The sequence below is a fragment of the Mesorhizobium sp. M1163 genome (assembly GCF_040318415.1).
Lineage (GTDB): Bacteria > Pseudomonadota > Alphaproteobacteria > Rhizobiales > Rhizobiaceae > Mesorhizobium.
This window is the reverse complement of sequence record NZ_JAMYMF010000019.1, coordinates 1-56,230: the sequence shown is the minus strand read 5'-3', so window position 1 is coordinate 56,230 and position 56,230 is coordinate 1. Positions and strand designations below refer to the sequence as shown.

Annotated in this window: 54 protein-coding genes, 2 pseudogenes and 1 riboswitch (1 of these 57 cut by a window edge); of the genes and pseudogenes, 38 read left to right on the top strand and 18 right to left on the bottom strand. The window is 62.6% G+C overall.

The annotated features are described in order from the left end of the window. Positions 1-476: the 3' portion of an SDR family NAD(P)-dependent oxidoreductase gene (locus NKH43_RS18850; protein ID WP_352859392.1), read on the top strand. It extends 280 nt beyond the left edge of the window; 476 of the gene's 756 nt are visible here — the last part of the coding sequence; its start codon lies off the left edge, out of view; its stop codon occupies positions 474-476. 19 nt (positions 477-495) lie between these two features. Here the strand turns inward: NKH43_RS18850 and NKH43_RS18845 are convergent, their stop codons facing one another. After that, the gene (locus tag NKH43_RS18845; protein ID WP_352481751.1) at positions 496-1,347 is read right to left on the bottom strand and encodes a LysR family transcriptional regulator; all 852 of its coding nucleotides are present in this window, start codon (positions 1,345-1,347) and stop codon (positions 496-498) included. A gap of 97 nt (positions 1,348-1,444) precedes the next feature. Here NKH43_RS18845 and NKH43_RS18840 point away from each other — a divergent pair, with 97 nt between their 5' ends. The 7 genes from NKH43_RS18840 to NKH43_RS18810 all read left to right on the top strand — a co-directional run bounded on the left by NKH43_RS18840 (position 1,445) and on the right by NKH43_RS18810 (position 4,981). Then, on the top strand, positions 1,445-1,906 hold the full coding sequence (locus tag NKH43_RS18840) for a RidA family protein (RefSeq protein WP_031195259.1): 462 nt from the start codon (positions 1,445-1,447) through the stop codon (positions 1,904-1,906). A 181-nt stretch (positions 1,907-2,087) separates the two neighbouring features. Beyond that, on the top strand, positions 2,088-2,741 hold the full coding sequence (locus NKH43_RS18835) for an SDR family oxidoreductase (RefSeq protein ID WP_352859391.1): 654 nt from the start codon (positions 2,088-2,090) through the stop codon (positions 2,739-2,741). Between the two features lie 429 nt (positions 2,742-3,170). After that, positions 3,171-3,380: a cold-shock protein gene (locus NKH43_RS18830; RefSeq protein ID WP_010915421.1), complete on the top strand. Its 210-nt coding sequence runs from the start codon at positions 3,171-3,173 to the stop codon at positions 3,378-3,380. 414 nt (positions 3,381-3,794) lie between these two features. Then, the gene (locus NKH43_RS18825) at positions 3,795-4,019 is read left to right on the top strand and encodes a hypothetical protein (protein WP_352859390.1); all 225 of its coding nucleotides are present in this window, start codon (positions 3,795-3,797) and stop codon (positions 4,017-4,019) included. Then, entirely contained in the window at positions 4,019-4,426 is a 408-nt protein-coding gene (locus NKH43_RS18820; RefSeq protein ID WP_352859389.1) for a hypothetical protein, read from the top strand. Before NKH43_RS18825 ends, NKH43_RS18820 begins: the two co-directional genes overlap by 1 nt. Before the next feature lies 1 nt (position 4,427). After that, a complete protein-coding gene (locus NKH43_RS18815) occupies positions 4,428-4,592 on the top strand; it encodes a hypothetical protein (RefSeq protein WP_023722752.1) in 165 nt (54 codons plus the stop codon). A gap of 71 nt (positions 4,593-4,663) precedes the next feature. Then, positions 4,664-4,981, top strand: coding sequence for a YkgJ family cysteine cluster protein (locus NKH43_RS18810; RefSeq protein WP_502906494.1), 318 nt, complete (start codon positions 4,664-4,666; stop codon positions 4,979-4,981). A gap of 29 nt (positions 4,982-5,010) precedes the next feature. On the opposite strand, the gene NKH43_RS18805 is transcribed toward NKH43_RS18810, so the two are convergent. Next, positions 5,011-5,931: an AraC family transcriptional regulator gene (locus NKH43_RS18805; RefSeq protein WP_352481745.1), complete on the bottom strand. Its 921-nt coding sequence runs from the start codon at positions 5,929-5,931 to the stop codon at positions 5,011-5,013. 170 nt (positions 5,932-6,101) lie between these two features. Between NKH43_RS18805 and NKH43_RS18800 the strand changes: the two genes are divergently transcribed. Continuing rightward, a complete protein-coding gene (locus NKH43_RS18800; protein WP_352859387.1) occupies positions 6,102-6,521 on the top strand; it encodes a nuclear transport factor 2 family protein in 420 nt (139 codons plus the stop codon). Between the two features lie 86 nt (positions 6,522-6,607). After that, entirely contained in the window at positions 6,608-7,219 is a 612-nt protein-coding gene (locus NKH43_RS18795) for a LysE family translocator (protein WP_352859385.1), read from the top strand. A gap of 27 nt (positions 7,220-7,246) precedes the next feature. On the opposite strand, the pseudogene NKH43_RS18790 reads toward NKH43_RS18795, so the two are convergent. From NKH43_RS18790 to NKH43_RS18780, 3 genes and pseudogenes are all read right to left on the bottom strand, one after another. Next, a pseudogene (locus NKH43_RS18790) lies at positions 7,247-7,632 on the bottom strand (nuclear transport factor 2 family protein). Between the two features lie 16 nt (positions 7,633-7,648). Then, positions 7,649-8,095, bottom strand: coding sequence for an OsmC family protein (locus NKH43_RS18785; RefSeq protein WP_352859383.1), 447 nt, complete (start codon positions 8,093-8,095; stop codon positions 7,649-7,651). Positions 8,096-8,147: 52 nt separating this feature from the next. Next, positions 8,148-9,128, bottom strand: coding sequence for a zinc-dependent alcohol dehydrogenase family protein (locus tag NKH43_RS18780; RefSeq protein WP_352859381.1), 981 nt, complete (start codon positions 9,126-9,128; stop codon positions 8,148-8,150). Positions 9,129-9,256: 128 nt separating this feature from the next. Between NKH43_RS18780 and NKH43_RS18775 the strand changes: the two genes are divergently transcribed. After that, entirely contained in the window at positions 9,257-9,856 is a 600-nt protein-coding gene (locus NKH43_RS18775; RefSeq protein ID WP_352481740.1) for a TetR/AcrR family transcriptional regulator, read from the top strand. A gap of 217 nt (positions 9,857-10,073) precedes the next feature. On the opposite strand, the gene groL is transcribed toward NKH43_RS18775, so the two are convergent. Further along, positions 10,074-11,729, bottom strand: a complete 1,656-nt coding sequence (gene groL / locus NKH43_RS18770; protein ID WP_352481739.1) for a chaperonin GroEL — start codon at positions 11,727-11,729, stop codon at positions 10,074-10,076. Positions 11,730-11,791: 62 nt separating this feature from the next. Continuing rightward, complete coding sequence (groES, locus tag NKH43_RS18765; RefSeq protein ID WP_006333965.1) at positions 11,792-12,088, bottom strand: co-chaperone GroES; 297 nt, start codon at positions 12,086-12,088, stop codon at positions 11,792-11,794. 228 nt (positions 12,089-12,316) lie between these two features. Here groES and NKH43_RS18760 point away from each other — a divergent pair, with 228 nt between their 5' ends. Continuing rightward, positions 12,317-13,252: a bifunctional helix-turn-helix transcriptional regulator/GNAT family N-acetyltransferase gene (locus NKH43_RS18760; protein ID WP_352859378.1), complete on the top strand. Its 936-nt coding sequence runs from the start codon at positions 12,317-12,319 to the stop codon at positions 13,250-13,252. Positions 13,253-13,289: 37 nt separating this feature from the next. Here NKH43_RS18760 and NKH43_RS18755 read toward each other — a convergent pair whose 3' ends face one another. Further along, positions 13,290-14,123 (bottom strand): GyrI-like domain-containing protein, encoded by an 834-nt coding sequence (locus NKH43_RS18755; RefSeq protein ID WP_352859377.1) that lies wholly within the window; start codon positions 14,121-14,123, stop codon positions 13,290-13,292. 295 nt (positions 14,124-14,418) lie between these two features. Beyond that, positions 14,419-14,622, top strand: a riboswitch (cobalamin riboswitch). A gap of 92 nt (positions 14,623-14,714) precedes the next feature. Between NKH43_RS18755 and NKH43_RS18750 the strand changes: the two genes are divergently transcribed. The 7 genes from NKH43_RS18750 to NKH43_RS18720 all read left to right on the top strand — a co-directional run bounded on the left by NKH43_RS18750 (position 14,715) and on the right by NKH43_RS18720 (position 23,953). After that, positions 14,715-15,509 carry an ABC transporter ATP-binding protein gene (locus tag NKH43_RS18750; RefSeq protein WP_352859376.1) on the top strand — a complete coding sequence of 265 codons (795 nt, stop codon included), beginning with the start codon at positions 14,715-14,717 and terminating at the stop codon, positions 15,507-15,509. A 36-nt stretch (positions 15,510-15,545) separates the two neighbouring features. Beyond that, positions 15,546-16,493, top strand: a complete 948-nt coding sequence (locus tag NKH43_RS18745) for an ABC transporter substrate-binding protein (protein ID WP_352859375.1) — start codon at positions 15,546-15,548, stop codon at positions 16,491-16,493. A gap of 29 nt (positions 16,494-16,522) precedes the next feature. After that, the gene (locus NKH43_RS18740; RefSeq protein WP_352859374.1) at positions 16,523-17,509 is read left to right on the top strand and encodes a FecCD family ABC transporter permease; all 987 of its coding nucleotides are present in this window, start codon (positions 16,523-16,525) and stop codon (positions 17,507-17,509) included. Between the two features lie 82 nt (positions 17,510-17,591). Beyond that, positions 17,592-18,071, top strand: coding sequence for a MarR family winged helix-turn-helix transcriptional regulator (locus NKH43_RS18735; RefSeq protein ID WP_023717107.1), 480 nt, complete (start codon positions 17,592-17,594; stop codon positions 18,069-18,071). Continuing rightward, positions 18,068-19,246 carry an HlyD family secretion protein gene (locus tag NKH43_RS18730; protein WP_023717108.1) on the top strand — a complete coding sequence of 393 codons (1,179 nt, stop codon included), beginning with the start codon at positions 18,068-18,070 and terminating at the stop codon, positions 19,244-19,246. The genes NKH43_RS18735 and NKH43_RS18730 overlap by 4 nt, the downstream gene beginning before the upstream one ends. A gap of 313 nt (positions 19,247-19,559) precedes the next feature. Beyond that, positions 19,560-21,095 carry a DHA2 family efflux MFS transporter permease subunit gene (locus tag NKH43_RS18725; protein WP_023717109.1) on the top strand — a complete coding sequence of 512 codons (1,536 nt, stop codon included), beginning with the start codon at positions 19,560-19,562 and terminating at the stop codon, positions 21,093-21,095. 173 nt (positions 21,096-21,268) lie between these two features. After that, positions 21,269-23,953: an EAL domain-containing protein gene (locus NKH43_RS18720; RefSeq protein ID WP_352859372.1), complete on the top strand. Its 2,685-nt coding sequence runs from the start codon at positions 21,269-21,271 to the stop codon at positions 23,951-23,953. 48 nt (positions 23,954-24,001) lie between these two features. Here the strand turns inward: NKH43_RS18720 and NKH43_RS18715 are convergent, their stop codons facing one another. After that, complete coding sequence (locus tag NKH43_RS18715; RefSeq protein WP_352859371.1) at positions 24,002-24,520, bottom strand: CAP domain-containing protein; 519 nt, start codon at positions 24,518-24,520, stop codon at positions 24,002-24,004. Positions 24,521-24,733: 213 nt separating this feature from the next. Here NKH43_RS18715 and NKH43_RS18710 point away from each other — a divergent pair, with 213 nt between their 5' ends. The 5 genes from NKH43_RS18710 to NKH43_RS18690 all read left to right on the top strand — a co-directional run bounded on the left by NKH43_RS18710 (position 24,734) and on the right by NKH43_RS18690 (position 31,054). Next, positions 24,734-25,495 carry a Tll0287-like domain-containing protein gene (locus NKH43_RS18710; RefSeq protein ID WP_352859369.1) on the top strand — a complete coding sequence of 254 codons (762 nt, stop codon included), beginning with the start codon at positions 24,734-24,736 and terminating at the stop codon, positions 25,493-25,495. Then, positions 25,492-28,278 carry an ATP-binding response regulator gene (locus NKH43_RS18705; RefSeq protein ID WP_352859367.1) on the top strand — a complete coding sequence of 929 codons (2,787 nt, stop codon included), beginning with the start codon at positions 25,492-25,494 and terminating at the stop codon, positions 28,276-28,278. The genes NKH43_RS18710 and NKH43_RS18705 overlap by 4 nt, the downstream gene beginning before the upstream one ends. A gap of 2 nt (positions 28,279-28,280) precedes the next feature. After that, positions 28,281-28,652: a response regulator gene (locus NKH43_RS18700; RefSeq protein WP_023717114.1), complete on the top strand. Its 372-nt coding sequence runs from the start codon at positions 28,281-28,283 to the stop codon at positions 28,650-28,652. Between the two features lie 24 nt (positions 28,653-28,676). Continuing rightward, a complete protein-coding gene (locus NKH43_RS18695; RefSeq protein ID WP_352481731.1) occupies positions 28,677-30,242 on the top strand; it encodes an adenylate/guanylate cyclase domain-containing protein in 1,566 nt (521 codons plus the stop codon). Between the two features lie 113 nt (positions 30,243-30,355). After that, entirely contained in the window at positions 30,356-31,054 is a 699-nt protein-coding gene (locus NKH43_RS18690) for a superoxide dismutase (RefSeq protein WP_084642425.1), read from the top strand. A gap of 483 nt (positions 31,055-31,537) precedes the next feature. Here NKH43_RS18690 and NKH43_RS18685 read toward each other — a convergent pair whose 3' ends face one another. Continuing rightward, positions 31,538-31,903 carry a winged helix-turn-helix transcriptional regulator gene (locus NKH43_RS18685; RefSeq protein WP_352859366.1) on the bottom strand — a complete coding sequence of 122 codons (366 nt, stop codon included), beginning with the start codon at positions 31,901-31,903 and terminating at the stop codon, positions 31,538-31,540. A gap of 107 nt (positions 31,904-32,010) precedes the next feature. Here NKH43_RS18685 and NKH43_RS18680 point away from each other — a divergent pair, with 107 nt between their 5' ends. Beyond that, on the top strand, positions 32,011-32,715 hold the full coding sequence (locus tag NKH43_RS18680; RefSeq protein ID WP_352859364.1) for a glutathione S-transferase family protein: 705 nt from the start codon (positions 32,011-32,013) through the stop codon (positions 32,713-32,715). 143 nt (positions 32,716-32,858) lie between these two features. Beyond that, the gene (locus tag NKH43_RS18675; protein ID WP_352859363.1) at positions 32,859-33,683 is read left to right on the top strand and encodes a DUF2189 domain-containing protein; all 825 of its coding nucleotides are present in this window, start codon (positions 32,859-32,861) and stop codon (positions 33,681-33,683) included. Positions 33,684-33,689: 6 nt separating this feature from the next. Here the strand turns inward: NKH43_RS18675 and NKH43_RS18670 are convergent. Continuing rightward, positions 33,690-34,321 (bottom strand): annotated as a pseudogene (locus tag NKH43_RS18670) (LysE family translocator). Between the two features lie 122 nt (positions 34,322-34,443). Further along, complete coding sequence (locus NKH43_RS18665; protein WP_352859361.1) at positions 34,444-36,411, bottom strand: pilus assembly protein TadG-related protein; 1,968 nt, start codon at positions 36,409-36,411, stop codon at positions 34,444-34,446. 337 nt (positions 36,412-36,748) lie between these two features. On the opposite strand from NKH43_RS18665, the gene NKH43_RS18660 reads away from it, so the two are divergent. Further along, positions 36,749-37,609 (top strand): TIGR01459 family HAD-type hydrolase, encoded by an 861-nt coding sequence (locus tag NKH43_RS18660; RefSeq protein WP_352859359.1) that lies wholly within the window; start codon positions 36,749-36,751, stop codon positions 37,607-37,609. A gap of 31 nt (positions 37,610-37,640) precedes the next feature. After that, the gene (locus NKH43_RS18655; protein WP_352859358.1) at positions 37,641-38,624 is read left to right on the top strand and encodes a bifunctional riboflavin kinase/FAD synthetase; all 984 of its coding nucleotides are present in this window, start codon (positions 37,641-37,643) and stop codon (positions 38,622-38,624) included. A gap of 2 nt (positions 38,625-38,626) precedes the next feature. On the opposite strand, the gene NKH43_RS18650 is transcribed toward NKH43_RS18655, so the two are convergent. Continuing rightward, positions 38,627-39,181 (bottom strand): HdeD family acid-resistance protein, encoded by a 555-nt coding sequence (locus NKH43_RS18650; RefSeq protein WP_023717123.1) that lies wholly within the window; start codon positions 39,179-39,181, stop codon positions 38,627-38,629. 333 nt (positions 39,182-39,514) lie between these two features. Here NKH43_RS18650 and NKH43_RS18645 point away from each other — a divergent pair, with 333 nt between their 5' ends. After that, positions 39,515-40,420: an alpha/beta hydrolase gene (locus NKH43_RS18645; RefSeq protein ID WP_352481725.1), complete on the top strand. Its 906-nt coding sequence runs from the start codon at positions 39,515-39,517 to the stop codon at positions 40,418-40,420. A 199-nt stretch (positions 40,421-40,619) separates the two neighbouring features. After that, positions 40,620-41,432 carry a MipA/OmpV family protein gene (locus NKH43_RS18640; RefSeq protein ID WP_352859356.1) on the top strand — a complete coding sequence of 271 codons (813 nt, stop codon included), beginning with the start codon at positions 40,620-40,622 and terminating at the stop codon, positions 41,430-41,432. Positions 41,433-41,467: 35 nt separating this feature from the next. Here NKH43_RS18640 and NKH43_RS18635 read toward each other — a convergent pair whose 3' ends face one another. Next, positions 41,468-41,680, bottom strand: coding sequence for an antitoxin Xre/MbcA/ParS toxin-binding domain-containing protein (locus NKH43_RS18635; RefSeq protein WP_352859355.1), 213 nt, complete (start codon positions 41,678-41,680; stop codon positions 41,468-41,470). A 112-nt stretch (positions 41,681-41,792) separates the two neighbouring features. Further along, complete coding sequence (locus NKH43_RS18630) at positions 41,793-41,978, bottom strand: hypothetical protein (RefSeq protein WP_023717127.1); 186 nt, start codon at positions 41,976-41,978, stop codon at positions 41,793-41,795. A 43-nt stretch (positions 41,979-42,021) separates the two neighbouring features. On the opposite strand from NKH43_RS18630, the gene ileS reads away from it, so the two are divergent. Continuing rightward, on the top strand, positions 42,022-45,012 hold the full coding sequence (gene ileS, locus NKH43_RS18625; protein ID WP_352859353.1) for an isoleucine--tRNA ligase: 2,991 nt from the start codon (positions 42,022-42,024) through the stop codon (positions 45,010-45,012). Positions 45,013-45,206: 194 nt separating this feature from the next. Continuing rightward, positions 45,207-45,887, top strand: coding sequence for a hypothetical protein (locus NKH43_RS18620; protein WP_023717129.1), 681 nt, complete (start codon positions 45,207-45,209; stop codon positions 45,885-45,887). A gap of 86 nt (positions 45,888-45,973) precedes the next feature. On the opposite strand, the gene NKH43_RS18615 is transcribed toward NKH43_RS18620, so the two are convergent. Further along, the gene (locus NKH43_RS18615; protein ID WP_352859351.1) at positions 45,974-46,426 is read right to left on the bottom strand and encodes a nucleoside deaminase; all 453 of its coding nucleotides are present in this window, start codon (positions 46,424-46,426) and stop codon (positions 45,974-45,976) included. Positions 46,427-46,502: 76 nt separating this feature from the next. Between NKH43_RS18615 and NKH43_RS18610 the strand changes: the two genes are divergently transcribed. The 5 genes from NKH43_RS18610 (at position 46,503) to NKH43_RS18590 (ending at position 53,262) form a co-directional block, all read left to right on the top strand. Beyond that, the gene (locus NKH43_RS18610) at positions 46,503-48,554 is read left to right on the top strand and encodes a pseudouridine synthase (protein ID WP_352495534.1); all 2,052 of its coding nucleotides are present in this window, start codon (positions 46,503-46,505) and stop codon (positions 48,552-48,554) included. Continuing rightward, entirely contained in the window at positions 48,535-49,089 is a 555-nt protein-coding gene (gene rsmD, locus NKH43_RS18605; protein WP_352859349.1) for a 16S rRNA (guanine(966)-N(2))-methyltransferase RsmD, read from the top strand. Before NKH43_RS18610 ends, rsmD begins: the two co-directional genes overlap by 20 nt. A gap of 104 nt (positions 49,090-49,193) precedes the next feature. Beyond that, positions 49,194-50,558, top strand: coding sequence for a M16 family metallopeptidase (locus NKH43_RS18600; RefSeq protein WP_352859347.1), 1,365 nt, complete (start codon positions 49,194-49,196; stop codon positions 50,556-50,558). A gap of 286 nt (positions 50,559-50,844) precedes the next feature. Beyond that, the gene (locus tag NKH43_RS18595; protein WP_036244232.1) at positions 50,845-52,089 is read left to right on the top strand and encodes a M16 family metallopeptidase; all 1,245 of its coding nucleotides are present in this window, start codon (positions 50,845-50,847) and stop codon (positions 52,087-52,089) included. A gap of 279 nt (positions 52,090-52,368) precedes the next feature. Next, complete coding sequence (locus tag NKH43_RS18590; protein ID WP_023717135.1) at positions 52,369-53,262, top strand: patatin-like phospholipase family protein; 894 nt, start codon at positions 52,369-52,371, stop codon at positions 53,260-53,262. 89 nt (positions 53,263-53,351) lie between these two features. Here NKH43_RS18590 and NKH43_RS18585 read toward each other — a convergent pair whose 3' ends face one another. Further along, on the bottom strand, positions 53,352-54,248 hold the full coding sequence (locus tag NKH43_RS18585) for an MBL fold metallo-hydrolase (protein WP_031193462.1): 897 nt from the start codon (positions 54,246-54,248) through the stop codon (positions 53,352-53,354). Between the two features lie 139 nt (positions 54,249-54,387). Here NKH43_RS18585 and NKH43_RS18580 point away from each other — a divergent pair, with 139 nt between their 5' ends. Then, a complete protein-coding gene (locus NKH43_RS18580; RefSeq protein WP_352859345.1) occupies positions 54,388-55,293 on the top strand; it encodes a LysR family transcriptional regulator in 906 nt (301 codons plus the stop codon). A 295-nt stretch (positions 55,294-55,588) separates the two neighbouring features. Here NKH43_RS18580 and NKH43_RS18575 read toward each other — a convergent pair. Then, on the bottom strand, positions 55,589-56,230 hold a 642-nt coding region (locus NKH43_RS18575; protein ID WP_352859344.1), incomplete at its 5' end, for an ISAs1 family transposase.

Genomic DNA, 56,230 nt, shown 5'->3' with positions numbered 1-56,230 from the left:
ATGCCGGGGTGATGCTTCTGTCGCCGGCCGCCGAGGCGGTGCTCGATGACTGGCGCCGCATGGTCGAGCTCAACCTGCTGGCGCTGATGGGTGTCACCAAAGCGGCGCTGCCGCATCTCAGGGCCGCCAAGGGTCACATCGTCAATGTCTCGTCGGTCGCCGGCCGCGTCGCCAATCCCGGCGCCAGCGGCTATGCCGCAACCAAGTTCGGCGTCGTCGGCTTTTCCGAATCGCTGCGCCGCGAAGTCTATTCCGACAAGGTTCGCGTCACCGTCATCGAACCCGGCCTGGTGCGCACCGAGCTCGGCGCCCATATCACCAATCCGGCGGCGAAGACTGGGCTCGACCAGCGGCTCGCCGCCATGGAGGCGCTGGCCGCTGAGGACATCGCCGCGGCCATTCTCTACGCCGTGAGCCAGCCGGCGCACGTCAACGTCAACGAGATCGTCATCCGCCCGACCGACCAGGAACGGTGAATGACGTCGGATCGTTTCGTTAGACTTCGAATCCCGCCCGCAGGAAATCGCCACACTCCTCGACCAGCCGGGACGGGTCCCTCGCAAGATAGACGCCGAAATCCGCCATCGGCGCCGGCGGCAGGTTGAAGCGTCCGTTGAGGCTTTGGCAGTCGGGCGGCAGTCCTTCCTGCAGCAGAAGGCCGATGCCAAGCCCGGCCCTCAGCGCCGAGATCAGCGTCGCGAAAGTCGACACGCGGCAGCCGATCTTCCAGCCGAGCCCGGCCTCGGCGAGCGAGGCCAGCATTCTGTCCTGCCAGGAGCAGGCGCCTTCGAAGATGACCAGCGGAAGCTCGACCTCGTCATCGATCTCGATCATGCGGCTTGCCGCCCAGACCAGCTGTCGTGACAGATGACCTCGCGGCGCCTTTGTGAAGCGCGCCGGATCGGCCATGACGATGTCGCATTTTCCTTCGCCCAGCGACTTGCTGAGATCGGCGCTGCTGGCCGATGTCAGCTCGATCTCCACGGAAGGATGCCGGCGGCGGAAGTCGGCAATGATCAGCGGCAGCCGTGTCACCGCCAAATCCTCGATGATGCCCAGCCGGACACGGCCGACCAGCCTGCGGCCTTCTATCTCGCGCCTGGCATCGTCGCCGATCGCGATGGCCTTGCGGGCGAAGGCGAGCAGGATCTCGCCGGCCTCGGTCAGCGTCACGCCGCGCGGCGAACGGCGCAGCAGCTCGGCGCCGACTTCACCCTCGAGGCGCTGAAGCTGCATGCTCACCGCCGCCTGGGTGCGGGCAAGTCGATCGGCCGCCCGGCTCACCGTTCCCGTATCGGCCACGGTGACGAAGGCGCGCAGCAGCCTGACGTCGATATCTCCGGTCATAAGAATTCCTGATAGCTGTGTCAGCACTATCAGGCTATCCGAAAGCCCGATCTGAATTCAAGGTCCACTCGCACCAACGGAAACAGGAGCAGCCACCTTGTCCTACAGAAGAAGATTTGAGGAGTTCGGTGTCGCCTGGCCGTCGCTCGAGCGGCCTGCTTTGCCGTTCTCGCCGACGGTTCGGGTCGCCGACATCGTCTATGTCTCCGGTCAGATTCCCGAGATCGCGCAGGAGATCGCCGCGATCGGCCAGGTCGGCAGAGAGATCGATCTGGCTGCTGCGCAGAACGCCGCCCGGCTCTGCGCGGCCAACATCGTCTATTGGCTGGACAAGGAACTGGACGGCAATCTCGACCGTGTCGTGAAATTCGCCAAGCTGACCGTCTATGTGAATGCGACGGCCGGCTTTTCGGCCTATTCGGAGGTCGGCAACGGAGCATCCGAATTTCTGCTCCATGTTTTCGGCGAGCGTGGCGAGCACGCCCGCTGCTCGCTCGGCATGGCCGGCTTGCCGGCCAATGTTCCGGTCGAAGCCGACGCTATCGTGCATGTCCGCTAGGGAAGTCGCTCGAAATAGCCAGTGAAACCAGCAGGAGGCTTGGCTTGATGGATGCAAATCTTGAGGGGCGGAGGGCGCTTGTTCTCGGCGGAGGCAAGGGCCTCGGTTTCGGCGTTGCCGAAGCGCTCGCGGCGAAAGGCGCCGAGATCACCTGGTCGGACGAGGGGAGGCGAACCTGGATGTGGCGCGGCGCGCGATCGAGGCCGCCGGCCACATCTGCTCGACCTTCAGCGCCGACCTCTCCGACCACGACAGCGTCTCCCGGCTGATCCATGCCGTCGAGGACGAGCATCAGCGGATCGACATCGTCCTGCTCAATGGCGGCGGCCCGCCGCCCTTCGCGGCTAGCGTCTTCGATGCGAGCGTCTGGGAGAAGCAGTTCACCAGCATGGTGCTGAGCCAGATGCGCGTTGCCATTTCTTTCCTGCCAGGCATGCGGGCGCGGCGCTGGGGACGCATCATCGCCGTTTCCTCGACTTCCATCCGTGAGCCGATCCCGGGCCTTACCGCTTCGAATGCGCTGCGTGCGTCGCTCGCCGGGTGGGCCAAGACGCTGGCCGGCGAAGTGGCGGCGGACGGCGTTACCGTCAACCTGTTGCTGCCTGGCCGTTTTGCGACGGACCGGACCAAACAGTTCGACGCCATGGACGCCGCCGACAGGGGTGTCGACGCTGCCGTGATCGCCGCCGAGAGTCAGGCCGATATCCCGGCAAAGCGCTACGGCACTCCCGCCGAATTCGGTGCGGTTGCAGCATTCCTGGCCAGCGACGCCGCCGCCTATATTACCGGCGTGGCTTTGCCGGTGGATGGCGGGCTCAGTCGCGGCATGGTGTGAGGAGCAGGGGGCGGCGGCGCGAATGGTCGCATCACACAGGAACGCCCCTCGTGCCTTTTATCTGCGCGGGGGGCGTCCTGGTGGTCGTCCGCCTTTTCTCAAGATCGCTCTTTCGAGAACGGCGTTCGACACCGAAAAAATGCTCCGGCGCCAAAATGGTTCCCGGCTAAGTGGTTTTTTCGGCGGGCAATAGCCCGGTTTTCGCTGTCGTATTTGCCGCCGCCGCGCATCTCCACGAGTGTTGCAAATCAAAAAATTGACACAGCGCGCAAAGAAGTCTACAAGAATTTTGTCGATGTTTGTTTGACCGACTTTTGTTATCCGCGTGCCGAGGCGCGCCTTTGACGAACTTCCCCATCAAAATCGAGACAAACGTTGTTGTGCATCCGCATGACGGCGAACGAATATTTGCCATGGAAAGGGTTCGTTATGAGCACAGGCACAGTTAAATGGTTCAACGCCACCAAGGGTTTTGGTTTTATTCAGCCTGACGACGGTTCTGCCGACGTTTTTGTCCACATCTCAGCCGTCGAGCGCGCCGGAATGCGCGACATCGTCGAGGGCCAGAAGCTTGGCTACGAGATGGTCCGCGACAACAAGTCGGGCAAGATGTCCGCCGACCAGTTGAAGGCGGCCTAAAACGGAATTCAGCCTCACCGGTGACCACGGATGTACTGGCACCGGTGAATGGCAATTCCAGCGCATGGTCGCGGGGAGGTTAAGCCCCCGCTCATGCGCATGAGAAGAACGTTTCTTTGCGCGTCTCTCGGGATGCGCGGGCGCTCTCATGGAAGGTCAGGCGGTGCCTGGCCTTTTTCATTTTTGCGCTTCGACCGCCGAAAGAGCGCTGCTCGACGGCCCGGACGTGCTAAGAGGCTGTTTCGAAATTCGCTCTGACGGCCATCAGACGGCCGTCAGAGTAGAATTTCCAAACGGTCTCTGAGGACGTTCCAGCAATTTGAAACCGGCTGCCGTATTGCTTTGTGCGGGATCCTGGCCGAAAGACCAATCTCGCCACTTTTCGGCGGCGCGCTCCGAACCGGGAGAAAGACCTTGACCGCAACTTCAAAAAGACCCCGCGACCAGGCCGAATCCATTTTTAGCAAGACGCGGACCCAGTCGATGTCGCTCGACCGCATCAATTCCGAACGGGATGCCGTCAGCCAGGCGCGCGAAGCCAAGACCGCGCGGCTGCGCGAACTGCGCCTGGAAAAGGAAGCCGATGACATGGCAGCGGTTGCGCTCGCGGCCTCGCCGAAACGCGCGGGCAAACGCTGATGGCCACCAAACGCGTGCCTCAAAAGGCGATCACCGCCGATTCGACCATCGCCGATGTCGTGGGTGAACTCGACAAGCCGGTCGAATATGTCCGGCGCGTGCTCGAAAAGCTCGAGCGCTGCCGGCGTGTCCACGGCGATGCCCAGGTGCGGCTCGGCGTGCGCGGCCGTGCCGAATGCCCCAATTATCTGATCGAATACGTCCGGGAAAACGCCAAGACGCACGAGCGCGTGACCTATCCGGACGCCGCCTACAGCGGCAGCACGCATCGCGAGCTGGCGCCCCGGCACATCGAGGAAGCCAGGAACTGGTCGCCCGAAGAAATGAACATCACGGCCGTTTCGGCGCTCATCGGCCGCCTTCGCAATCCGAATGCGCCATCATCGCGTTTCTCTGACGAGGATTGATATGGCAATCAAGTTTTCCGCCAAGGGCCAGCCGGCCGCGCCTGCTGCCGCCGTGAAGCCGGCCAAGCCGGCCGCCGCACCAAAAACCGGTGAAGCCGCCGAAGCGGGTACCGATCTGTTCAGGTCGCCGGCCGAAGCACCGCCGCGCAAGCCGAAGAAGAAATAGCACCCTTGCAGCAAAATGCCGGCCGGAAATCTGCGCCAAGGCTGCTTGCCCTGGCGGTCGCAGAGGATTTTTTGTCGCCACAAGAGGGCGCCGATCCGGTTGCCTTCGATTGCCAGACCTGTGGCGCCTGCTGCGCCTACTCGTCAAGATGGCCGCGCTTTTCAACCGAGGATGACGCGCAGCTCGACCTTGTCCCGCAAAAATACGTGGCTGCCGATGAAGCCGGCATGCGCTGCGACGGCGCGCGCTGTTCGGCACTGTGCGGCGAGGTCGGCAAGTCGACCGCCTGCGGCATCTACGAGATCCGTCCCGACGTCTGCCGCGCCTGCATGCCGGGCGATGACGACTGCCTGATGGCGCGCCTGGCTCACGGACTGCCGGTGGTGTAGTGACGGCCCTCGGGCAGTTTTGAAATTCTTCAGTCAGATGAGCGAAAGTCGCTGCGGTAGAGGCCGGGCGATCGTCCGGTCAACCGTTTGAATGCCTGTGAGAACGACGGCACCGATTCATATCCGACGGCGCGCCCGATCTCGCCAATGTTCTGGTTCGTTTCCCGCAGAGCCTTGGCGGCAAGGTTCATCCGCCATCGAGTCACATAGGACAGCGGCGGCTGTCCCACGAGTTGAGCGAAGCGACGCGCGAAGGTGGCCCGGGACTGTGCCGCGCCGCTGGCAAGGGAAGCGATAGTCCAGGGACCATCCGGCCGCTCGTGGATCAGGCGCAAAGCCTGCGCAATGCCTTTATCGCGTAAGGCGCCAAACCATCCGCCTGTTCCGAGAGGCTGATGTTCTATCCAGGCACGCAATAAGAAGATCAACGTGCTGTCGAGAAGACGTGGGGCGACAATGTCGTGACCGCCGAGATTGCTTTTTGCTTCGACCTGCAGAAGTTCCAGGGCAAGCCGCAGCGGCTCGCTGGTGTCGATCTGATTTCGGGTCAAATGGATCAGCGGTGGAAGCAGCGAAACCATCGGATATGGTCCGACGCCGTCGAGTGAATATCTCGCACAAAGAAGAGTTGTCGCGCCGCTCTCGCTTTTCGGTTCCAGTCCGCTCCGATTTGCGGAAAGGACGGCGGATATCGATGCCGTCGGTGCATCCGCCGGATTGCAAAGGGCATGCCCGATACCGCTCGCGACAAGGATGACGTCTCCCTCGCCTAAGCGGATCGGCTCCTTTTCACCGGCTAGCCGCAGCCAGCATTCGCCGTTCTGTATGACGTGGATGGCGGCATTCCTTATCGGATCGACCGAAATACCCCATGGCCGATGCAGGGTCGCGCTGCCGATCATGGCGCTGCCAAATCTCAGCGAAGCAAGAACTTCGGACAAGGCATCCATGAGAACCATCCTCCGATGATGAATCGGACAACGATATTAGACGATTGGATAAGAATCTAGCGGAATGGCATATCGACCATCTCACAAGCGTGGCTGATTATGTTGGCAATGTCGGCGTGCGGACGCTCCTGTTCACACCAGGCAGAAGCAGGCACCTCACGGAGCAAAACATGCGTGACGAACCATCAAATCCAGTTACAGCCAAGAGTTATAATTCGCTCGAGACCAACAAGACGATCGTCCTGGACTTCATCGACAAAGCAGTAAACCAGGGCAACATCGAAGCTGCTTCGATGCATTTTGGCGAACGCTACATCCAACATAATCCGAACATTGCGGATGGTGCGGACGGCTTCAAAGCCTATCTGCAGCAGCTCAAACAGTCATTTCCCCTCGTGAGGGGAGAGGTGAAGCGGATTTTTGCCGAAGGGGATTTCGTCATCGTGCACATGCACGCAAAACGCGAACCCGAAGAGGAGGGCTTGGCCATCGTCGACATTTTCAGGCTGAACGAGAGTAAGCTAGTCGAACACTGGGAAGTTCGGCAGCCCATCGCGGATAGCAAGCTGCACGCCAATAGCATGATCTGAATGCGGATAGGCTCTCAGGCTGGCTTGTGCCCGCACGTTTCGCTGATTACGCTGCCGGCGGCAGGGCCAGCACCGGGAGACCATCTGTGAGCATCGAATTCCTGTTGACGTCGCTGATTGTCGTGGCTTCGCCCGGCACTGGCGTTCTCTATACGCTGAGCGCCGGGCTTTCGCGTGGTGCGCGTGCCAGCATCATTGCCGCTTTCGGCTGCACGCTCGGCATCATTCCGCATATGGCGGCCGCCATCACCGGCCTCGCGGCTCTGCTGCACACCAGCGCCGTCGCCTTCGAGACGCTGAAATATCTCGGCGTCGCCTACCTGCTCTACATGGCCTGGAACACGCTGAAGGAGAAGGGCGGCCTGAGCGTCGACGAAAATGTCGCGCCGCGCTCGGCCGGCAAAGTGATCACTTCGGGCATCCTCATCAACATCCTCAATCCGAAGCTGTCGATCTTCTTCTTTGCCTTCCTGCCGCAATTCGTCAGCACCACCGAATCGCATGCGCTGTCGAAGATGCTGGAGCTCAGCAGCGTCTTCATGCTGCTCACCTTCGTGGTCTTTGTCGGCTACGGCATCTTCGCGGCGTCGATCCGCAGCCATGTCGTGTCGCGGCCAAAGGTGCTGGCCTGGATGCGCCGCACCTTCGCCGGTGCCTTTGTCATGCTCGGCGCCAAACTGGCGCTGGCGGACCGGTAGACAGGAAAGATCGCGGGCAGCGCAAACCTAACCCTTCACGTAGCCCATGGCCTCGACGATCCGACCGCCCTCGACGCGCATCAGGTTGACGCCTCGCAGCGAATTGCCGTCGGCCATCCAGTAGCGCCAGCGGATCGTTGCCCGGTCGCCGGCGACGAAGGTTTCTTCGATGTCGAAGCGCGTGCCGGGTCCGGTCGCGATCGCCGACCACAGTTCGACGCAGGCGCCCTTGCCGATGCGGCGGGCGCCGTCCGGGGCCGGCGTGGTGTTCTCGATCACGCAATCTTCCGCCACCAGATCGTCGAGCGCCGACGGGTCGTGGCGCTGAAGACGTCGTTGTAGCGCCGCATGATCTCGGCCGTCTCGGCGGAGCGTTTGGCCGCGGCGATGTCGATGATGAGTTCCTGTGTCATTGGATATTCCTTCCCTTCAGTGATCAGCAACGGTTTCGACGAGGCGGGCCTTGAGCGTGATCGCCGCGACGCCGGCCAGCGCCCGCGACACGAGGCAGCTCTTCTTGGCCGTCTGCGCCAGCCGCTCGAAATCCCCGGCAGCCAGCCCGGCCACGCTTGCCTCCGTCTCCAACTCGATACGGGTGATCGTCGGTCCGGCCGCGGTGGCGCCGAGATGCGCTTTCGCGATCGTGTGAATGCGTGCGGGAGTATAACCTTCGCGGCCCAGGATGGCGCTCAGCGCCATCGAGAAGCAGCCGGCATGCGCCGCCGCGATCAATTCCTCCGGGTTGGTGCCGGGACCGTTCTCGAAACGCGACGGGAAGGAGTAGGCGCCTTCGAATACGCCGCTGCCTAGCCTCAGCCGGCCCGAACCTTCTTTCAACGATCCCTGCCATTGGGCCTCTGCTTCACGAATGGTCATTGTGTCTCTCCTTTGATTTGAGGGGGTCGATCAGATTTTGGGGGCGAACCAGTCAGGCGCCGTCGACGACCACTTTCCCGAAGACGTCGCCTTGCTGGAAATAACGGTAGGCGTCTTGGGCCTCGTCGAAGGCGAACACCTTGTCGATGACAGGCTTAAGCCGATGCACCGAGATGGCGCGCAGCATGGCTTCGAGGTTGGTGCGATTGCCGACGAAGAGGCGGCTGATGGTGGCGAGGCTGCGCTGGTAGACCGGGCCGGGGATCTGCACCGTCCCGCCTTTCGCATCCTGTATGGTGAGAAGCACGATGCGCCCGTAAAGCGCGCAGGCGATCATCGATTGCGCGAAGGTCGGCGGGCCGCCGGTCTCGACGACGAGGTCGATGCCACCGGTTTGCTCGCGCACAGCTGCACCCCATTCCGGCATGTCGGCCGTCGAGACGACGAGGTCGGCGCCCAGCGCCCGCAGCCGGTCCAGCTTCTCGCCGCGCGAGCTGACGGCCACGACCCGGCAGCCGAGCAGCTTGGCGAATTGCAGCGCAAACAGCGCGACGCCACCTGAACCGATGACCAGAACCCACTGCCCGGGCTTCGGCATCTCGGCCGCCGTCACGGCATTCCAAGCGGTCAGGCCGGCACAGGTCAGTGTCGCCGCTTGATGCCAGTCGAGATGATCGGGAAGCCACACGGCCCATTGCTCGTCGAGCACCGCGTATTCAGTCAGCATCCCGTCCAGCGTGCAGCCAAGCTGGTCGATCAGCCCGGCATTTATGCGGCCATCAATCCAGCGTGCAAAATAGCTGCCGGTGATGCGGTCGCCGGCGGCAAAGCGGGTGACGGCATCTCCGACGGCAACGACTTCCCCGGCACCGTCGCTCAGCGGGATAACGCCTTGGCGCGGCGTCAGCGGATAGGTGCCGTTGAGGATCATCGTATCGCGGCGGTTGAGCGATGTGGCGCGGACACGCACGACGATCTCGTGCGGCTTCGGCGTCGGCTGCGTCCCGTCGCGCATCACCAGGCACTTGGTCACGCCGGTTCCTTTAAGACGATAACTACGCATTCGCCCCTCGCTGATATATAGACTGATCTACATATTATATAGACCGGTTGTCATATTCGAGGCAAGGCCTATAATGCTCGTTCCTGACAGAGGTTGACATGGCGAACGACACCCGCATCCGCATACTCGAGACAACGGCGCTGCTGCTGAGGCAGCGCGGCTACCACGGCACGTCGCTCAACGACATATTGAGTGCCTCAGGTGCACCAAGGGGCTCGCTCTACTTCCACTTTCCGGGCGGCAAGGATCAGCTGGTCGTCGAGGTTACGCGCGATAGCGTCGCCGATGTGACGCAGAGGCTGGACGCCGCGCTCGCTGCCGAAAAAGATCCGGCGGTGGCGGTCCACCACATCTACCAATCGGTCGCGCGCATGCTGGAAGACAACCAGTTCACGCTCGGTTGCCCGATCGCGCCCGTGGTGTTGGATTCGCCGACCGACATGCCGGAGTTGGCTGAGTTGTGCCGGTCGGCCTTCGAGCAATGGATAGGCCTGCTCAGGGCGGCCTTCGTCAGGGCAGGGGTGCCCGAGCGCCGCGCGCACGCGCTGGCGCTGCTGGTCGAATCATCGCTGGAAGGGCTGATGGTGATCGCACGCGCCACCCGCGACCGCGCCCCGGTGCTGGCGGTAGCCGATGAGGTCGCGGCGCTGATTGAGGGGGCATTGCCGGCGAAAGAGATCGCAGTCACGGCGCATTGACGTTTCGCGCTTCCACGGCATCGAGGCCAGCGCGGAGCCCTGCCGAAGGGCCGACGCTCCAGCTCTGCAATTCACGTTCTGCGCCGACGCCGAAGAAACGGTCAGGGGTATGCTTCCGCTTGCTTTGGAATCGGACCGCCTCTCATCCTCCGTCCCATCAACGAAAAAGGGCGACCTCTCGGCCGCCCTTTCCGTACATGAAGGCTGATGGGTTGGATTAGAAATCCATACCGCCCATGCCGCCCATGCCGCCGCCGCCCATGCCGCCAGGCATGCCGCCGCCAGCCGACTCCTTCTTCGGAGCCTCCGCAATCATGGCTTCGGTGGTGACCAGCAGGCCGGCGACCGAGGCCGCGTCCTGCAGAGCCGTGCGCACAACCTTGACCGGATCGACGATACCCATGGCGATCATGTCGCCATATTCGCCGGTCTGGGCGTTGTAGCCGAAGGTCGCGCCCTTGTTCTCCAGGATCTTGCCGGCAACGATCGATGCTTCCGCACCGGCGTTGGCCGCGATCTGACGGGCCGGAGCCTGCAGCGCGCGACGCACGATGCTGATGCCGGCGGTCTGGTCGGAGTTGGCGCCGGTTGCCTTGATGCTCAGCGAAGCGCGCAGCAGTGCGACGCCGCCGCCGGGAACGATGCCTTCTTCGACGGCCGCACGGGTCGCGTTGAGGGCGTCATCGACGCGGTCCTTCTTTTCCTTGACTTCCACTTCGGTCGCACCGCCGACGCGGATGACGGCAACGCCGCCCGCCAGCTTGGCGAGACGTTCCTGCAGCTTCTCCTTGTCGTAGTCCGAGGTGGTCTCCTCGATCTGCTGCTTGATCTGGGCGACGCGGCCCTGGATCTCGGCCTTCTTGCCGGCGCCGTCGACGATGGTGGTGTTCTCCTTGGAGATCGACACCTTCTTGGCGCGGCCGAGCATGTTCAGGCCGACATTCTCGAGCTTGATGCCGAGGTCTTCGGAGATGACCTGGCCACCGGTGAGGATAGCGATGTCTTCCAGCATGGCCTTGCGGCGATCACCGAAGCCAGGCGCCTTGACGGCGGCGATCTTCAGGCCGCCACGCAGCTTGTTGACGACGAGCGTGGCCAGGGCCTCGCCCTCGACGTCTTCCGAAATGATGACCAGCGGCTTCGAGGTCTGCACGACAGCCTCGAGGATCGGCAGCATGGCCTGCAGGTTGGAGAGCTTCTTCTCGTGGAGAAGAATGTAGGCGTCTTCCAGATCCGCAACCATCTTCTCGGCGTTGGTGACGAAGTAGGGCGAGAGATAACCGCGGTCGAACTGCATGCCTTCGACGACTTCGAGCTCGGTCTCGGCGGTCTTGGCTTCCTCGACGGTGATGACGCCCTCATTGCCGACCTTCTGCATCGCTTCCGCGATCATCGAGCCGACCGAAACGTCGCCATTGCCGGCGATGGTGCCGACCTGGGCAACCTCTTCCGAGGTCTTGATCTTCTTGGCGTTCTTGATCAGCGTCGCGACGACGTCGGCGACGGCGAGGTCGATGCCGCGCTTGAGGTCCATCGGGTTCATGCCGGCGGCAACCGCCTTGTGGCCTTCCTGGACGATCGACTGTGCCAGAACGGTCGCGGTCGTGGTGCCGTCGCCGGCGATGTCGTTGGTCTTCGAAGCAACTTCGCGGACCATCTGCGCGCCCATGTTCTCGAACTTGTCTTCAAGCTCGATTTCCTTGGCGACGGTGACGCCGTCCTTGGTAATGCGCGGTGCGCCGAACGACTTGTCGATGACCACGTTGCGGCCCTTGGGGCCGAGCGTGACCTTCACCGCGTCGGCGAGGATGTTGACGCCGCGCAGCATGCGCTCACGAGCGTCGCGGGAGAATTTTACGTCTTTGGCAGCCATTTTTAGCTCCTGGCAGGGGCTTGGATTGAGCCCGAAGATTTAAATGAGGGTGAGGCCGATATTCAGCCGATGATGCCCATAATGTCGGCTTCCTTCATGATCAGAAGGTCTTCGCCATTGAGCTTGACTTCGGTGCCCGACCACTTGCCGAACAGGATACGGTCGCCGGCCTTGACGTCCAGCGGGACGAGCTTGCCGGCTTCGTCACGGGCGCCGGAACCGACGGCGATGATCTCGCCTTCCTGCGGCTTTTCCTTCGCCGTGTCGGGAATGATGATCCCGCCCGCGGTCTTGGATTCGGATTCGACCCGACGAACGACCACGCGGTCATGAAGCGGGCGGAACTTCGACTTTGCCATTTTTTATTCCTCGATGAGAATGGTGAGAACAGTTCCTCCGTCCGGCGGCGCCGGACATGGTTAGCACTCATCTTGGGGGAGTGCTAACGTGGCGCTGAAATAGTCTGGCAACTCGCGCGAGTCAAGGCGCCCGGTGAGCATCATCAGGACAATTGCTTCAAACGGATGCTTCAAATAGATACTTGACCAAGTCAACTAAATCGCTGATCTTGCCCGGAGGAGGATGCCATGACCATTCATCATCACCCAGGCAAGGAGCGGATCGACGCGGTGCGGGCCTTCAACCGCTTTTATACCCGCCAGATCGGGCTGCTCGACGAAGGGCTGCTGAAAAGCACCTTCTCGCTGACCGAGGCGCGGGTGCTCTATGAGCTGGCGCATCGCGATGGCCTGACCGCCACGGATCTTGGGCGCGATCTCGGCCTCGATGCCGGTTATCTCAGCCGGCTGCTGAAGAAGTTCGAGGAGCGTGATCTGGTCGAGCGTGCCACGATCGAGGCGGATGCGCGGCGCTCGTCGATCGCGCTGACCAAGGCCGGGCGGCAGGCCTTCGCACCGCTGAACCAGGGCTCGCACGACCAGGTCGCGGCTTTGCTCGACCGGCTTTCGGATGCCGAACAGGACAGGCTGGTCAAAGCCATGCAGACGGTGCAGCGTTTGCTGGGCGGAAGCGCCGAGCCCAAAATTCCCTATATGCTGCGGCCTCTGCAAGTCGGCGACATCGGCTGGATTATTCATCGCCAGGGCCTGCTCTACGCGCAGGAATATGGCTGGGACGAAACCTATGAAGCGCTGGTCGCCGAAATCCTCGGTGCCTTCGTCAAATCTTTCGATCCGAAATGGGAACGCAGCCGGATCGCCGAGCGGGAAGGCGAGGTCGTCGGCTCCGTCTTCGTCGTGCGCCAGTCGGACGCGGTGGCGAAATTGCGCCTGCTCTACGTCGAGCCCTCGGCGCGAGGTCTCGGCATCGGCAAGCGGCTGGTCGAGGAATGTATCGGCTTTTGCCGCGCCACGGGTTACAGGACAGTGACGCTGTGGACCAACGACGTGCTCGCCGCCGCCCGCCACATCTATGAGTCTGTGGGCTTTAAATTGACCAACGAGGAGTGCCACCATTCCTTCGGCAGGGATCTGGTCGGCCAGAACTGGAACCTGGAACTGTAGCAGCGCTTCCGGCGCTTCGGCGTCGGCCTGCCGTGCCTCACCCTTTGATCGGTATCCAGATTTCCAGCCCGCCATTGCCGCTGCGCGGATCAAATTCGGGGCCGTAACGCTCGAATTCCGGCGCATCGGCGATCTCGTGCCCAGAGGCTGGCAGCCATTTGTTCCAGATCGTGTTGACCGTGCGGCGGATGGTCGAGATATGGTCACGATGGGCGAACACGCCGTATTTCTGCGCCGGCACGCGCACACGCCAAAACTCCCTCGGCAGGTCCGAAAAATCGGACACTTCGACGCCAGCGATGTAGTCGAAATTGCCGGCGTCGTCGCCGTTGACGCAGACGCCATAGGCGACGTCGCCGATCTCGCCAGGAATGTTGCCAATATAGGGGCCGAACCGCTGCCACTGCATCGGGATGCCGGCGCTGGTTTCGCAGCTGTAGCGCTCGCCGAGACCGGCGATGAGAAACGGCCGGCTGGTCTCAAAACGCGGCGGTTCGAGAGTGGCGAGAAAGGACTGGTCCATCAGGATCGGCTCCACAAGATCGAGGTTGTCGAGCGAGCCTTGTGCGCGCACCAGTTCCGGCGTGGTGCCGAACTGGTCGCGGAAGGCGCGGGTGAAGGCCTCATGCGAGGCATAGCCGGCGTCGAGCGCGACCGAGAGGATGTCGGGTGCGCCGGCGCCAAGCTTGCGCGCCGCTTCGGTCAGTCGGCGAGAACGGACGTAGCTCATCACCGAACGGCCGGTAGCCGCGCCGAAAGCCCGCGTCACATGAAAGCGCGACACCCCGCTGCTCTTGGCGACATCGTCCAGCGAGACTGCTTCGGGCAGGTGGCTTTCAACGAACCACAAGGCTTTCTCGATCGGGTTCATTTGGCACCTCGCATTGGCCCAGTCTCCGCATTGGCCCAGTCTTTACATTGGCCCAGTCTTTACATTGGCCATGTCTTATATTGGCAAGATTATGGTGCCGCTTCCTGGCGGAGGCAGTTTGATCGAAATTGCGCACTGCGCAAATCGAGAGCGACGGTCGTCGGCAAGTCGCAGGCGTCGCGCGAAAAGGCTTGACAGGAAGCGGGCAAACGTCCTTTTAAATGTAACGTTATTACATCACGAGGTCTATATGGCTCCTTCTGACAAGACTTATTGCGCTGTGATTGGCGGAAAACTAGGGTGGCTGACTGATGGTCCCCGAGTCGAAAGGCAAGGGGTGAAAAGGGAACACGGTGAGGTCTTCGGATCGAGGCCGTGGCTGCCCCCGCAACTGTAAGCGGTTAGCAACATCCGAAATGCCACTGGCCGGCAAGGCTGGGAAGGCAGGATGGCGCAAAGACCCGCGAGCCAGGAGACCTGCCATCAGCATGAGTTGACCGGACGGGGTGTGCCGGGAGGAGACGTGGACATCGGTCTTGTCGGCCGGTCCGTCCAGCTTCCTTCCGTCGCCATTGAGAAAGTGACGGTAAGTTGGACGCCTCCCTGCCTCTTCTTGAAGCGCGTGAGCTGAGCGCGACGACGAATGGCCAGTGCCTGGTCAGCGCGGTGAGCCTTTCGCTAGCGGCGGGCGACCGCCTCGCCATCATCGGCCCCAACGGCGCCGGCAAGACGACGCTGCTGCGCATGCTATGCGGTACGCTGCGGCCAAGCGCGGGAGAAGTGAGATTTTCCGGACGCCGGCTGGACAGGTTTTCGGCCGCCGAGCGGGCACTGCACATGGCGGTCGTCGGCCAGACCGATCAGCCTGATCCGCGGCTTGCCGTGATCGACTACGTCGAGCTTGGGCGCGTCCCGCATGCCGGCTTGCGTCGGAGGAGGGAGCAACGCGACATCGTCATTGAAGCACTTCGCAGAACCGGCCTGCTGCCGCTGCTCGGCCGCACGCTCGGCTCGCTATCCGGTGGCGAGCGGCAACGCGCCCAGCTTGCACGCGCCATTGCCCAGGAGCCAAAAATCCTGTTCCTCGATGAGCCGACGAATCATCTCGATCCGCGCGCCCGCAGCGAACTTCTCGAACTCGTGGCCGGGTTCGGCATGACCGTCGTGGCGGTGCTTCATGACCTGTCGCTGGTCACGCCATTTGCCGCCAGAGTCGCGGTGATGAACGAGGCCCGCTTGCAGGCACTCGCCGGTCCGCGCGAGGCGCTGACCAAGCAGTTGATCCGCGAGATTTTCGGCGTCGACGTGCTTCGGCTGCGCCATCCCACCGAAGACCGCGAGCTGACGGTCTTCGAGGTCCCGAACCGTGCCGCTTCGCCATCCTGATTCAACCCCATCCTCATTCAAAAAGGAGCAACATCCGTGAATCGCCTTGCATTTTCTCTTGCCTTCTCGTTGCTGACCTCGCCGGCCTTTGCCTTTCCGGTAACCGTTGATAGCTGTGGCACGCCGTTGACCTTCGACGCCGCGCCGAAGCGCGCCGTCATCCAAGATCTGAACATGGCCGAGATGGCCTTTGCACTGGGCCTGCAACCGTCGATCGTCGGCCTGACCGGCATCACCGGATGGTACAAGGTCGGTCCGGAATTCAAGGCCGAGCAAGGTTCGATCCCGGAACTCGCGCCGAAATACCCGACGCTCGAAAACCTCGTCGCGGTCGAACCCGATTTCTTCTTTGCCGGCTGGTACTACGGCATGAAGCCGGGCGGCGAGGTGACGCCCGATACGCTGGCACCGCACGGTATCAAGACGCTGGTGCTGACGGAAAGCTGCGTCCATCTCGACAAGAACCGCCCCGCCGCCTCGATGGACCTGCTCTATGGTGATGTCGAAAAGCTGGGCAGGATATTCGGCAAGGAAGCCGAGGCGCAGAAACTTATTTCGGACTGGAAAGCGCAACTCGCCGACATCACGGCGAAAATCGGCGACCACAAGGGAACGCGGGTGTTTCTTTACGACTCCGGCGAAGACAAACCCTTCACGTCAGGCAAGTTCGCGATCCCCAGCGCCATGATCGCCGCAGCCGGCGGTGACAACATCATGGCCGACATGCAGACGAGCTGGGGCAACACGGATTGGGAAACGGTCGCTTCCCGCAATCCGCAGTTCCTTATCCTGCTCGACTACCAGGATGGCGGCGGCTACAGGAAACTGCTCGATTTCCTGAAAGCCCACCCGGCGATGAAGGAGACCGACGCGGTCAAGAATGAGCGCTTCGTCGCGTTGCGCTATGCCGAACTGACACCTGGGCCGGCTAATATCGAGGCGATCGGCAAGATCGCCAGGGCGATGCACCCGGAAGCTTTCTGAGCTTGCGCCACAGGCCGTTCGAATTGGCAATGGCAGCAGGAGCAGCGGCAATTGTCGCTCTTTTTCTGCTGTCGATCGCCTATGGGTCGACGATCATCGCGTTGAGCGATGTGGTTGCTGCGCTCGGACATGCCGCCGGGCTGGACGGAGACATCGTGTCCGGTCCAGCCGGCAAGATTGTTGTCGATCTCAGGCTGCCGCGCACGATTATGGCCATCTGTGTCGGCGCTGGGCTGGGCGTCATCGGCGCGCTGCTGCAGACGGTGACGCGCAACGACCTCGCCGATCCGTTCCTGTTCGGCCTGTCTTCCGGTGCCGCGGCCGGCGCGGTCTCCGTCATTACCATTTTTGGTGATCATTTCGGCATCTGGACATTGCCGGTCGCGGCCTTCACCGGCGGCGTATTGGCCGCAGGTATCGTCCTTTTGCTGGTTTCGCGGGTGAGGGGGCAAGGCCCCGAACGGCTGATCCTCGCCGGGCTTGCCGTCTCGTTCCTGTTCACCGCCTTGACCAACTATCTGGTCTTTGCCGGCGACCAGCGCGCCGCCCACTCGGTCCTGTTCTGGACGATGGGCGGGCTCGGGTTGGCCCGTTGGGACAATGTCGGGCTGGCTGCTCTGGGCGCAGGAACCATCCTTCTCTACGGACTTTGGAACCATCGCCGGCTCGACGCTTTCCTGGCCGGCGAGAATGCCGCCGAAAGCCTCGGCGTGCCGGTAGCGCGGATGCGCAGGATGACATTTCTCGTCGCCGCTTTCTCGACGGCGATCCTTGTTTCGGTCGCAGGCGTCATAGGTTTCGTTGGCCTGATGATCCCCCATCTGTCCAGGACCCTGGCCGGCCCGCTGCATCTGCGCCTGATTGCAAGCTGCGCCCTCTTCGGGGCGGTGCTGTTGCTGGCAAGTGACCTTCTTGCGCGCACGCTATTGCCACCGCAGGAACTGCCGATCGGCATCATCACCAGTTCGGTCGGCTCTTTCTTCGTGGTCACGATGCTCATTCGCAATCGCTCATGATGTGACTGCCATGCACATTTGCCGCCTTCTGGCACAATCCGGGTTCCTTGAATTATGAGCACGCTTATTATATATGGCGCTCATGGTTTCCGACGGCATCGACAGATTGGGCTTTTTGATCCACGACGTGCAGCGCCTGATGCGCAAGCGCTTCGAGGCGCGCGCCAGTGGTTTCGGCCTTTCTTCGGCGCAATGGCGGCTTCTGGTCCGTGTCGCCAAGGAGGCGGGTGTCGCGCAGGCGCGGCTTGCCGAGCTTCTCGAAATCGAGCCGATCAGCGTCTCGCGCCTTGTCGATCGCATGGAGGAGGGCGGCTGGATCGAGCGCCGTCCCGACGCAACCGACAGACGAGTGCGCATGATTTTCCCGACCGCCAAGGCGAACGCAGCCTACGCCCACGTCAAGAGCCTTGCCGGCGAGGTGTATGAGGAATCGCTCGTTGGCGTTTCGCCGGAAGATCGCCGCGTCCTGGTCAAGGCGCTGGAGACAATGGTGCAGAATCTTGCGGATGGTGAGACGCCGCCCTCGGAAAAAGTGAAGAATACGGAAGGCGCAGCAGCATGAACGCGGTAGCCAAAGTAGATAAGAATGCGGCCAAGCTGGAGATGGAAGCTCCCGCGAAGCCGGCGGCAGCTCCGGTAACGGTCGCTCCGCAGGTAGCTCCGGCGCCAGTGGCGCCGAAGAAGAAGCGTCGTGCCGGCCGCTTCCTTTTGATGTTTGTGCTGCCCGCTGCGTTGATCGCCGGCGGCAGCTATGTCTGGGTGACCGGCGGCCGCTATCAGGAGACCGAGAACGCCAATCTGCAGCAGGCCAAGGTGTCGATAGCCGCCGATACGGCGGGCCGCATCGTTCAGGTCGATATTTTCGACAACCAGTCTGTCAAGCAGGGCGACGTGTTGTTCGCCATTGATCCCGAGCCCTACCGGATCGCATTGGCCCAGGCCGATGCGGCGGTGGCCGGCGCGCGGCTCAATGTCGAGCAGCTGCGTGCGGCCTACAGCCAGGCGCTGGCGCAAGAGAAGTCCGACGAAAGCCAGGTCCAGTACGCGCAGTCGCAGTATGACCGCGCCGCCGACCTTGCCCGCAAGGGCATCAACGCCAAGTCGTCGCTGGACGAGGCCAAGAACGACCTCGACAAGGCCAAGCAGCAGCTGGCCGTGGCCCAGCAAGGGATCGTCAGCGCCAAGGCGGCACTTGGCGGCAATCCCGACATCGAGACCGACAAGCATCCGACAGTGATGGCGGCGCTCGCTGCACGCAACAAGGCGGCCTACGATCTGGTCCAGACAACAGTCAAAGCGCCTGCCGACGGCATCATCAGCCAGGCCGCTTCGTTCAAGGTCGGCCAGTATGTCGGCTCGGGCACGCCGCTGTTTTCGCTGGTCGAGACCGGCGATACCTGGGTCGACGCCAATTTCAAGGAAACGCAGCTCACCAACATGAATCCGGGCCAAAAGGCCGAAATCGTGGTCGACACCTATCCGGGCAAGACGTTCGAAGCCACCGTCAAGGCGATTGGCGCCGGCACCGGGGCCGAGTTCTCGCTGCTGCCCGCGCAGAACGCCACCGGCAACTGGGTCAAGGTCACGCAGCGCATTCCGGTCCGCCTGGAGTTGACCGACGCCGACGCCAAGATGGCGCTGCGCACCGGCATGAGCGCGACCGTCACGGTGGACACCGGCGTTTCCCGCGGGCTGCCGGGCATTTTCCGCCGCGCCACGGCAGGCGAGGCCAAGTAAAGAGGCCTGACAGCGGCCGCATGGCAAACAGCGAGATGGATGCAGGTGACAGGATTGGTCCGAGGGAGGCGCAGGAAGAGTTGAATGCGTAGACGGGCTGCGCTGCGGCCTGGCTAAACCAGACAACGTTGCGCAGGATCTTCGGTCCTCAGGTTTCCGGGCGGCAGGCGCCCGCTTTGTCGAGACGCTCAGTCGATGTAACCCCCACATCGATGCTCGCGTCCCACCGCGATGAGGGTCTCTCTGCAGCGAGGGCCTCGCCGTCCGGAAACCTAGTGTACACGTTTTTGTTACCTGCTGGAAGTTTTACGTCATGAGCACCCCAGAACCCTTTCGCGAAGTACCGCACCGCGGCCTGATCACAGTTGCGCTCATGCTGGCGACGATCATGCAGGCGCTCGACACGACGATCGCCAACGTCGCGCTGCCGACCATGACCGGCGATCTCGGCGCCTCCCCCGACAACATCAACTGGGTGCTGACCTCCTACATCGTTGCCGCCGCGATCATGACGCCGGTGACCGGCTGGCTTGCCGACCGCTTCGGTCGCAAGGAGCTGTTCCTGACGGCGGTGGTCGGCTTCACCGTCTTCTCCATGCTGTGCGGCATCGCCTGGAGCCTGGAGACCATCGTTCTCTTCCGGCTGATGCAAGGCGTCTTCGGCGCGGCCATCGTGCCGCTGTCGCAGACCTTCCTGCTCGACATCAACCCTAGGGAACGCCACGGCCAGGCCATGGCCATCTGGGGCGCCGGCATCATGCTGGGACCGATCCTTGGCCCGACGCTGGGTGGCTGGCTGACCGAGAATTTCAACTGGCGCTGGGTGTTCTTCATCAACCTGCCGGTCGGCATCATCGCCTTCCTCGGCATGGCCGCATATCTCCCCAGCGTTGCCCGGCGGGTGCGCAGCTTCGATTTCTTCGGCTTCGCCATGCTCTCGCTCGGTGTCGGCGCGTTGCAACTGATGCTAGATCGCGGCGGCGAGGTCGACTGGTTTTCCTCGATCGAGATATGGATCGAGCTTGGTCTTTCCATCACCGGCTTCTGGGTATTCACCATTCACACGTTGACGGCGGAGCACCCCTTTATCGACCCGAAGATCTTCCTCGATCGCAATTTCGTCACCGGGCTGGCGTTCATCTTTGTCATGGGCGTGCTCATTTTGGCGAGCATGTCGCTGCTGCCGCCAATGCTGTCGACCATCTTCGGCTATCCGACCCTCACCATCGGCATCGTCCTGGGGCCACGCGGTGTCGGCACGATGATCGCGATGCTGTTCGTCGGGCGGATCATGCACAGGATCGATGCCAGGATCCTCGTCGTCATCGGCTTCCTGCTGACCGCGCAATCGCTCTATACGATGTCCAGCTTCTCGCCGCAGATGGACAACTGGCTTATCCTCAGCTCCGGCGTCATCCAGGGCCTTGGAATGGGAATGGTGTTCGTGCCGCTGTCCACCGTGGCCTTCGCCACGCTCGACGCACGCTTCCGTACCGATGCCACGGCGTTGTTCAGCCTGGTGCGCAATCTTGGCTCGTCGATCGGCGTATCGGTGGTGACGGTTCTGCTGGTGCGTAACACGCAGATCAACCACGCCGAGCTCTCGGCCTATGTCAACCCGTTCAATCCCAACCTCTGGGCGGCGTCGCCGGCAGCAGCGGGCGGCGATCCGATGGCGCTGTCGCTGATGGATCGCATGGTCAATATCCAGGCGATGATGATCTCCTACGTCAATGACTTCAAGCTGCTGATGATGATGACACTGCTTGCCGTCCCGTTTGTTTTCCTGCTGCGCAAGCCAAAGGCTGCGCCGCCCGCCGGTGGAGCGCCTGCCGCGCATATGGACTAAGTCTCACGGCTCCGGCAACCGCGACCGGCTCACGGCTTCCGTTGCCTGTGCCGGTCGGGTCGGCATTGAGCCGGTTCACCTGCCATTAGTATATCCCGACCAATATGCACTCGCTTTTGGGTTGAAGGCGAGCCTCCTTTGCTTGCCTCAAGCATCAGCGGGAGGAACTGTGTTTGGCCACGAAATCATCCAGGCAAACCGCCGAAGTGCCCGAATCCGCCAATTTGACGACGCTGGCACAACTGGCGACTGCCTCATATGAGGCGCTCGAGCGCGAGCTTCGCGCCACGATTGCAGCGCTTCAGGACCAGGCACTGCGGTTCCAGACCGCGATCGAGAACATCTCGCAAGGCATCTGCTTTTTTGACGCCGATGAACGGCTGATCCTGTGCAACCGGCGCTATGCGGAAATCTATCGCCTTGCGCCGGAGCAATTGCAGCCGGGCGCGGCGCTGCGCGAAATCGTCGAGCGGCGCGTCGCTGTCGGGACCTCGGCAATGAATGCGGACGCCTATCTGGCGTTGGCCCGGGCAGTCAATTCGGGCACTGCTTCGGGGAACTGGACAGCCGAGCTCGCCGATGGCCGGACAATTCAGGTCTGCCATCAACCGATGCCTGACGGCGGCTGGGTGGCCACGCACGAGGACATCAGCGAGCTCAGCGCCAACCGCTTGGTTGTCGACGAGCGTATCTCCTTGCAGACGCTGATCGACCTGGTGCCTGACTACATGTGGGTGAAGGACACCGAAAGCCGCTTCGTCGTCGCCAACCGAGCCATTGCGTCCGACAGCGGTCGAGACAGCACGAGCGACATGATCGGCCTGAGCGACTTCGACCTTCATGCGCCGGATCTTGCGCAGAAATTTCGCTTCGTCGAGCAGCAACTGATGCGCGACGGACAACCGATGATCGACGAGGAGGAGTTCGTCGTCGATGCGTCAGGCACCGGCAAATGGTTCCTGTCTACGAAACTGCCATTGCGCAACGTTCAAAACAACATTTTCGGCCTCGTCGGCATTGCCCGCGACATCACTGCGCGCAAGCAGGCCGAAATCCTTCGCGATGGGCAGGCGCATATCCTCGAGATGATCGCAAAGAGCGCTCCCCTCGAAGACGTGCTCGAGCGGCTCATGCGTCTGGTCGAGTCCCAACTGGCGGGGATATTCGGTTCGGTCTTGCTGCTCGACAAGGATGGCAGCCACTTGCGCCACGCCGCCGCGCCGAGCCTGGCGAAAGACTACACCGACGCCGTCGACGGCGCCGCGGTCGGCCCTCGGGCCGGGTCTTGCGGAACGGCGGTCTATCGGCACGAGCCGGTGATTGTCGCTGACATCATGCAGGATCCGCTTTGGCAGGATTATCGCGAACTCGCGCGGCCGCACGGTTTGCGTTCGTGCTGGTCGACCCCGATCCTGTCGCATCAGGGCGCGGTGCTTGGCGTCTTTGCGATGTATTCGATGACGGTGCGCGAACCGACCGAGGCCGAGACCCGCCTGATCGATTTCACCACGCGCATCGCCGGGATCGCCATCGAACGCAAACAGGCTGAAGACCGGATCCACTTCATGGCCAATCATGACGTGCTGACCGGGCTTCCCAATCGCGCCTTGCTCGAGGATCGGCTTTCGCAGGCGGTCCTGTACGCCCAGCGATACGATCGCTGGGTGACGGTGGTGTTCATCGATCTGGACAATTTCAAATTTGTCAACGACACGCTCGGCCACAATGCCGGAGACGAGCTTCTGAAGATCGTCGCAAGTCGCATGGTCGACTGCGTGAGGGCAACCGATACCGTCGTGCGGCTTGGCGGCGACGAATTCGTCATCGTGCTTTTCGACCAGCCGGCGAACGTCGATCTCGTTTCCGAGACCTTGCAAAAGCTCAGGTCGGCACTCGCCGAACCGGTTCGGCTCGGAGCGCATCTTGTGCGGGCGACGGCCAGCATAGGCATTGCCAACTATCCGAAGGATGGGACTGATCCCGATACGCTGCTGGCAAATGCCGATGCGGCCATGTATCGCGCCAAGGAGTTCGGCCGCGACAATTTCCAGTTTTACGCTCCGGAGTTCAATACCCGGGCGCATGAAAAATTCGTGCTTCAGGAAGAGTTGCGAAACGCCTTGGCGCGTTCGGAATTCACTCTGCTCTACCAACCGCAAGTGGACCTTCGGTCAGGTCGGATTTTTGCGGTCGAGGCGCTGATACGCTGGAACCATCCAACGCTTGGCACGATAATGCCGACGATGTTCATCCCGACCGCCGAGGAGACAGGCCTGATCGTACCGATCGGCGACTGGGTTCTGCATGAGGCGTGCCGGCAGAACAAAGCCTGGCAAGACGCCGGGCTGCCGCCCTTGACCGTTTGCGTGAATGTGTCGGCGCGGCAATTCAGGGAGCGCAACCTGATCGATCGCATCGTCAGCGCGCTGAAGGACAGCGGCCTGGAGGCCAGGTATCTCGAGCTGGAGGTGACCGAGAGCCTTATCATGCAGGATATCGAGCTCGCCGTCGCGACCATGAACGCCCTGCAAAGCCTGGGTGTCCAGATCTCGATCGATGATTTCGGCACAGGCTATTCCAGCCTCAGCGCACTCAAAACCTTTCCCGTGGCGCGGCTGAAGATCGACAAGTCCTTCATCAAGGACCTCGCCGCCGACGAGAACGACCAGGCTGTGGCCAGCGCGGTGATTTCATTGGGGCAAAATCTCAACCTGAGGGTCATCGCCGAGGGCGTTGAGACAGATGATCAGGTGGCCTTCCTGCGCAGGAACAATTGCGACGAAATGCAAGGCTATCATTTCAGCAGACCGGTTTGTGCGCAGGACATCGAGGAGTTGCTCGGCGGCCGCAAAAACTGACGGCTCGATCATCCGGCACGGACTCCGCCGACCAAAGGCGAAACCGTGCTATCTACCGAGCACAAGGCACCAGTAGCGAAGCGTGTTGTCGCGGCCGTCGCGTACATAGGCGAGGCCGAAGCGGGTGAAGCGCGGGTCTAGCATGTTGCGGCGGTGGCCTGGCGAATGCACCCAGATATCGAACAGCTTCTGCTGGTCGAAGCGGCCTTCGGCGATGTTCTCGGCGGCGGCGCCGGCAATGCCATTGTCTTTGACGCGCGAGGCAAAGTCCTTGCCCCAGCCGGTGGTGTGATTCATGCGGCCGCGGCGCGCCATGTAGCCGGCCTGCTGCAAGGCCGCCTGTTCGAGACGAGGGTCGGCGACAAGCGGTCCAAGACCGGCTGAGGCCCGAATGCCGCTCAGGGTGCCGGCCGCGGAAGCAGAGACACCGGCGCCTTCGCCGGTGGGCAGCACGGCGGTTGCGCAGGCGGCGAGCCCGGCAAGGGCACCAAGGCCGGCAGCTCTGAGCAGCATGCGCCTGTTCAGGCTTGGTTTGCCTTCATAATTTTTAATTCTCGCAACGGTCATGCCCGCCTGACATAGCGGTGATCATGGCTTTTGCCGGGCAGGCGATTAGAATCTCGCCCAAGCCGACCCACAGCGCAACAAAAAGGGCCGAGCTCGCGGGTCGCAAGTCGCCCAGACTGTTCGTTGCGGAACCAGCAAAGTTTGCCGCTGGGTCCCCGCCTTTTATCGTGTTATGCTAATATACCCTAAAGGCCGTCCTTGAAGGGAACGGAAATGTCCGCCATGTCAACGTTGACCCGGACTTTCATTGCCGCTGTTCTTGTCGGCTGCGCACTCGTCGTGTCGTCTGCCATCGGAGCGGGAGTTACCGAGGATGTCGTGACGGGAGCGCGACTCGCGGAATTGCTCCGTGCGGGGCGAAACATCATCTCGAACTATCAGACGCTCATCAATGATCCTGCTCTTGGCGACAAGCACCTCGACGGTGAGCGCATTACGAGAGAAGCCATCGCCGCATACTCAAAACACACCGGCCACGACCCGCTTTCGGGCGGATTGACCGAGCGCGACCGGCGTCTGCTTGAGGCCCAGATTGAGGCGATGCGAGAGGTGGTGGACGAACAGCAAGATAACATCAACCGCGCGGGAACCGCTTTCAAAGGCTTCGTGCCAGCGGTGTTTGCGCGTCTGATGAATGACAAGTTCGCTGCCAAGGCCGGCAACGAAGCTCGGGTGCGCGTGACCGCGCCAGAGCAACTCGTGCGCAACCGCAAATCGCTTCCGGACGCATGGGAAGCACGGATCATCGAAAGCGTCTTGCTGGATCCGCAGAGAGCAAAGGGAGAAGCCTACACGGAAGTCACCGAGGCGGATGGGCGCCCTGCATTTAGAATGCTGCTGCCCGAATACTATACTGGCTCGTGTCTTTCCTGCCACGGCGAGCCGAAGGGCGAGATCGACGTGACAGGATACCCAAAGGAGGGCGGCAAAGCGGGCGATCTGGGAGGCGCGATAAGCATCGTCTTGTTCAAATGAGCGCTTTGGAACAATCACCGCACCGCGTGGAAACGGTATCGGCGCCGGCGAGGCCCTTTGCGCGTCCCTTTGCCCATCTACCGATTTCGGCCCGCATAGCTGCGCTGACAGCGGCCGGCCCTATCAGCCTTATCGTATCGTCAATCTTTCTCACACAGGCACTTTATCGCAGTGCAGATCGAACTGCGGAGACCAAAGCATTTTTCGACGCCGCGTCCACTGCGGCTGCGGCGCACGCAACATTCGGCGAATTGCGATACTGGCTGACTGATCTGTCGGTTAGCTTGTTGATGAATTCCCAGCGTAATGCCGAGCAGGCGCGCGAGCGACTACTGGCACATCTGGACCGCCTTTCGAAATCATCACCGGATGCGGTCAGGGAAATCCGCGTTGAGATGGATGCCTATGTCAAAACAGCGCTGGAGGCGGCAGACAGCTATACTCAAGACAACCGCATCATCGGCAACACTCTCCTCGCCGAGGCGCGCACCCACAGCGCAAACGTGGATGCTGCGCTTAACAAACTCGTCGACCGAGCGAGCGCCGAGGCAGAAGCCGCTCGCAACGAGGTCGTAACGGAAACCCAGAAAACGGCGACTACTGCTGCCGTTCTGGTGGCCATCGTGGTGATGATCGGGTCACTTCTCACCATCCTTGTTCTTCGCTCGATCGTCGGACCGTTGCGGCGGCTGAACCGGGTAATCGGAAATCTGACGGAAGGACGCTACGACGTCGAAATACAGGCAGAGGGAGGGGACGAGCTCGGCGCGATGGCGCGGACGCTTCGGCTTTTCCGGGCGAGCGCAATTGCAAAGCAACGACTGGAGGATGAGGCGGAGCGGCAAAGACGGACGATCGGAGCGGCACTCGAGGCGATTTCTGACGGATTTGTCCTGTTCGATTCGGAGGACAAGGTCCTTCTTGCCAACAGCAAATACTGCGAAATCTTTCCCGACAATGACCGAGCTACTCTGCCGGGGCAAAGCCTTCAGGATATTCTGAAAAGACGCTTGGCGAGCGGGCACGTCGACCTTGAGGGCGCGTCGCCGGAGGAATGGATTGCGAAGAGGCTGCGCATCCAGAAGGATCCGGCAGGCTTCGTCCACGAGGGTCGCTTCGGAGAACGCTGGGTCCGCGTCAGCAAACGAAAGACCCCTGACGGCGGGACCGTCGCCGTTTACACCGACATCACGGAACTGAAGCAGAGAGAGGTCGAACTCGAGCGGGCCAAGAGTCATGCTGAAGCGGCAAATGAGGCCAAGAGCAGCTTCCTCGCGTCCATGAGCCACGAGCTGCGCACTCCACTGAACGCGATCATTGGCTACAGCGAGATGCTGATCGAAGAGGCGAGCGACCAGCAAATGAATGAGTTCGTGCCAGATGTGGAAAAGATCGCCGGGGCCGGCCGCCATCTCCTCGCGCTCATCAACGACATCCTCGATCTGTCGAAGATCGAGGCAAATAAGATGGCAAATTTCCTCGAGACTTTCGACGTCGCCGACTTGTTGCGCGATGTCCAGGCCACAGTCGCGCCACTGATGGCGAAAAACCGAAACAGTTTCGTTATGGACCTCGCGGGCGACCTCGGGAAGATGCATTCGGACCAGACGAAGTTGCGTCAGAACCTCTTCAATCTCCTCAGTAACGCAGCCAAGTTCACCGAGGGGGGCCGTGTAACACTGGCGATTCGACGCGAGAGGAGATCGGACGGCGACTGGCTGATATTCACAGTGTCCGACACCGGGATCGGGATGACGCCAAAGCAGCAAGAACGGCTCTTTGATGCTTTTACGCAGGCAGACGCCTCCACCACTCGCAACTACGGCGGGACGGGATTGGGCCTCAGCATAACCCGGAGTTTCTGCCGCATGATCGGAGGCGTTGTAACCGTTAAAAGCGAGTTCGGAAAAGGCTCGACTTTCACAATGGAGATTCCAGCCGAGTGCGACGAAGAACCTGGCGAGCAGAAACCCGCTGAGCCGCTGTCGTCGAGGCCCTCGGAGCAGGCGGTTCTGATCATAGATGACGAACCAGCCGCCCGAACTCTCATCGCCAGGTCCTTGGCTGAGGCGGGACTGGCATCAATCGAAGCAGCAAGCGGCGAGGAAGGCATAGCCGCGGCGCGAGCGCATCGCCCGGCCGCAATCGTTCTCGACATCATCATGCCGCATCAGGACGGCTGGTCAGTGCTGCGCTCACTGAAGGGCGATAAGGAGCTCTGCGAGATTCCGGTAATCCTTGCGACGATACTTGCAGATCGCGAACTCGGCCTCTCACTCGGTGCGGTCGAATACCTCACGAAGCCGATCGACACCCAGAAGCTTATACGAACAATAGAGGCTTGCGGCGGCGGCAACCGCGATGTGCTTGTTATTGACGACGATCAAGCCTCCCGCGACTTCCTTCGGCGTATCCTGATCAAGAAGGATTGGCGGGTTCACGAGGCAAGCGATGGCCTGCGCGGCCTCAAGCTGATGAAGCGGTTGTTACCGCGTCTGGTCCTGCTTGATCTGCTGATGCCCGAAATGGACGGGTTCCAGACCCTGAACGAGATGCAGCAGGTGCCCGAGCTTCAGAACATTCCGGTCGTCGTCGTGACTTCCAAGGATTTATCGGCGGACGAGCTCAAGTGGCTTCGCGACAGGGCGGTCGCGGTTGTAATCAAGGGCGCAAATAGTCGGTCTCAGTTGGTCGAGGCCCTCGAGCGCCAGATCTTCCCACTTGGGTCGACAGGTGCCAGCCTTGCCGATCGCGGAACCGCCCCCATGGCTGAAGGAAGCTAAAGATGACGAGGATCCTTCTGGTAGAAGACAACGAATTGAACCGCGACATGCTTTTGCGGCGGTTGTCACGGCGTGGGTTCGAAGTCCTCATTGCGGAAAACGGACAGTCCGGCGTGGAACTCACCGTTTCGGAAAGGCCCGATCTCATCCTCATGGATATGAGCTTGCCGGTCATGGACGGGTGGGAGGCGACCCGGCGGATCAAGGCTGATCCGGCCACCTCCGGGATCCCGATCATTGCGCTTTCTGCGCACGCGATGGCCAACGATCGCGAAATGGCACTCGAGGCAGGCTGCGATGACTACGATAGCAAGCCGGTGGACCTGTCGCGACTTGTCCAGAAAATTGAACAATTGCTTGCCGCGAATCGATGAGGCGCGGACCGACGGTTTGAAAATATGCCTGCTAAGAACAAGTTCCAACGCCATGCGATCGCCGTCCATCTGGCGCAACAGCTCGCCGGACCGGCGCGGGCAATCTCAGGATTTCAGGAGCTGCTAACCGAGCAGGTGCAGGACCTCGGTCTGGCCCACATGAGACCGGATCTAGAGAAGGTTGGCGCCGCTGCTTGCGAATTGAGTAGCCTGATCGACAGCTTGATCCACGGCAAAGCGGACAATCAGAACCGGGCAGGGGTCGAGATCGAGGCGAAACTGCGCCACGACTTGCGAACGCCGCTCAACGCCATCATCGGCTATTCCGAAATGATTCGTGAAGAAGCCGAAGAATTGCACGAATACGCGCTGGAAGAGGATGTCAGGGTGATGCTCGCCGCGGCAGCTGAGTTGCTGGCGCATGTCGATGCGATTGCCGGCCTCTCGCGCGCACCCGACAGCGAGGAACCGCGGACCACGGATCAGGCTGAGATCGATGTGGCAGGGCTCGAACGGGCACTGATCAAGGCAGAGCACGACGCAAGCTCCGGTCACGGTGGCCGCATACTTGTCGTCGACGACATCACCAGCAACCGCGGTCTCCTCTCGCGCCGCTTGCAACGTGACGGTCATCAGGTAGTCACTGCCGAGTCCGGTCCGTCGGCGCTGACTCACCTCGCGGAACACGAGTTCGACCTAGTTCTGCTGGACGTCCTAATGCCGGACATGAACGGCATCGAGGTGCTCTCGCGATTGAAAGCGGAGCGCCGATGGCGGCATATCCCTGTCATCATGATATCGGGGTTGGACGAAGTGGACGCGGTGGTCCGCTGCATCGAGGCGGGGGCCGACGACTACTTGCCTAAACCTTTCAATCCGGTCCTGCTGCGCGCCCGGATCAACTCGAGTTTGGAGAAGAAACGTTGGCTCGACCGCGAGCACCAGTATCTTCAGCGGATCGAGGCGGAGAAGCGGCGGGCTGACTCGCTTCTCCATGCGATCCTGCCCGGTCAGATCGTGGCACGGCTGCAACGGGGCGAAGAGTTCATTGCCGACCGGTTCGATGAAGTGACCATTCTTTTTGCCGATATTGTCGGTTTCTCGAGCATAGCGGCAAGGTTGCCGCCGTCGGACCTGATCAAACGCCTCGACGGGCTATTCAGCACGTTCGACGTCTTGGCGGAGAAGCATGCCGTGGAGAAAATCAAGACCATCGGAGACGCCTATATGGCTGCGGGCGGTGTTCCGGAACCGGCAGCTGACCATGCCGACAGGATCGTGGCACTGGGGAAATCCATGCTGGACGCGTTGAAGCCCTTAGCGTGGGGCAACGATGGTTTTCGGATCCGCATTGGCGTGCACACGGGACCGGTGATCGCGGGCCTGATCGGCCGGCATCGGTTCGTCTACGACGTCTGGGGCGAAACCGTGAATATTGCAAGCCGGCTCGAGTCCCAGGGCGTGGCCGACCGCATGCAGATTTCGGAGGCAACCAAGCAGGCCCTGCACACCTCCTGGAAGCTCGAACCGCGCTGTAATGTAGAACTGGCAGGTGTCGGCAGGATTGAAACCTATCTCGTTCAACACTGATCGGAACAATGGCTAACCCTCAGGGAATTTCGCGAAGCGATGCTTGGAGTCGCGACACCTCGTAAACGAACAGCATGCAGCATTGGCGTTCCACTTTCACCCGGAGCTACACCATGAACAGGCGTCAGAGTCTTCTATTTCTCGCAGGAGCATCGGCCGCGGCAGCCAACACAACCCTGTTGGGCGCCGCGGCCTTTGCGCAGGAGACCCAACCCTTCAAGCTCCCACCGCTCGGCTACGCGAACAACGCATTAGAGCCGCACATCGACGCGACCACGATGATGATCCATCACGACCGCCATCACGCCGCTTATGTGAATGCCTGCAATCAACTCGTGCCGCTTTGGCCCGAGCTCGCCAGCACGCCGATGGAGGCAATTCTGGCAGATCTGGGCAAGGTCCCGGAAGGCGTGCGCAACAATCTTGGGGGACATTGGAATCACACTCACTTCTGGGAGCTGATGACTCCCGGGGGCCCCAACCAGCCCGGTGGCGACCTCAACGCCGCCATAAGCAGCACCTTCGGCAGCTATGCGGGCCTGACCGAAAAGCTCACGGCGGTTGGCCTTGGCCGCTTTGGCTCCGGCTGGGTATGGCTTGTCGTGAACAAGGACAAGAAGCTCGACATCGTCAGCACAGCCAACCAGGACACGCCGCTCGAGCTAGGGGCGCGTCCGGTGATTGGCGTCGACGTCTGGGAACACGCCTATTACCTCAAGTATCAGAACCGCCGCGCCGACTACCTCAAGGAATGGTGGCGCGTGGTGAACTGGGACAAGGCCCTCGCCAACTTCAAGAAGTCGACCGGCTGAGGGGGCCGCAGATCGCGACGCCTCGTCCCTTCAGCCGCAGCAGCCGGCCGCGTTCGTGGTCACAGCTGTTTTTTTCAGCGTCTCGCGCGAATACCGAGCGGTTCGCCGGCTGGGGTAGCGCCTTCGGTTCAGACATCCCGGTTGCCAATTTCCGCGACTGGCTTGTCTGTCGTGTTCACACCTTTGATATGCCCCAAGCTGTGACCGAAGGGCAGCAACGGGTCCGAGACGCGACCTTCGCGGCATCATTGGCAAAGGTCCGCAAGTGGCGCAAACCAGCCCACGCTATGCTGGACGCGAAGGTCAGCTTTTTGGCCCAATCATCCCGAAAGCGGATCTCCGCTTCCGGCCCAAACGCGACGTTAGAGTATCTGCTCGGCAATGACAGCTTCTGGCGCTGTCCGTGCATTCCGATATTCGGCCGGATCCTATTCAAAGCGGTTGTCCAGCCTCGGATAGCAAGCGTCAGATTTTCACGATCGGCTAGGCCGCTGTGTCTCGCCTCGTTTCCGGCATCGGTGGAGCCTGGCCGACCCGGTCGTCCCCGGTATGTTTCCACCATCTGCCCAAGGCCTCGATGAGCGGCACAAGCTTGAGACCGGGCGTCGTGAGGTCGTAATCCACGCGTAGCGGATAGCCGGCATGCGCCCTTCGCCGCACAATCCCGGCGTCCTCCAGCTTGCGCAGTTCGAGAGCCAGAATGCGGTGCGACACGGTCGGGTTGTCACGCCTCAGATCGCTGAAGCGCTTGGTGCCGTCCTTGAGATAGTAGAGCAGCAAGGTGGGCCAGCGACCGCTGAGCACACGCATGGTCTCTTCGATCGGGCAGCGTGAGACGACATCTTTCATGGGGGGACCTGGTTACAGAATAGTGCGTAATTTACATGGGGCGACCAGCGTTTAGGGTCAAGTTTCGCTGCGCAGCGTAATCCCTAAATTATGGAAGAGACAAAGAAATGGAACCTATCCTCCTTTATGGCTTCCCGCTGGGAAGTTCGATGGGGCTCGTCGCTGCATTTGAACGCGTCGGACAGCCCTACCGCCTGTGTCGAGTCGACATGCTCACTGAAATGAAGAACGACGCCTATGCCAGCATCAACGGCCGTCAGGAAACGCCGGTGTTGATCACCGACGAAGGCAGGGTGCTCACCGAGACCATGGCGATTGCCGCTTGGCTCGAAGCCCGCGATACGCAACGTCGTATCAGCTTTGAGCCTCGCTCGCCGGAAGCCGACCGGATGCACCAGCTGATGGCTTTCGTGAACACCGGCTTCACCGCCGCTTTCACCCCGCTCTGGGCCGCATATGAAATGGAATCGGCCGAGCCGGTGCTGCTGGCAACCTTGCGTGACTTTGGCCGCAAGGTCGTGACCAACCGCCATGACCAGCTCGAGGCGATGATCCTCGACACGGATTTCCTGGTCGGCGACCGGCTGACGCTTGCCGATACCACGCTGATCGGCGTGGCGCGCTGGGCGGAGTTACACAAGGCGGTCGACGGCGCAGCTTATCCCAAGCTGGCGGCGTTGCGCCGCCGGATCGAAAGCGATCCGGACGTGCGATTTGCGCAGACCATCGAGGATGGTGAAAAGCCGGCCGGGTCAGGCGCTTGCCTCGGTCACGTGCGGCTGGCCGAGGTGATCGATCGCTTCGCGGCCTAATCTGTTCGTTCAGCCGCCCGGCGCCCCGGCGCCGGGTGGTGGCGACAAGCGCGCGGAGATCGGCTATCATATCGCCGTTCTTGAAGTGGCAGCTGCGGGCGGCCATCCTGGCGGTGACCGCCCCGACACACGGGAGAAAGGTTATGGCCGGCTTTCATGTCATGGCGGACGCGCGTGGAATGCATGTACAGCCCACGGTGCGCCGCATCAGCACCGAGGATCTGATCGATGCGCTCCGTCTCGGCGTAGAGGATTTCTGGGCCAAGCCGTCGCATTATGTGTTCCTGTGCCTGATCTATCCGGTGGTCGGCCTGATCCTGACGCAGTGGACGTCGGGCTCGAATGCCATCCAGCTCATCTATCCGCTGATGTCCGGCTTCGCTTTGGTCGGTCCGTTCGCCGCTATCGGCCTTTACGAAATCAGCCGTCGGCGCGAGTTCGGCATGGATACATCCTGGTGGCATGCGCTCGACGTGCGCCACTCGCCGGCGCTGCCCGCGATTGCGGTCATCGGCATCATGCTGCTGGTACTGTTCCTGCTCTGGCTGTTCACCGCGCAATCGATCTACACCAGCCTGTACGGCAATCAGCCTCCGACCTCTATCGTCGGCTTTATTCGCGAGGTGCTGACGACCAGCAAGGGCTGGACACTGATCCTGCTCGGCAACCTGGCCGGGTTCGCCTTCGCCGCGATCGTGCTGGCGACGACTGTCGTCGCCTTTCCGCTGCTGCTCGACCGCGATGTCGGCGCGGTCTCAGCAGTCGAGACGTCGGCGCGCGCAGTTATGACAAACCCGCTGCAGATGGCGCTGTGGGGCCTGATGGTCGCCGTGCTCCTGGTCATCGGCTCGATCCCGCTATTTGCCGGGCTTGCCGTCGTCATGCCCGTCCTTGGCCACGCGACCTGGCATCTCTACCGCAGGGTGGTCGAACCGGAGCGGGCACAGCAGGTCAGACGGCCGATGTAGGCCCGATCAGCGTTGCGCATCGGTTGCCATCTTGACGGCCAGCGCGGTCAGCACCGTGCCCATCATCCAGCGCTGGATCACCAGCCATAGCGGCCGCCCGGCGAGGAAGATGGCGATCGAGCCGGCCGTCACCGCGATGATGGCGTTGACGGTCAGGCTGATGGCGACCTGCGTGGCACCGAGCACCAGAAGCTGCGACAGCACGTGGCCCTTGCCGGGGCTGATGAACTGCGGCAGCAGCGACAGATAGAGCACTGCCACCTTCGGGTTGAGCAGGTTGGTCATCAGGCCCATGGCGAACAGCTTGCGCGGCCTGTCCTTAGGCATTCGCGGATCTGGAAGGGCGAGCGCCCGCCCGGCTTCACCGCTTGCCAGGCAAGCCACAGCAGATAGAGCGCGCCGGCAAGGCGCAGCACGTCATAGGCGAAGGGCACGGCGAGCAGCAGCGCGGTGATGCCGAACGCCGCTGACAGCACGTAGAATAAAAAACCGAGCGCCACGCCCCCCAGCGAGATCAGCCCGGCCTTCGGCCCTTGCGACAGCGAGCGCGAAATCAGATGGATCATGTTCGGGCCGGGCGTCAGCACCATGCCGAGGCAGACCAGCGCGAAGGCGAGATGGTTGGCGGGTTCAGGCAAGAGCGTATCTCCGGATGGGGACACTCACCACATGCTTTCCCCACCCGCAAGGGCATGAGGGCAGGAGCCTTTGCGCCAGCGCGCTGCGCCCCTCTGCCTTTACGTCGCTAATCCCATCGCCTTCAGCCGACGATGCGCAGGTTCGACAATTCGTTGGCGATTTCCTTAAAATTGTCGGACAGCGTCGCGCCCGTCGCATTCCAGAACAACTTGGCCGGCTTGCTCGGGTCGGCCGGATCCTTGCGGAAGCGCGAATCCGAGGAACACGCCTTCAGCGCATCGATCGCCTTCTTGTCGCCAGTATCTGTGGGCGACAGGTCGAGCGCCACCGTCATCACCAGAATGTTCGAATTCTTTGCATTGGCGCAGAGCGTTTTCATCTGCTCGTCGAGTGCTGCCGTGTAGTTGACACCGGTATAGGTGGTCTTGCCGATATCGGTGCTGGTATTCATGAACAGGCGGGTCACGCTTCCAGATCCCGGATAGGTCAGGCCAGTGTAGCCGTAGGCGGCGTAGGTCGACCTGTTGTTGGCATAGCTGCCGTCGCTGACGGCGCTATAGGTATTGGCTCCGTCGGTCAGCACCACGACCACCTTGTCGTTGCCCCTCTCGCTGTTCGGCCGGCCATCGGTGAACGGTGGGTTGCTCGATACCGTTCGCCAGCCCCAGGCAATGCCCTCCGGCACGTTGGTGTTGCCGTTCGGCGCCATGGCGTCGATGGCATCCTTGATCTCCTGCTTCTCTGCGTCCTGGCTGACGTCCTTCAACGGCGTGATCGGGTTGGTGGTGCAGGAGGAATTCGGCCCATCGCCCGCGGCTGCGGATTGCGAACCGTACGGTTTTACCAGGAAATATTTGCGCATGTCAGACTGTCGCTGCGAAGCGGTGGGACCGGGGACATAGGGCCAATCGGCCCACCAGTTGTTGCCGTAATTGTAAGACGTGCTGATGACGTCGTTGATGCCGTCACGGTTGAAATCGAGCCACAGAGTGCCAGCCTCATCCGGGGCAAACATCGGCACGAAAAGCGTGGCCGGCGCGGCTGTGTCGGGCGTGGTGTCGTCGACATTGTAGGGATATGGCCGTGCCTCGACGCAACCTTGCCAGCTCGCATAGCGGCTCGTCGTATAGATATATTCCGGTGCGCTCCAATGGCCGTACTGGCAGGTGCCGTTCTTCTTGTATGTGTCGCAGACATATTGCTTCGAATTGGGTACCTCTTCGCGGCCCGATTCGACCGTCATGTCGGCGTAGAGGCTGAAACGGGTCAGCGGCTGGTCCTTGGTCTCGCCCCAGCCGGTGCCGCGCTTGTACCAGATGCCATTGAGCTTCTCGGCATATTTGTCCGGATTGTTGGCGGCACTCATCGTCGTCCAGTCGAAATCCTCATGCTGGATCGGCGAGATGCCGTCCTGATCCATCCAGCCGTCTTGATCGTGGGTAGGGCCGATATTGACCGAGGCCGCAAACGGCACGAGCGAAAATTGCACCGGTTTGGTGATCTGCTTCATCTGCTGCGCCTGAAGCGCCAGCGTATCGACAAGCTGCTTGGCGGCCGACTTCAGCAGGTCTATTCGCTTTTCGCCGGTGCCGGAGCCGAGATCGCTCATCGAGCCGGAATTATCCAGCACAAGCGCGACTTCGAGGGTGTTCTTGAGGCGGAGTTCCGAACATTCGGTGAAGGTCGTGTCGCTTGCCGTGCCGCCGATCAGCAGGCTGGCGGCCGGGAGAAAATAAGGGTGGAAGGTGAGGCTGGCGCAGAGCTTCAAGGTGCCGCCGCCGGCATTGTTGTTGGGCAGCGTGACGGTCAGCGCTGTGTTCGCCGGGTCGATACGTGCGAGATTGGTTTCGAAAAATGTCTTGGCGTAGGCCTTGACGTCGTCGTCGCTGGCGCCGGCGACGATCTCCTGGGCGGCGGCGAGGCCGGCCGCATCAAGTGCGTTCAGCGTTTCGTGCTTTTGGCGCAGCAACTCCCCGTAATCGACACTGAGCGCCAGACCGGCCATCAGCGGCACAATGGTGATTGCAGTCATTAAGGAGTAGTTGCCACGTTTGTCGTGTCGGAATTTTCCGATTATTGCCTTCAGCATTCCCGCCCCGCCTTATTTTTCCCGGACGATGCCACGCATTATTAAATTTCCGATTGCTAAAATACGTCCAAGGTCGGTACGGTTTTTCAATCCCCGTTAACCACACGTCCGCAATCGGCAATGCCGCTCCGCGCTCTCCGCGGCAAAGTCCCTAAAAGCGGATAAGGCGCTGGAAAAGAAAAGCTTTCGCCATCACTTCCCCGCCGGCGCCCCGGGCGGCAATCTGGCGGGCACAACGAAAGCTGGTGACAGAGCGAAGCGCTTCGGTTAATCCGGGCCGGCCGCTACGGACCGTCGGTCGCGGCGCTTGCAAGCATCATGGTACAGGGACAACGGCATGGCGGATTCGCCCGACATCATCGGTTCGCTCGCAGACCTGTCGGGAGCCTATTCAGCCATCCTGTGCGATGTCTGGGGCGTGGTGCACAATGGCGAATGGCATTTCCCCGCGGCGGCTGCCGCGCTGATCGCTGCTCGCGCGGCGAAAATACCTGTGGTGCTGATCACCAATTCGCCGCGCCGCAGCGCCGACGTGGTGGCGCAGATGAACGCCATCGGTGTTCCTTCCGCCGCCTACGATCGTGTCGTGACGTCTGGCGACGTGACCCGCGACCTGATCGCCGAAGGGCCGCGAAAGATCTTCCACATAGGCGCCGATCGAGATTTCACGCTCTATGATGGTCTCGACGTCGAGCTTGTCGAGGAGTTCGAAGCATCCGGCGTGGTCTGCACCGGCTTGTTCAATGACGAGGTGGAGAAGCCGGAAGATTATGCCGATCTTCTGCGGCGGCTGCGTGCCAGGAACCTGCCCTTCATCTGCGCCAATCCCGACATCGTCGTCGAGCGCGGCGAACGTATGATCTGGTGCGCAGGGGCTTTGGCCCGCGAATACGCGCAGCTTGGCGGGCGCACCCTGATCGCCGGGAAACCTTATGCGCCGGTCTATGAGGTCGCCATGAAAGAGATCGCCGTCATTCTCGGCCGCACGGTCGAGCGTTCGCAAGTTCTGGCCATCGGCGACGGCATGATGACCGACATCAAGGGCGCGGCCGACAATGGCTTCGACGTGCTCTACGTATCGGGCGGCATCCATGCCCGCGATTACGGTGAAGCGCTGCAGCCAGACCCGGCCAGGCTCGCGGCCTTTCTCGAAAAATACGGCTACAGGCCGGTCGCGGTGATTCCCAGACTGCAATAAGTTCAGGCCCAGACTGCAATAGGTTCAAGCTATGACGGCAATGTTCGAACGCATTTCCGCAACCGCACCGCTGCCGGCCCATCTGCGTGGCGGCGTGGTGGCGATCGGCAATTTCGACGGCGTCCACCGCGGCCATCAGGCGGTGCTCGAACGCGCGCGCGCCGAAGCGGAGCGTCGCGGCGTACCTGCCCTGGTGCTGACCTTCGTGCCGCATCCGCGAAAAGTGTTCAGGCCGGACATGCCGCTGTTCGTGTTGACGCCACCGCCGATGAAGGCGCGGCTGCTGTCGCATCTGGGCTTTGCGGCGCTGGTCGAGCAGCCGTTCACACGCGAGTTCGCCTCCTTGTCGGCGGAGGCTTTCGTCACCGGCGTGCTCGAGCGCAACCTCGGCATAAGCCACGCCGTCACCGGCTTCGATTTCCATTTCGGCAAGGACCGCCAAGGCGGCCCGGCCTATCTGATGGCGGCCGGCGAGCGCCACGGCTTCGGCGTCACGCTGGTCGATGCCTTCCGCGACGAAAGCGCCGAGGTGGTGTCGTCGAGCCGCATTCGCACGCTGCTGTGCGAGGGCAATGTGGCCGAGGCCGCCGGCCTGCTCGGCTACCGTTTCACCGTCGAGGCGGAGGTGATCGGCGGCCAGCAGCTCGGCCAGACACTCGGCTTTCCGACCGCAAACATGAGGCTTTCGCCGGAAGCCACCCTGAAGGACGGAATTTATGCAGTCCGCTTCCGCCGCGCCGACGGCTCGCTTCATGATGGCGTCGCCAGCTTCGGCCGCCGGCCGACGGTCGACGACAATGGCGCACCATTGCTGGAGACTTTTGTGTTCGACTTTTCCGGCGACCTCTACGGCGAGATTTGTGCCGTGTCCTTTTTCGGCTACCTGCGTTCGGAGGTGAAGTTCGACGGGCTTGATGCGCTGGTCGCACAGATGAAGCGCGATGAGGCTGAGGCGAAGGCACTGCTCGCCGGCGTCAGGCCGCTTTCCGGGCTCGACGCGGCCATAGCTTTCTGAATCTACTTTTTCAGCGCCAAGCCGACGGCAATGAAGGTCCAGCCTTGGAAAATCAGGTCGACGGCCAGGAACAGGCCGAGCACCCACACGCTGTTGACCGGCCAGCCCATGGCGATGACCAGTCCCGCCAGCGCGCTGATGATGCCGGCCGCGACCACCCAGCCCCAGCCCGGCTGCGGCCGGTGGCTGTAGCCGACCCAGGCCCTGAGCACGCCTGAAGCAAGGAGTGCGACTGCCAGGAGGAAGGTTAGCACCGTCGAGGCGAGGACCGGATTGTCGAAGGCGAAGAAGCCGGCGACGGCGTAGAGGAGGCCGCTGAGCAGCCAATAGAAGAAGCGGCCCCATGTCTTCACGCCAAAGGCATGGATGATCTCGACAACGCCGGCCATCAGCATCAGCCAGCCCACGACAAAGACGGAGGCGACGGTTGCGATGAACAGATTGCCGAAAGCGATGCCGCCGAAGACAAGCAGCAGCACCCCAAGCGCGACAAACCATCCCCACTTCGCCCGCGTCTGGCCAATGGCGTCTTTCAAGGCGTCGCCGTGCAGTGTCATCACCCTTCTCCCTCAAGGTTGCCTAGCTTCTTTGTTCCGGAAGGTAGCGCCGATCGCCTTGCCCGTCCAGCGAGCAGGCTGCGATCGCCACGCCCCGAGCGATCCGCTTGCCACACTTCCGCTTTGTCCCGAAGAGGCCAAATATCAGATGGAATATTCGACCATATGCGAGGGGAGTGCTAAAGATGACGAGTGGGTTTAGGGGCGACCCGCCGTCTCGTGTATTCGCCATGACGCAAGTGTAACGAAAAATCCCCAGCGCTGGCATTGGCCCTTATCGATGACGTGCTGCTGTACGCCGTTTTCTACGCTTGATGAGGCTAGGGAAGCAAAATGGGCGACGTGGACGAACACCTCGATCTGACGGAGATCAACGCCGTCCGCAGGTTGTTGACCTCAAAGCCACGAACGGTCCGCTGGGACGAACGCCGGGCACGGCTCGACGAGGTTGGTTCGGTGTGGCCGATTGCCGAGGACATCCGATGCGAGGATGTGGTTTTCGATGGCCTCGAGGGAGAGTGGTCCCTGGCGCCTGGGAGTGACAGGGATAAGGTTCTGCTGTTTTTCCACGGTGGTGGCTACTGCTCCGGCTCTCCTAAAAGTCATCGTCGAATGGTGACAGAGGCAGGTCGGGCAATGGGAATGCGCACTCTCGCGATCGACTATCGACGCGCACCGGAACATCCTTTCCCTGCGCAACATGAAGACGCACTCACCGCATGGCGCTTTCTGAGGCGGCAAGGGATCGCGCCGGATCGCATCGTGGTTGGCGGAGACAGTGCGGGCGGCAACCTCACCCTGTGCCTGGTCAGTATATTGCGCGCGGCAGGCGAGCCGTTGCCGCGATGTCTTTGGCTGGTTTCGCCCTGGACGGACCTTTCGATGTCCGGCGCGACACTATCAACCAAGGACGCAATCGACCCCATCATCCACCGGGCGTATTTGGAGGAACTGGCAACCGCCTATGTTCCCAATGGCGTTGGTCGGCGCGATCCCCTGATCTCGCCGTTGTTCGCCGATCTGAGCGGATTTCCCCCAATGCTTATACAAGTCGGTTCGGCCGAGACGCTGTTGTCGGACGCAACTCGGCTCGCGGAAGCCGCTGGCGCGACTGACGTCAAAGTACGTCTCGAAATTTGGCCGCATATGATTCACGCTTGGCCGGTTTGGAATGCGCGGTTGAGTGCCGGTCGCCGCGCTCTTCACAGCGCGGGCATGTTTGTCCACGAGTATTTATGACCCTTGCCGAGGCAACTGCTGGCGCATTCCAGACGTCTTGATCTGGGATCTTGGTGCGCCAATACGATTCGTTGCTATGCGGAAAACAGGGCCAACGCCGCCAATGTTACGGATATTAAGTCAAATTTTACCGAAATGGCGCCATGGCTTGGATGAAAGCCGGTTGTATCGGCCAATGCGTTCGACGTATGGAGTAACGATGCGGTCAGTCCCGACGATCCCGACGGTCTTGGCCGCATTCATGCTCGGCACCTGCGGCGTTGCCAAGGCCGGCGAGGGCACCTTCGGCTGGCTGTCCGGAGACTGGTACCTGACGGTCGGCGCCACCGGCATGGTCGCGCCGAATTTCGAGGGCGGCAAGAAGTACCTGCTCAGCGCCTCGCCGATCATCTCGCTCGGCAAGGCTGGTCCCGCGGCGCGCTTCAACTCGCGCAACGACAATATCTCATTGGCATTGATCGATGATGGCGGCGTCCGCGCCGGCCTGGCAGGCAAGTTCCTGTTTTCCCGCGATGGTGGTGACGCCGACGAATTGAAGGGTCTCGACCCGGTGCGCTGGGGCGGCGAGGCTGGCGGCTTCTTCGAATTCTATCCTTTGGATTGGCTGCGTGCCCGCGCCGAATTGCGGCACGGCATTCGCGCCCATAACGGCTTTGTCGCCGACATCGCCGCCGACGCCTTTTACGATGTGACGCCCGACGTCAGGATTTCCGGCGGGCCGCGCGTTTCATTCGCCTCATCGGACTATTTCGACGCCTATTATGGCGTTGATGCCAAGGAGTCACTGGCCTCGGGGCTCAGCGAATATCATCCAGGCGGCGGGGTGAAATCTGCGGGCCTGGGCGGCGCGGTGACCTGGAAGGTGACCGAGCCGATGACGGCCAGTCTGTTCGGCGAATATTCCCGCCTGATGGGCCCGGCCGCCGATTCCAGCCTGGTCAAGGAGCGGGGCTCCAGGGATCAGTTCATGATCGGCGTGTCGACGACCTATCGCTTCGATTTCTCGATGTGAGCGGGCGGGTTGTGCACGACGGAGAGCCGCAAGGCTCAGACGACTATGCCGTAGCCGATCCGGTTGAGTTCCTCTTCCACAAGCGTGGCACCTGTTGCAGACTCAAGGAGATCGATGGGCGCGTCGTTGAGAACCCGACTTCGCTTACGCAGCCAGCGTTGCGCCTTTTCATGGTTGCCAAAAACGCGATTCGCCATCGTTGAAATGCGTTCAAGTCGCAAGGCGGACTCGGTAGTCGTCAGGGTCACATTCCGTCCTTCCAGCGCGCTAAACTGTGAAATGCAAACCGAAGATGCTGGTCTCTCGACGCCATCTACCGACAAACATAGGCGCAATTGGTGTACGCTCCTAGCGGAAGCATCAGAGTTCGGGCTTTTCAACATCGCCTGTCTCAGTTAAAAGCCCAGCCATGACGAGCTTTTCGCGCCTTCTCGCGACTGCGATACGAATTACAGGCCCGGTGTTCCGGGCGGCTTGACCGCCGCCGGAGCCGCCGGGAATCTTGCGCGCGGCCTCTCGCGCTTTTTCCAGATCATGATAGTTCAACGCCCGGGCTCTTTTACCGACGGGCAACGCATATGGCAGACGAATGACTGATACCGAGACCGCCGAGACGATCGACTATTCCAAAACGCTCTACCTGCCGCAGACGGATTTTCCGATGCGCGCCGGTTTGCCGGAAAAGGAACCGCTGCTGGTCAAGCGCTGGCAGGATATGGACCTTTACCGCAAGCTGCGCGAAGACGCAGCCGGCCGCGAAAAATACGTGCTGCACGACGGCCCGCCCTATGCCAATGGCAACATTCATATCGGCCATGCGCTGAACAAGATCCTCAAGGACGTCATCACCCGCTCATTCCAGATGCGCGGCTATGACTCGAACTATGTACCCGGTTGGGATTGCCACGGCCTGCCGATCGAATGGAAGATCGAAGAGCAGTACCGCGCCAAGGGCAAGAACAAGGACGAGGTGCCGGTCAACGAGTTCCGGCAGGAATGCCGCGAGTTTGCGGCGCACTGGATCAAGGTGCAGGGTTCCGAATTCCAGCGCCTCGGCGTCGTCGGCGACTTCGACAATCCCTATACGACGATGGCTTTCCACGCCGAGGCGCGCATCGCCGGCGAGCTGCTGAAATTCGCCATGTCCGGCCAGCTCTATCGCGGCTCCAAGCCGGTGATGTGGAGTGTGGTCGAGCGCACCGCGCTGGCCGAGGCGGAGGTCGAATACCAGGACTATGAGTCGGACACGATCTGGGCGAAGTTTCCGGTCGTCAGCCTCGCTCGCCAGGTCATCAACATCGATGATGGGCAGCCAGCCCTGGATCCCAAGCTGACGCAGACGTCGCTCGATCTGCTTGATGCCAACGTCGTCATCTGGACCACGACGCCGTGGACCATCCCCGGCAACCGCGCCGTCAATTACTCGCCGCGCATCAACTATGGTCTCTACGAGGTCACGGCGGCCCAGAACGCCTTTGGCCCCCAGCCCGGCGAAAAGCTGATCTTTGCCGAGAAACTTGCAGACGACGCTGCCGCGAAGGCCAACGTCACCCTGAATCGTCTTCGCAGCGTTGGCGCCGAAGAGCTTGAAAATCTTACGCTTTCGCATCCCCTCAAAAGTCTGGGTGGTGGCTACGAATTCCCTGTGCCGATGCTGGCCGGCGATCATGTCACCGACGATGCGGGCACCGGATTCGTCCACACCGCGCCGGGACACGGCCGAGAAGACTTCGACGCCTGGATGGATGCCGCCTCTGATCTTCGCCAGCGTGGCATCGACACCGCGATCCCCTTCACCGTCGACGATGCCGGCTTCTTCACCAAGGACGCGCCGGGCTTCGGCCCGGACCGCGAGGGTGGAGCGGCGCGCGTTATCGACGACGATGGCAAGAAGGGCAACGCCAACCAGGCCGTCATCGACGAGCTGATCAAGCGAAACGCGCTGTTCGCGCGCGGCCGGCTGAAGCACTCCTATCCGCATTCCTGGCGCTCGAAGAAGCCGATCATCTTCCGCAACACGCCGCAATGGTTCGTCTATATGGACAAGGAGCTTGGCGACGGCACGACGCTGCGCAGCCGCGCCCTGAAAGCCATCGACGATACCCGTTTCGTACCCGCCGCCGGCCAGAACCGCATCCGCGCCATGATCGAGGAGCGCCCTGACTGGGTGCTGTCGCGCCAGCGCGCCTGGGGCGTGCCGATCGCCGTCTTTGCCGATGCCGACGGCAATGTCCTGCGCGACGAGGCAGTCAACCAGCGCATCATGGACGCCTTCGAGAAGGAAGGTGCCGACGCCTGGTTCGCCGCCGGCGCCAAGGAGCGTTTCCTCGGCAATCACGATGCCTCGAAATGGCAGCAGGTGATGGACATCCTCGATGTTTGGTTCGATTCAGGCTCGACGCATGCCTTCACGCTTGAGGACCGGCCCGACCTGAAATGGCCGGCCGACGTCTATCTCGAAGGCTCCGATCAGCATCGCGGCTGGTTCCACTCCTCGCTGCTCGAAAGCTGCGGCACCAGGGGCAGGGCGCCCTACGAAACCGTCGTCACCCATGGCTTCACCATGGATGAGGAGGGGCGGAAAATGTCGAAGTCGCTCGGCAACACCGTCGTGCCGCAGGACGTCATCAAACAGTCCGGCGCCGACATCTTGCGGCTGTGGGTGGTGACGACCGATTATTGGGAAGACCAGCGGCTCGGCAAAAACGTGCTGCAGACCAACATCGACGCCTACCGCAAGCTGCGCAACACCATCCGCTGGATGCTGGGCACGCTCGCCCATGACGATGGCGAGGAGGTGCCGCTGGACAAGATGCCGGAGCTGGAGCGGCTGATGCTGCACCGGCTCGCCGAGCTCGATGAAGTCGTACGCTCGGGCTACGACGCCTTCGAATTCAAGCGCATCACCCGCGCGCTGCTCGACTTCATGGTGATCGAGCTGTCGGCCTTCTATTTCGATATCCGCAAGGATGCGCTCTACTGCGAAGCGCCTTCCAGCGTGAAGCGCAAGGCTTCCGTGCAGGTGGTGCGCCATCTCTTCGACTGTCTGGTGAAATGGCTGGCGCCGATGCTGCCTTTCACCATGGAAGAGGCTTGGCTCGACCGTCATCCGGATGTCGTCTCGGTGCATCTCGACCAGTTCCCGGAGATCCCGGCGGACTGGAAGGACGAGGCGCTGGCGGAGAAGTGGCGCAAGGTGCGGCAGGTCCGCCGTGTCGTCACCGGCGCGCTGGAGATCGCCCGCGCGCAGAAGGTCATCGGCTCTTCGCTGGAAGCGGTGCCGGTCGTCACTCTCGACGATGCCCTACTCGAAGCGGCGATCGCCGATGTCGACATGGCCGAGATGGCGATCACCAGCGATCTGGTTATCGCGCACGGCAAGGCGCCGGCGGGCGGCTTTACCCTCGACGATGTCAAAGGCGTCGCCGTGGTCGTCGAGAAGGCGGAGGACCGCGGCCTGGTGAAATGCGCACGCTCCTGGCGCTACACCGCCGATGTCGGCTCAGATCCGGAATTCCCGGATGTTTCGGCCCGTGACGCAGCTGTCCTGCATGAGCTGAAGGCTTTGAGCCGCCTTTAAGGCGGTGCACAATTGCCACGGCGGGCGGCCGATCGGCCCCGTGCGTTGCCCTTAACGAGTGGTTGAGGTAAACACGCGAAACTCCGGACGACAAATTGTCGCCGGAATTCCGTCGGAAGAGCATAGGCGATGGGGGCCGGACCTTTCTTTGGCCGGCGGCAATCGAGAGGCTGTCTACAGTGGGACTTTTTGGCATGACCGAGAGAACTTACGCGCGCGTCGCGCTGCTGGCGCCGCTTGTCGTATCGAGCCTCGCCTTGTCCGGCTGCATGGGCTCGCCCACCTACGGGACCGACAAGACCGCGGGCGCGCAGCTTGCCGGCGACCTCACCGGGGCTTTTTCCTTCGCACCCAAACGCAAGGATAGTATCGACTACAAGCCGCGCCCCACGCTGGTGAAGCCAGGGCCGGGGCAGAAGGAAGTCTTGCCGCCGCCGCAGGAAAGCATCGAGACGGCGAGTGCCGAATGGCCCGAATCGCCGGAGCAGCGCCGTGCCCGCCTGCGCGCCGATGCCACCCTGCATCAGGACGACCCGGCCTACCAGGCGCAGGTCATCGATGACGTGCAGACGGATCCGGCGTCGGTCAAGGCCGCGCTGAAGCAGTCGGGCTCGAGCCACCCGCCAGCCTGGACTCCGGCCGATTCGGACAAGGACCGCGCCGCGGAAATCATGCGCCGCCGGGCTGAAGGCAAACAGGGCGACCCGACCACCCGCAGATATCTGAGCGAGCCGCCGGTGCAATACCGCGCTGCCGCCGACACTGCGCCGCAGGGTGACCTCGGCGAGGACGAGTACAAGAAGGAACGCCGCCTCAAAAGGGAGGCGGCCGCCAAGAGCAAGAGCAGCGGCATGTTCGACTGGCTGCCCTGGTAGACTGACGGCGCCAGAGACGTTCTGGCCTGGATTGGCTGAACTGGATTGGCTGACTTGGATTCGGTCCGTCTGCCGAACCAGGAAAATCAGGGTCCGCGTCGCTCGCGAAAAAAGTCCTTCAGCAATGCTGCTGCAGCGTTCTCGGCCATGCCAGGATAGATGTCGGGCACATGATGGCAGGTCGGTGACGTGAAGAAGCGAACGCCATTGACGACTGCGCCGCCCTTCTCGTCGGCGACGCCGAAATAGAGCCGGCGCAGCCTGGCGAAAGAGATGGCGCCGGCGCACATGGTGCACGGCTCCAGCGTCACATAGAGATCGAGGCCGCTGAGCCGCTCGCTGGAAAGCTTGCGGCAGGCCTCGCGGATCGCCAGCATCTCGGCATGGGCGGTCGGATCGGCGAACTCGCGGGTGCGGTTGCCGGCACTCGCAACGACCGTATCGCCGCCGACGACGACCGCGCCAACCGGCACCTCGCCACGCAGGGCGGCGGCTTCGGCTTCTTTCAGCGCCAGCGCCATGAAATCCTGCCGCCTCACGCGGTTTCCATTCCGATTATCTCCTCGCCACTAGAGCGCGATCCTGTTACTACCCGCGCAAACGAGCAAAGGCCACATGGACGACAAAAACAAGAAATTCCCGCGCAAGGCCGGCCCGAAACCGGCGGGGCCGCGTGGTCGCGATGGCGCTCCCGGCAAGGGTGGCAAGCCGTCCTTCGGCGTCAAAAAACCCTACACTCCGCGCGGCGATCGGCCGGCGGCGGCCGAAGGCGAACGGCCGAAACGCGACTTCAAGCCGAAGCGCGAAGGCGACCGGCCGTTCGGCAAAGGGCCGCGTCCGGAAGGCAAGCCTTATGAGAAGCGCGAAGGTCCACGCAAGCCTTATGCACCGCGCGGCGATCGGCCGGCGGCGGCCGAAGGCGAACGGCCGAAGCGTGACTTCAAGCCGAAGCGCGAAGGCGACAGGCCGTTCAGCAAAGGGCCGCGTCCGGAAGGCAAGCCTTATGAGAACCGCGAAGGTCCACGCAAGCCTTATGCACCGCGCGGCGACCGGCCAGCAGCTGCCGAAGGCGAGCGGCCGAAGCGCGACTTCAAAGGCAGCGAGAGGCCATTCAGCAAAGGGCCGCGTCCGGAGGGCAAGCCTTATGAGAAGCGCGAAGGTCCGCGCAAGCCCTACGCGCCGCGCGGCGACCGGCCGGCCGCTGCCGAAGGCGAGCACGGCGAAAAGCGCTTCGACCGTCCCAAGCGTGACTTCGGGGATCGTCCTAAGCGTGATTTTGGCGGCGATCGGCCGCAAGGGGCACAAAGGGCACAGGCGGCATCGGAGGGCGGCTTCAAGCCGCGTCCGCGTCGCGTCGAGGCAACGGAAGAAGCCGGCGAACGCATTGCCAAGCGGCTGGCACGTGCCGGCCTGGCCTCGCGCCGCGATGCCGAGGAACTGATCGCGGCCGGCCGCGTCAAGGTCAACGGCAGGGCGCTGACCTCGCCGGCCTTCAACGTGATGCCCGGCGACATCATCCATCTCGACGGCATGGAGATCCCGCCGATCGAGCGCACGCGGCTGTTCCTGTTCAACAAGCCGGCCGGCGTGGTCACCACCAACCGCGATCCCGAAGGCCGCAAGACCGTCTTCGACGTGCTGCCCCCCGGGCTGCCGCGGCTGATGACCATCGGCCGGCTCGACATCAACACCGAAGGGCTGCTGCTGCTCACCAATGATGGCGGCCTGTCGCGCGTGCTCGAACTGCCGGCGACCGGCTGGCTGCGGCGCTACCGCGTGCGCGTCCACGGCAAGGTCGAGGAAAGCGCGCTCGCGGGCCTGCGCGAAGGCATTGCCGTTGACGGTGTCTTTTATGGCGCCATCGAGGCGACGCTGGACCGCGAGCAGGGTTCGAATGCCTGGCTGACGCTCGGCCTGCGGGAAGGCAAGAACCGTGAGGTCAGGAACATCCTGGGCTCGCTCGGTCTCGACGTGACGCGGCTTATCCGCATTTCCTACGGGCCGTTCCAGCTCGACGATTTGCCGGAAGGCCATGTGTTGGAGATCAAGGGCCGCGTGCTGCGCGACCAGCTCGGCGAGCGCCTGGTCGAAGAGTCCGGTGCCAATTTCGACGCCGATATCGCCAAGCCGTTTTCCAACAAGCCGGTCAGGCGTGAGCGGGAGGAGGAGCCCGAGCGGCCGAAATTCACCCGTGACGGCGAACGCCGTCCGATCGGCGAGGGCGGCCTGATCAAGAACCGCAAGCGCCGCGAAGGCAGCCGCGACGAAGCGCTCGGCAAGCTGTCGACAAAACCGGAGAGGAGCTTTGGCGAGCGTGGCGCCAAACCTGAACGCGGCGACTTCGGGGACAAACCCCGTGGCGACAAGCCTCGTGGCGGCTTCGGCGGCAAGAAATCCGAACGCGAGCAGCGGCCGATCGAACCGCCGGGCCAGCGCAAGGCCAATGTCTGGATGGCGCCGGGGGCGCGGCCGATCGGCAAGGGCAGGGCGGAGGCAGACGCCGCCAAGGCGGCGGAAAACAAGGCGCGCAAGGCCGCTTTCAAGCCGTCTTATGGCAAGCCCGGCGGTGCAAAGCCGTTCGGCAAGCCTCGTGGCGAACGTTCGGATAGCGGTGGCGACCGGCCGCGTGGCGGCCCGAAAGGAAGCAATGCGGATCGTCGGCGGTGAGCTTCGCGGGCGTCCGCTGGCGACGCCCCGCACCTTTGCCATCCGCCCGACGACCGACCGCACGCGTCAGGCGGTCTTCAACGTGCTGGCGCATCGCTTTCCCGAAAAACTGGACGGTGCGCGCGTGCTCGACCTGTTCGCCGGCACCGGTGCGCTCGGCCTCGAAGCGCTGTCGCGCGGCGCTGCCAATGCTGTCTTCATCGAGGAATCTGCCGAAGGGCGCGGCCTGATCCGCACCAATGTCGAGGCTTTCGGCCTCACCGGGTGCACCAAGATATTCCGTCGCGACGCGACGGCCTTGGGCGAGGCGGGCACCATTGCCGCATTCGGCCTCGTCTTTGCTGATCCGCCCTATGGCAAAGGCCTTGGCGAACGCGCTTTGCGCTCGGCCAAGGCCGGCGGCTGGCTCGCCCCCGGCGCGCTCTGCGTCGTCGAAGAAGCGGCGGCGGCGACGTTCGAGGCGGGGCCGGGCTTTTCGGTTGTCGACGAGCGCAACTATGGCGAGACGGTCATCCGCTTCATCGAGGTTGGGTGAGGCCCCGCAATTGGCGAGGAAGCAGCGCCTTCAAAATGACGAACAATTCGCTTTGCCTCGACCAGCAACCCCGCCTATCGTTCCACCCCAAACCGGAGCCATCTATGACATTTCAGGCTGAATGGCTGCGCGGAACGCTCTTGGGACTGGCCCTGGTGATGGCCGCGCCGGCTCTGGCGGACAACAATCCCGACGACGGCGCGGTGACGGATTTCCTGCTCGACAACGGCATGGAGGTCGTTGTCATCCCCGATCACCGCGCCCCGATCGTCACCCATATGGTCTGGTACAAGATCGGCAGCGCCGACGAGCCGCCGGGCAAATCCGGCATCGCCCATTTCTTCGAGCATCTGATGTTCAAGGCGACCAGCAACCATGCGGCCGGCGAGCTCGACCGCGCCGTTGCCGCCATCGGCGGCTCGGACAACGCCTTCACCTCCTACGACTACACCGCCTTTCACGAGACAGTGGTGCCGCAGGCGCTCGGTGAGATGATGGGCTTCGAGGCTGACCGCATGCGCAATCTCATCCTCAACGACGATGTCATCAAGACGGAGCGCGACGTCATCCTCGAGGAGCGCCGCTCGCGCATCGACTCCAATCCGCAGGCGGTGCTCGACGAGGAAATCGACGCCACGCTGTGGCAGAACCAGCCCTACCGCATCCCGGTCATCGGCTGGATGCAGGAGATGGAGAAGCTGAACCGCACCGACGCGATGGCCTTCTACAACAAATATTATACGCCCAATAACGCCGTGCTGGTGGTGGCCGGCGATGTTGAGCCGGAAACGGTCAAGGCGCTGGCCGAAAAGACCTATGGCAAGATCGCGCGCGGCCCGGACCTGCCACCGCGCATCCGCCCCGTCGAGCCCGAGCAGAATACCAGGCGCACGGTGACGCTGACCGACGGGCGCGTCAGCGTGCCGAGCTTTACGACGCAGTGGGTGGTTCCGTCCTATCACACGGCAAAGCCCGGCGAAGCCGAAGCGCTCGACGTGCTGTCCGAAATCCTCGGCGGCGGCAACCGCAGCCGGCTCTACCAGGAGCTTGTCGTCAGGCAAGGGATAGCCGCCGCGGCCGGCGCCTTCTTCCAGGGCACGATGCTCGACGATAGCAATTTCACCGTCTATGGCGCGCCGCGCGGCGATGCCAAGCTTGCCGACGTCGAGGCCGCGGTCGACGCCGAGATCGCCCGCATCGCGAAAGACGGCGTCACCAGCGATGAGCTGGAAAAATCCAAGGACCGTTTCGTCCGCTCGATGATCTTTGCCCGCGACAAGCAGGAGGACATGGCCAACATCTACGGCTCGACGCTCGCCACCGGCGGCAACGTCCAGGACGTCCAGCAATGGCCCGACCGCATCCGCAAGGTCACCGCCGACCAGGTCAAGGCGGTCGCTGCCCGCTATCTCAATCTCGACCACGCAACGACCGGCTATCTTCTGCCGCAAACCCAGGCTGGGAATTGATTTGATGATGAACCAGCACGGTCCCGCTCTGCCTTCTCCCCTGGGCTCCTCCCCTTCTCCCCTTGTGGGAGAAGGTGGCCGAGCGAAGCTCGGTCGGATGCGGGGTGTTCCAGCTTGGCACCAACGGCACTCCGTCCAACACCCCTCAACCGTCTCGACGCTTCGCGCCGATCCACCTTCTCCCACAAGGGCAGAAGGGAAGCGCGCGCACGCCGGCCCGCTTCTAGCTACCCTCATCCTCTCCCTCGTCTTCCTCATCCTGCCGGCGCTTTCGGCTCGTGCTGCCATGAACATCCAGGAGGTGACCTCGTCGAAGGGCATCACCGCCTGGCTGGTGGAGGATTATTCGGTGCCGATCGTCGCCATCCGCTTCGTCTTCGATGGCGGCGCGACGCAGGATCCGCCCGGTAAGGAAGGGCTTGCCAACCTGATGAGCGGTCTGTTCGACGAAGGCGCCGGCGACCTCGACAGCGAGGCCTTCCAGGTCAAGCTTGACGATGTCGGCGCCGAGATGAGCTTCGATGCGCAGCGCGACGGAATCTACGGCTCGATGCGCATGCTGGCCGAGCAGCGCGACGGCGCCTTCGACCTGCTGCGCGTGGCGGTCAACCAGCCGCGCTTCGACCAGGTGCCGATCGACCGCATCCGCGCGCAAATCCTGTCCGGCATCATCGCCAACGAGCGCGATCCCGATACGCTCGCCCAGCGCAAATGGCTGGACGCGATCTACGGCAGGCATCCCTATGCGCGGCCGGACCAGGGCACCAGGCAAAGCATCGCGACGATCACGCCGTCCGATCTCAGCGCTTTCCACAAGGCGAATTTCGCCCGCGACGGTCTGCATGTCGCGGTGGTCGGCGCCATCGACGCCGAGACGCTGAAGCAGAAGCTCGACCTGGTATTCGGCAGCCTGCCGGAAAAGCAGGCGCTTACGCCCGTTCCCGACATCGACCTGAAACTTGGCCAGCAGCTCGAGGTCGTTTACGACCAGCCGCAGGCCTCGCTGCAACTCGCCTATCCCGGCGTGAAGCGGAACGCGCCGGATTTCTTCGCCGCGGTGCTGATGAACGAGATCCTCGGTGGCGGCACTTTCACCTCGCGGCTGTTCGACGAGGTGCGCGAGAAGCGCGGCCTGGCCTATAGCGTCAGCTCCGACCTCGTCGACCACCAGCATTCCGAGGCGCTTTCCATCACCACCTCGACCCGCGCCGACAGGGCGGCCGAGACGCTGGCCGTGGTGCGCGACGTGGTCAAGCGCATGGCCGAGGAGGGGCCGACCGAAGCCGAGCTGGCGGCGACCAAGAAATACATGATCGGCGCCTATGCCATCAACAATCTGAATTCCTCCGGCGCGATCGCCGCAACGCTGGTCGAGATCCAGCTCGGCAAGCTCGGCATCGACTACATGCAGCGCCGCGCCGCGCTGATAAACGCGGTGACGCTGGACCAGGTCAAGGCAGCGGCGAAAAAGCTGCTCTCCGCCGAGCCGGCCGTCATGGTGGTCGGGCCGAAGCTGGGAAGCAAGGGATGAGCCGTTGCCCGCGTTTTCCAGGCGCTGGCGCCGCCCCGGTCGGCTCCCCCTTCTCCCCTTGTGGGAGAAGGTGTCGCCGAAGGCGACGGATGAGGGGTGTTCCAGCTTGGCATCGGCGGCACTCCGTCCAACACCCCTCATCCGTCTCGGCGCTACGCGCCGATCCACCTTCTCCCACAAGGGGAGAAGGAAAGACGCGCTACGGCCACAAACCGCCGGCAATCCGGATGACGGGGCATTTGCCCAATTTCGATAGCACCGCCGCATCGAGTGTCAGAAATGGGGGCTAGCAAAGGCTCCGCGGTCGGCCCTAGCTTCGGCATCGCCTTTGGCGGCGGCGGCGCGCGTGGGCTGGCGCATATCCACGTCATCGAGGTGCTGGACGAACTGGGCATAAGGCCGGCGGCAATCGCTGGCTCGTCGATCGGCGCCATCATGGGCGCCGGCATGGCCTCGGGCATGACCGGCAAGGACATTCACGACTATACGCGCTCGATCCTCGGCCGCCGCGCCGAAGTGGCGACGCGCATGTGGCGGGCGCGGCCCGGCACCTTTGCCGAAGCGTTGCAGGGCGGCTTGCGGGTCAGCCAGTTCAATGTCGAGCGCATCCTCAAGGCGTTCCTGCCCGATGCCATCCCCGAGACCTTCGCCGAACTCAAAATACCGCTGAAGGTGACGGCAACGGACTTTTATGGCCACAAGCTCGCGGTGCTCGACGAAGGCGAGCTGCATTCGGCGCTGGCCGCTTCGGCGGCGATCCCGGCGGTGTTCCGCCCGGTGATGCGCGACGGCAGGCTGCTGATCGACGGCGGCATCTACAATCCCGTGCCGTTCGATCTGATCGAGCTCGACGCCGACATCGTCATCGCCGTCGACGTGGTCGGCGCGCCGACCGAGGCCGGGCGCAAATTCCCGACCTCCGTCGACCTGATGTTCGGCGCCACGCAGCTGATGATGCAGTCGATCATCGCCAGTAAGCTGAACCAGAGCCGGCCCGACATCCTGATCCGGCCGGCGGTGTCGAAATACCGCGTGCTCGATTTCATGAAGGTCGAGGCGCTGATGGCCGAGACGGTGGCGATCAAGGACGAGCTGAAGCGCGAGATCGAAAGGGCGGTCGAGGCGCGGGCCAAGGCCGAAGCCAGCAAGCGCACCAACCGTCTCGGCGGATGACAGCCGTCAGGCGCCCGGCGTCAACGCCCGCTGGACCATGAGCGTATCCTTCGTAAGTGGTGCGGATCAGCTCGAGATTGGCGCCAATCTCAGCCCCACTTCATCTCGCCGGTGGCGACCTTGGAGCCGATGTCGAGCGCAACCCCCATGCCGAGGCCGGGGAAGCGGGCTTCCATGGCGCTCTTCAGCGCGGCAGCGTCCTTGGCCTTGGCCAGTTCTTCCTCGAAGGCGATGAGATAGGTTTTTGTGTGCTCGACGCCCGAAAGGTCGGTCGCCGCCCCAGGCGTCATGTGCCCAGGCACGACGATCGCCGGCTTGCGCGCCGCGATCTTTTCGAGGTTGGCCAGCCAGGCGGCGCGCAGTTCCCTGGTCGGGGTGTCGGCGGTCCAGACATGCACGCCGGCAAAGATCATCACCCCGCCGAACACCGCGTTCAGCGACGGCACGAACAGATAGCGCCGGTTGCCGAGGCCTTCCGCGGCGACGATCTCGATGCTCTCGCCGTCGACGCTGAGCGTCTTGCCGTCGAACGCTTCCGGGATGACGACGTCGGCCAGCGCCTGCGGGCCATTTTCCTTCAGCTGCGGCCCCCAGACGGCGAGCTTCTTTTCGACATTGCCGTTGATGGCGGCCACCGTCTCGGCTGCGGCGATCACCCGTGCCTGCGGGAACGTCTGCTTGATCCGCTTGAGGCCGAAATAATAGTCGGGGTCGGACTGGCTGACATAGATGGTGGTGAGCGTCTTGCCGGTCGCCTTGATCGCCTCGGCCACGGCCCGGCCGTCGGGGTAGGTGAAACCGGAATCGATCAGCACGGCTTCGGTGGCGCCGGAGACCAGCACCGGGGCGCGGAAGAAGCCGTTTTCGCCGGCGGGAAAATGCTTCCAGGAAAGCCCGCTGGCCGCATGGCCAAGCCCGGCGGGAGCAAAGACCGCGGCAGCGCCGGCGGCGAGGGTGGTTTTCATGATGCTTCTCCGTGTGAACATGGATGTCTCCTGGGAATGCGGAATTCGGCGGCCTCGATGCCGCAAGATGGCAAAAACGGAATGCATATTGAAGGCCGACAAAATAGACGTAATGTATGCTTTCGCCTGACAATGGGGCTGCATCTGCCATGAGCCACGCATGAACCTGAACCGGCTGGCCTATTTCGCGGCGGTGGTCGACGCCGGCTCGTTCACGCGGGCCGCCGAGCGGCTGGGCATCACCAAGGCGGTCGTCAGCCAACAGGTGGCGCGGCTGGAGCGCGATGTCGGAACGACGCTGCTGATCCGCACGACGCGCCGCGTCCATCCGACCGAGGCCGGCCGGACATTCCATGCCCGCTGCCTGCAGGTTCTGCAGCAGGCCGAGGATGCCTTCGACGAGCTCGCGCAGGCCGCCGCCGAGCCGACCGGCACGCTGCGCACCGCGGCGTCCAACGACTACGGCACGTCGGCGGTGGTGCCGGTGGTCGCCGCCTTCAGCGCGCGCTATCCCGCCTGCCGGGTGGAGCTGACGCTGGGCGACGAGACGATCGACCTGGTTTCCGGCCACATCGACGTGGCCATCCGCGTCGGCTGGCTGGCCGATTCCAGCCTGCAGGCGCGGCGCATCGGCACCTTCCAACAATTCATGGTGTGCGGCGCCGGGTTTGAAGGCCGGTTCACGGCCGGGGAACCGCAAGACCTTGCCGGGCTGCCCTTCATCGCCAACATGGCGCTGCGCGAACCGCTGCTATGGCAATTTTCGCGCGGCGACAACGAGCAGCAGGTCGTGCGCATGCAGGCAACGATCGCCATTGACGCGACGCCGGCAGTGCTGGCGGCCGTCCGCGCCGGCGCCGGCCTGTCGGTGCTGCCGGACTTTCTGGTGCGGGACGAGCTGGCCGCCGGGCGGCTGGTGCAGGTCCTGCCCGAGTGGCGGCTGCCCTCCGGCGGCATCTACACAGTCTACCCCGCCGCCCGCTTCCGCCCGCCCAAGGTGACGAGGTTTGTCGAGATGCTGATTGCGGCCGAGCAGAAGCTGGAGGCAGGCGGGCGGGGGCGCTGATGGGCGAAGCAGCGATCTCCCCCCCAACGGCAGGGCTATCGCATAGGGGGCCCCCCTCATCCGGCCGCTTCGCGGCCACCTTCTCCCCGCTGGGGAGAAGAGGCTGGCGTTAACGCCGGCGACCTCCTCTCCCCTCGGGGAGAGGTCGGATTGCCCCGAATTGCCCTTCGCAATTCGGATGGCAATCCGGGTGAGGGGGCACTTGCCCCTATGCGATTGCTACAGTTGAAACGAAGGCCGGCGTTCTTTCGCGCCCCCCTCTGCCCTGCCGGGCATCTCCCCCACGAGGGCAGGGCTATCGCATATGAGTGATGGCATTGATGAGATAGTCGTCGTTCCAGGCGCATTTCTTGATGCGATGGCTGATGGGAACTTTGGCAGCATCGGCGGCCTGAAGGATGTTTCTGGCGAGGCGATTGAGAAGGGCTGTGTTGGCGGGAGCATTGTCCTTGCGGGCACGGCTGAGATCCTCATCGAGATGGACATCGAGCATCCAATGCAGGCCGTTCTCGATCTGCCAATGAGCTCTGGTGAGGTCGAGCGCCCGCTGCGGCGACATGAGCGTGGAGGCCATGAACAGGCGCATCAAAGGTCTGGCCTGATCGCGCCGGCTGGTGATGCGGATGAAGGCCTGGTGGCCAGGCATCAGCGGCTCGGCCGCCGCCACGATCTCGGCCTGCCGCCACTCGTTGCGGCCGTGGCTGGTCTCGGTGCGCTCGGCAATGGAAGGGGTGGCGTCGGCCAGTTGCAGGTTGGCACGGCGCAGCCAATGACGACGGTTGCCCTTCAGCGCAAGCAGGTAATCGCCACCTCTTTGGGTAATGGCCGCAGCCATGCGGGTGTGGCAGTGGAGCGCATCGGCGGTGACCAATCTGCCCGTAAGATCAATGAGTTCGACGACCTTGAGCGCGGCCTCGACTTCGTTCTCACCATCGCT

Excerpts from the sequence above, each read along its gene's own strand:
- NKH43_RS18845 (WP_352481751.1), bottom strand. The coding sequence starts at position 1,347 with ATGACCGGAGATATCGACGTCAGGCTGCTGCGCGCCTTCGTCACCGTG.
- NKH43_RS18830 (WP_010915421.1), top strand. The coding sequence starts at position 3,171 with ATGAGCACAGGCACAGTTAAATGGTTCAACGCCACCAAGGGTTTTGGT.
- NKH43_RS18820 (WP_352859389.1), top strand. The coding sequence starts at position 4,019 with ATGGCCACCAAACGCGTGCCTCAAAAGGCGATCACCGCCGATTCGACC.
- NKH43_RS18815 (WP_023722752.1), top strand. The coding sequence starts at position 4,428 with ATGGCAATCAAGTTTTCCGCCAAGGGCCAGCCGGCCGCGCCTGCTGCC.
- NKH43_RS18805 (WP_352481745.1), bottom strand. The coding sequence starts at position 5,931 with ATGGATGCCTTGTCCGAAGTTCTTGCTTCGCTGAGATTTGGCAGCGCC.
- NKH43_RS18800 (WP_352859387.1), top strand. The coding sequence starts at position 6,102 with ATGCGTGACGAACCATCAAATCCAGTTACAGCCAAGAGTTATAATTCG.
- NKH43_RS18785 (WP_352859383.1), bottom strand. The coding sequence starts at position 8,095 with ATGACCATTCGTGAAGCAGAGGCCCAATGGCAGGGATCGTTGAAAGAA.
- NKH43_RS18775 (WP_352481740.1), top strand. The coding sequence starts at position 9,257 with ATGGCGAACGACACCCGCATCCGCATACTCGAGACAACGGCGCTGCTG.
- groL (WP_352481739.1), bottom strand. The coding sequence starts at position 11,729 with ATGGCTGCCAAAGACGTAAAATTCTCCCGCGACGCTCGTGAGCGCATG.
- groES (WP_006333965.1), bottom strand. The coding sequence starts at position 12,088 with ATGGCAAAGTCGAAGTTCCGCCCGCTTCATGACCGCGTGGTCGTTCGT.
- NKH43_RS18760 (WP_352859378.1), top strand. The coding sequence starts at position 12,317 with ATGACCATTCATCATCACCCAGGCAAGGAGCGGATCGACGCGGTGCGG.
- NKH43_RS18755 (WP_352859377.1), bottom strand. The coding sequence starts at position 14,123 with ATGAACCCGATCGAGAAAGCCTTGTGGTTCGTTGAAAGCCACCTGCCC.
- NKH43_RS18740 (WP_352859374.1), top strand. The coding sequence starts at position 16,523 with ATGGCAGCAGGAGCAGCGGCAATTGTCGCTCTTTTTCTGCTGTCGATC.
- NKH43_RS18735 (WP_023717107.1), top strand. The coding sequence starts at position 17,592 with ATGGTTTCCGACGGCATCGACAGATTGGGCTTTTTGATCCACGACGTG.
- NKH43_RS18730 (WP_023717108.1), top strand. The coding sequence starts at position 18,068 with ATGAACGCGGTAGCCAAAGTAGATAAGAATGCGGCCAAGCTGGAGATG.
- NKH43_RS18725 (WP_023717109.1), top strand. The coding sequence starts at position 19,560 with ATGAGCACCCCAGAACCCTTTCGCGAAGTACCGCACCGCGGCCTGATC.
- NKH43_RS18715 (WP_352859371.1), bottom strand. The coding sequence starts at position 24,520 with ATGACCGTTGCGAGAATTAAAAATTATGAAGGCAAACCAAGCCTGAAC.
- NKH43_RS18710 (WP_352859369.1), top strand. The coding sequence starts at position 24,734 with ATGTCCGCCATGTCAACGTTGACCCGGACTTTCATTGCCGCTGTTCTT.
- NKH43_RS18705 (WP_352859367.1), top strand. The coding sequence starts at position 25,492 with ATGAGCGCTTTGGAACAATCACCGCACCGCGTGGAAACGGTATCGGCG.
- NKH43_RS18700 (WP_023717114.1), top strand. The coding sequence starts at position 28,281 with ATGACGAGGATCCTTCTGGTAGAAGACAACGAATTGAACCGCGACATG.
- NKH43_RS18695 (WP_352481731.1), top strand. The coding sequence starts at position 28,677 with ATGCCTGCTAAGAACAAGTTCCAACGCCATGCGATCGCCGTCCATCTG.
- NKH43_RS18690 (WP_084642425.1), top strand. The coding sequence starts at position 30,356 with ATGAACAGGCGTCAGAGTCTTCTATTTCTCGCAGGAGCATCGGCCGCG.
- NKH43_RS18685 (WP_352859366.1), bottom strand. The coding sequence starts at position 31,903 with ATGAAAGATGTCGTCTCACGCTGCCCGATCGAAGAGACCATGCGTGTG.
- NKH43_RS18680 (WP_352859364.1), top strand. The coding sequence starts at position 32,011 with ATGGAACCTATCCTCCTTTATGGCTTCCCGCTGGGAAGTTCGATGGGG.
- NKH43_RS18675 (WP_352859363.1), top strand. The coding sequence starts at position 32,859 with ATGGCCGGCTTTCATGTCATGGCGGACGCGCGTGGAATGCATGTACAG.
- NKH43_RS18665 (WP_352859361.1), bottom strand. The coding sequence starts at position 36,411 with ATGCTGAAGGCAATAATCGGAAAATTCCGACACGACAAACGTGGCAAC.
- NKH43_RS18660 (WP_352859359.1), top strand. The coding sequence starts at position 36,749 with ATGGCGGATTCGCCCGACATCATCGGTTCGCTCGCAGACCTGTCGGGA.
- NKH43_RS18655 (WP_352859358.1), top strand. The coding sequence starts at position 37,641 with ATGACGGCAATGTTCGAACGCATTTCCGCAACCGCACCGCTGCCGGCC.
- NKH43_RS18650 (WP_023717123.1), bottom strand. The coding sequence starts at position 39,181 with ATGACACTGCACGGCGACGCCTTGAAAGACGCCATTGGCCAGACGCGG.
- NKH43_RS18645 (WP_352481725.1), top strand. The coding sequence starts at position 39,515 with ATGGGCGACGTGGACGAACACCTCGATCTGACGGAGATCAACGCCGTC.
- NKH43_RS18640 (WP_352859356.1), top strand. The coding sequence starts at position 40,620 with ATGCGGTCAGTCCCGACGATCCCGACGGTCTTGGCCGCATTCATGCTC.
- ileS (WP_352859353.1), top strand. The coding sequence starts at position 42,022 with ATGACTGATACCGAGACCGCCGAGACGATCGACTATTCCAAAACGCTC.
- NKH43_RS18620 (WP_023717129.1), top strand. The coding sequence starts at position 45,207 with ATGACCGAGAGAACTTACGCGCGCGTCGCGCTGCTGGCGCCGCTTGTC.
- NKH43_RS18610 (WP_352495534.1), top strand. The coding sequence starts at position 46,503 with ATGGACGACAAAAACAAGAAATTCCCGCGCAAGGCCGGCCCGAAACCG.
- rsmD (WP_352859349.1), top strand. The coding sequence starts at position 48,535 with ATGCGGATCGTCGGCGGTGAGCTTCGCGGGCGTCCGCTGGCGACGCCC.
- NKH43_RS18600 (WP_352859347.1), top strand. The coding sequence starts at position 49,194 with ATGACATTTCAGGCTGAATGGCTGCGCGGAACGCTCTTGGGACTGGCC.
- NKH43_RS18595 (WP_036244232.1), top strand. The coding sequence starts at position 50,845 with ATGAACATCCAGGAGGTGACCTCGTCGAAGGGCATCACCGCCTGGCTG.
- NKH43_RS18590 (WP_023717135.1), top strand. The coding sequence starts at position 52,369 with ATGGGGGCTAGCAAAGGCTCCGCGGTCGGCCCTAGCTTCGGCATCGCC.
- NKH43_RS18585 (WP_031193462.1), bottom strand. The coding sequence starts at position 54,248 with ATGTTCACACGGAGAAGCATCATGAAAACCACCCTCGCCGCCGGCGCT.
- NKH43_RS18580 (WP_352859345.1), top strand. The coding sequence starts at position 54,388 with ATGAACCTGAACCGGCTGGCCTATTTCGCGGCGGTGGTCGACGCCGGC.